Here is a 57,671-nt window from a genome sequence, read left to right on the forward strand (position 1 = left end):
GCATGGCAAGTTTCCGCAGATCCTTGAAGATGAGGTTGTGGGCGCCGAAGCCACCAAACTTTACAACGATGCGAATGCGTTGCTGGACCGGATCATTTGTGAAAAATGGCTGACTCCCAGGGGAACAGTCGGCTTCTGGCCTGTGGCGAAAATTGCAGATGACTCGGTAGTCGTTCATCACCCCGAAAAGAAAATCAGACTGGAATTTCTGCGCCAGCAATTGAAAAAGGCGCCCGGCCAACCCAATTACAGCCTGGCCGATTTTATCAAACCGGCAACGCCCGGCGCGGAGGCTCCTTCCGATTATATTGGTGCTTTTTCTGTAACCATCCATGGCACTGAACCGCATTTGCAGCGATTCATCGCGGAGAATGATGATTATAATAAAATCAACCTGCAGGCGCTGGCCGATCGTTTTGCTGAAGGGTTTGCCGAAGCCCTCCATGAAAAGGTAAGGAAAGAATTGTGGGGTTACGCGGCAGATGAGACGCTGAATAACGAAGACCTGATCGGGGAAAAATACCAGGGAATCAGACCGGCGCCGGGCTACCCTGCATGCCCGGATCATACCGAGAAGTTCAAACTTTTTGAGCTGCTGGGCGGTGAGGCCAATACAAGCATCCACCTGACAGAGTCGCTGGCCATGTACCCGGCCTCTTCAGTCTGCGGATGGTATTTCAGTCATCCTGAAAGCAAATATTTTGGTGTCGGCAAAATCAAACAGGATCAGCTTGATGACTATGCAGCCAGGAAGGAAATGAGCGAGGAGGGTATGAGAAAATGGCTAAGACCGATTCTGGATTAAACATAGCTGCTTATCCGGTAGTCACCGGCAAAACAGGATAATCACCAGGTAGTGATATTATACATCCCGGCACAGCTTGCTCATCCGGTGGTCACCGCTAGCTCTGACCATCACCAGGTGGTGATATTATTCATTTCCGGTCACCGTCTCCCTGCGGGGACGCTTTCCGTATCGCAGTTTAAATCCGATCATGGTCGTTGACAAGATCAGTACCACCACATTCGTCAGTACGATGACCATATCCTGCTTCAGGGCGCCGTAAACTATCCACATGACCTCATTGATCGCCGCAATGAGAAACATATTCATGGAGATATCCCTGGCGGATCTCTCGCGATAGGTTTTAATAACCTGGGGAAGGAAGGTAAGCGTGGTGATAAACCCTGCAGAATAACCCAGCATATCTACTCCTGTCATATGTTGTGTATTAAAAGTGACTTGTGGAGGAGTGTTATTTGGCTTTTCTTTTCCTGTAATAAGGTTCCAGGTTTTTAATTTCCACCTTTCGGAACTCAACCGGGTGGCCTTCACTTTGTAAAGAGATATAACCGCCGCTGAGCATTTGTCCGTCTTTCTTAACTGCCGGATCGAAGTTACTCACATTCCCTCCGCCGATCTGCGGCTTTTGGTACACGAGGACTGTATCGCCATTCACAATATGCTTCACGACTTCATTGCCCAACACCAGGACTTCAGCCCTTACCCATTCCTCGTTCCTGAAAGTCCTAGAAGAAGAATTAATACAATGAGGTGTAAAAAGTTTTCCGTTCATCTCCACATTGGTGCCTGGTGTACATAAGTTACAGGTGGGCCTTACACCCGTAGAATCACCTCCCAGCAGTTGCACTTCTATTGAAATAGGAAAATCCTGATCCCGGAGCATCGTGGCGGGATCCTGGCAATGAATCATGATGCCGCTGTTTTTATAGGCCCAGCCCGGCGCTTTCGGCGCCTGTTTGCCTACAAAGCGGTATTCTACTGCCAAAAGGTAATACGAATACGGAGTCTTATAAAAGAGGTGACCGAACCGGTCTTTGAAATCATCGCCATAGCCCTCATAGCTGGCTTTTATCATGCCTTTCTCTACCCGGAATGTATTTGCAAAATTTTCCCCATAAGCATAACCTCGAATCTTAGGTTTCCACCCGCTTAGATTCTTGCCGTTGAACAACTGTTGCCATTTAACCCCTGAGTAGGTCTGCTGTGCATGAAATGTCAGCGTTGTAAATAGTAGCAGTGCAGTCATTAATACTTTCATATACATGAATTGTTTTGAAAAAATTATAAATCGGCTATCGTTTTTCCAATAGCCAGGGTAATGTCCACCTTTTTCTAATTGTATAATTGGAAGTTATATACTGGCGTATATGATCCATAGCTTCATCTATGTCATCCGTCAGCAGCACGAGCTTCAAATCTTCCCTGGAAATTGTACCTTTTTCGGCCATGCCTTCGATCATCTGCATAAGATCGCTGTAAAACTCCTTTCCAAAGATCACGATTGGAAAAGCTGTAATAGTACCAGTCTGAACCAGGGTGAGCGTCTCAAAAAACTCGTCCATTGTACCAAATCCCCCTGGCATGATAATAAATGCATAACTATATTTGACGAGCAACACCTTTCTTACAAAGAAATGTTCAAACGTCACTGCCCGCGTCAGATAGGGATTATAGTGTTGCTCAAATGGAAGTTTAACATTACATCCTAGAGAAACGCCATCATTTTCAAAAGCCCCTCTGTTCGCTGCCTCCATGATTCCGGGGCCGCCCCCGGTCATCGTTACAAATCCAAGATCGGCGATCCGCCGACCAAACTCTCTCGCCTGCTGATAGTAAATACTGTCTGGTCCGAATCTGGCGGATCCGAAAACGGTAATACAGGGTCCTGCGAAGTGCAGGGTTCTGAAGCCCTTCAAAAACTGCCATAGCACTTTGATGGCAAAAAACAGTTCATAACCACGGCTTTTCGGCCCATCGAGATAAATGTGCTCTTTGGCGGGAATAATACGCTTCGAAGTTTTTAGCTTGATATTTGCTTCCATAATCGTGCGAGCGACAAACTCGCCGGCGGCAAAATTCGTTTATAAAATTGAATAAAAACAACCGTGTCACTTATTTTTGCCAAATCAACAATATCTGTCACCTATGCGCATCATCAGCTATAACGTGAATGGAATAAGGTCCGCTATCAATAAAGGTTTCCTGGATTGGCTGAAAACCGACCCCGCGGATATTATCTGTGTACAAGAGACCAAGGCCCTCAGAGATAACGTGGATCACAAACTATTCAATGAACTTGGCTATCATGATTTTTGGTTTTCCGCGTTAAAAAAAGGGTATAGCGGTGTAGCGGTTTTCAGCAAGATCAAACCCGACCATGTTGAGTATGGAAGCGGCCACAAGATCAGTGATGAGGAGGGACGCGTGATCCAGCTCGACTTTGGAAATATCCGGCTGCTGAATGCCTATTTCCCTTCGGGTACAAGTGGTGAGGAGCGACAGTCGTTTAAATATGAGTGGCTGGACGAGTTTCTTAGCTATGTGCTAAAACTCCGGAAGAAATTCCCGCGTCTGATCATTTGTGGGGATTATAACATCGCGCACGAAGCTATAGATATCCATGATCCAAAAGGCAACAAGAACTCTTCAGGGTTCCTGCCGCAAGAGAGAGCCTGGATGGATAAATTCCTCGCAGACGGATTTCATGATACTTTCCGGATGCTGCATCCAACCGAAGCGCATCGTTATAGCTGGTGGAGTCAACGGTTTCCGACTGTCCGGCTGAATAACAAAGGATGGAGAATTGATTATATATCGGTCAGCGACCCGCTGGTGAAAGATGTTCAGGAATCAGATATTTTTCCTGATGTAAAACACAGTGATCATTGCCCCGTCTACTTAAAGCTCAGGACGGATGGCTAAGCTGATCGTCAATGTAACTACGAGGGTTGCTGCGGAAATCGAGTCCGCCTGGCTGCAATGGCTGCGTGATGAGCATATCCCCGGGATACTGTCAACAACGTGTTTCAGCGATGCAGTTATTCTAAAACTTATAGAAGCCGATGAGGCCAGTGGACCCACTTTCGCCGTGCAGTTTCATGCCAATGAGGAAGCCGATTTTCAACGATATCTTGAGTACTACGATGAACGGTTCTTGTTGGAATTCAGGGACAAATGGGGCGAACAGGCCCTGAGTTTCAGGACAATACTGAAGGTTGTGCATTGATTGTGCATAAACTGTACCCCCGCCAGAAACGGGGCGTAGCGTAGGGTTTCGACGGCCATCCGGCCTGTTTAATCGGCTACAATGCAGTCCCAATAGGGCTTTCAGAGAAAATGATATCTAATAGCAGACTGTTCCCGGCACCCCGGGAATGCTGTGATTCGCACCCAAAGCGGTTCTGAGGCGATTTGAGCATTTTTTTATCCTCCTGATTTTTTTTTGATTCGTTGAAAAACCATTTAAATTTGTTAAGTAAACAACTCATTAAAATTTAAATTATGAACAAAGCTGAATTGATTGAAAAAATCGCTAACGATGCTGGTATCACGAAAACACAGGCGAATGCTGCATTGGATTCTTTCACCGGCGCCGTACAAAAAACTTTAAAAGGTGGCGGTAAAGTTACCTTGGTAGGGTTTGGCACTTTCTCCGTTAGCAAAAGGGCTGCCCGTAACGGACGCAATCCGCAAACAGGAGCCGTGATCAAGATCAAAGCTAAGAAAGTTGCCCGTTTCAAACCCGGCAAAGAACTTTCAGCGAAGATCTGACAGCCCATCGTATTGTAATGCTCCGGAATTCCGGGGCATTTTTTTTCGGATACCCTTACATTTGCAGAAATTAAAATTATTTATACATGGGAAGAGGTGATAAGAAAACGGCAAAGGGTAAAAGATTCATGGGTTCTTTCGGCAAAAGCCGCCCGGCAAATCCAAAAAAGAAGCCGGCAGCGGATCAGAAAACGGCTAAGAAAGAAGCCTGAATTGAACGACTAAGCAAGTGAAAGCGGTCTAACGACCGCCAGATATAATATTTCAGGGCAAATCTTATCCCGATTGCCCTTTTTTTGTATGGATGACTCTGAGGAGTTCTGAATCCCTTTGTTATAGCCTGTGGCCCCCGAGTATCAGGGCGATAATCTTTCAATTTTCCACTGCCCGCTTTCAAGCAACGAATACTGTATCCTGTCGTGCATCCGGTTTGGGCGACCCTGCCAGAATTCAATACTGACGGGCTTTACGCGGTAACCTCCCCAATGCGGTGGTCTTGGAATTTCGCCGTGTTTAAACCGTTCTCGATAAAAATCAAAGGTCTCTTTCAGCCAGGCTTTTCCTGCTACCACTGCGCTCTGGGTTGAAGCCCAGGCCCCGATCCGGCTACCTTCAGGCCGGCTGTTGAAATAGGCCAGGCTTTCTTCTGCGGTGGTCTTTTCAGCAGTTCCCACAATCATTACCTGCCGCTCAAGTTCCTTCCAGAAAAACAGGAGGCTAACTTTCGGATTTCCTGAAATCTGCAAGCCCTTCCTGCTATTATAGTTGGTAAAAAAGATAAAACCCCGTTCATCATAACCCTTGAGCAAAACGGTCCTGCTGTAAGGAATATTCTTTTCGTCCACCGTACTAAGCGTCATCGCGTTCACCTCAGTGAACTTAGACTTTATCGCTTCCTGCCACCAAACACCGAACTGCGCAAACGGATTCCTATCCACCTCCTGCTCATTCAGGGTTTTCTTAGAGTATTCAATGCGTATATCAGAAATTTGTTGGTCCATCTTAACTACATTAGAAAAACGGCTTGCAATGTCCTTACCCGGAAAAGCTTTTGAAGACCGTGTGGCGGGAGTTGAGTTCCGCGTCAGTAGATCAGCGTCCCCACTTCCTCGCCTAAAACCACTTTCATCAGGTTTCCGGGTTTATTCATATCAAACACAATTATCGGAAGGTTGTTCTCCATGCACAAGGTAAATGCGGTCATATCCATGATGCGCAGGTTATTGGTAATACATTCTTGGTAAGTCACGGTGGTGTATTTGGTGGCTGTAGGGTCTTTCTCCGGATCGGCAGTATAAACCCCGTCAACCCGTGTTCCTTTCAGGATCACATCAGCATTGATTTCGATGGCCCTCAACGAACCGGCCGTGTCGGTGGTAAAATATGGGTTGCCTGTCCCGGCGCCAAAAATCACCACCCTGCCTTTTTCAAGGTGACGGATCGCCCGTCTCCTGATGTAGGGTTCGGCAACCTGTTCTATTTTGATGGCACTCAACAGCCTTGTAAAAATTCCGGCTTTTTCAAGTCCCGCCTGCAGGGCCATACCATTGATCAACGTCGCCAGCATACCCATATAATCGCCATGCGCCCGCTCTATGCCGGTTTGTGCTTCGTTCATACCCCGGTATATATTGCCACCTCCAATCACAAGGGCAACTTCCACTCCCGCGTCCACAACTGATTTAATCCCCTCGGCATATTGGAGGATCACATCAGTATCAAAACCAAAATTCTTATTCCCCATTAGGGATTCTCCGGAAAGTTTTAACAATATTCTTTTGTACCTGGGGCGCATCGAGTTAATTTTTTGTGTGCTGAAAATAAATCCTGTCTGTCAGGCAGCGAAGATAATTAATTGGGAAGTATATCCAATAGATATAGGAGGCACTGCTTTGAATGACCGGCCGGATACATTACCTTTAACAATATCAATAAACCAGAGACCTCAAACAATAATTAAAAACGCAAACAGATGAAAAGAAAGATCGGTACGAGCAATGTAAGTATTACACCTGTCACCATGGGGGCATGGGCAATCGGCGGATTTATGTGGGGTGGCAATGATGAAAAGGACTCTATCGCTGCCATTCATGCCTACCTGGATCACGGTGTTACATCCATTGATACGGCTCCCATGTATGGATTTGGATATAGTGAAGAACTCGTGGGAAGGGCGATTAAAGATTACAGTCGGGATAAAGTGGAGATCCTGACCAAGTTCGGTATGGTCTGGGATATAGAAAAAGGCGATTACGCCTTTGACGGAAAAGACCGCGCGGGCAACCTGAAGAAAGTGTACCGCTACGCCGGTTACGACAAAATTTTGAGTGATGTGGAACTGAGCCTAAAACGCCTGCAAACAGACTATGTAGATCTTATACAATTGCACTGGCCTGACACTACTACACCCATTGAGGAGCCGATGCGCGCCCTGGATAAGCTACTGAAAGACGGTAAAACGAAAGCTATTGGTGTCTGCAATTACAACGCAGCTCAACTGGCTGAAGCTGAACAAACCGTTAAACTTCATTCAATCCAGGTCCCGTACAGCATGATCAGGCGCCATATTGAAGCAGATGTACAACCCTATGCGCTGGAGCACCAATTGTCGATCATCGCCTATAGCCCGATGGAACGGGGTTTGCTGACGGGAAAGTACCAGGACGGCAGCCAACTGGCAGAAGACGATCACCGCAGGAATTATTTTAGCCGGTTTGACATGGCAGCGGTTACTAAATTGATCAGCAATCTGAGGGGCCTCGCCGAAAAATATAATGCTTCACTATCCCAGCTTGTCCTGGCCTGGACTTTCCACCAGCCTGCAGTTGTTGCAGCCCTCGCGGGAGCACGAAATGCAAAGCAAGCTGAAGAAAATGCAAAAGCCCTTCAGATCAGCATTAGTGCCGAAGATCTTCAACTGATCCGCTCCTGGCTACCCGAAAAAGCATTTAGTTGATATGACTCAGGCAATTTGTTTTGGCGAGGTTTTATGGGATTTACTACCCGATGGGGCGAAACCCGGAGGTGCGCCCATGAACGTGGCCTATCACCTCAACCGTTTAGGTAAGAAAACAGCGCTGATCTCAAAGGTAGGCGATGATGATCTTGGTATAGATCTGATCAACTTTATGCAGCAGCAACGCGTGCCAATATCACTGCTGCAACAGGATAAAACGATGTCGACAGGAACGGTCAGGGTTATACCCGGCGCAGATGGCGATGTATCATACGATATTGTCAAACCTGTGGCTTACGACTTCATTGATTTTACCGCGGAAGCAAAAGCAGCAGTGTCAACGGCTTCACATTTTGTATTTGGAAGCCTTGCCGCCCGTAACGCGCATTCCAGAGATTCTCTTCTTGAATTGATCTCATCGGCAAATACGAAAGTACTCGACATTAACCTGCGACCCCCTCACTACGAACAGGCTCTGCTGGAAAAGCTATTTGAAAAAGCAGATATCCTGAAATTAAACGAGCATGAACTGGAAATTATTTCCGGATGGCACGCCGACATCAGTGCATTCAGGGATCAGGTCAGGTTGATGGGCGACCGTTATGGGATCCATCAGATCGTGGTTACCAGGGGGGCATCCGGTGCTTGTTATTTTGATGGCGAGCGCTTTTACGAGCACCCCGGATTCCGGGTGGTGGTAAAAGATACCGTGGGTTGCGGCGATGCATTCCTGGCCGGTTTCCTCTCCCCGCTGATGGACGGTCGCCGGCCGGAGGATTGTCTGGATTTTGCTTCGAGGCTGGGAGCGTTTGTAGCCACGCAGGAGGGGGCGTGCCCGGAATATGAGCCGGCATCGATTTTCGGCGGAGAATAAAAAAAAGCACCTCTAAAAAGAGGCGCCTGAAATAAATTTATAAAACACCATTTCCCGATAATGGGAATCCGGCTTAGCCTAAAGCCACACGTACAAATTCCTGTACCTTAACGTCTCCGCTTTCGTGGAGGTAATCGCCTACAGACTTGGAACTGTCTTTCACGTAAGACTGTGCAACCAGGGTTTGTTCTTTGAAGAATGCGCCCAGCTTACCTTCTGCGATCTTTGACAGCATTTCATCGGGCTTCCCTGCCATCTTCGGATCCTGTTTCATGATATCCATGATAACGTTTTTCTCGCGTTCGATGACTTCAGCGGGAACACTTGCTGCATCCACAGCAACCGGGCTTAGAGCAGCCACCTGCATAGCTACGTTCTTACCCACCTCATCGGCTTCCTTATTCAATCCCACCAGCACACCGATCCGGTAGGCCCCGTGAATATAAGATGAAACGAAAGGTGCATTTACTCTTTGAAATTTGGTCAGGCCGATTTTTTCACCGATGGTTGCCAATTTTTCATTGATCAGTTCACTTACTTTTAAGCCATTTACAACCACTTCGTTCAGTTCGTCCAGGCTATTTACATTATTGCTGATGGCTGCATCAGCAATGCTTTGTACGAAAGCGACAAACTCCTCATTCTTCGACACGAAATCTGTTTCGCAACTTACACAAACCACAATACCTGATTTATGATCGCTGGTCGTCTGGGCAATAACCACGCCTTCTTTGGCTTCTTTATCGCCTCTTTTTGCAGCTACTTTTTGTCCTTGTTTACGCAGCCAGTCGATGGCAGCTTCAAAATCGCCATTGGTTTCCATTAAAGCTTTACGGCAGTCCATCATGCCGGCGCCAGTTGCCTGGCGCAGTTTATTAATATCCTGTACGGTAATAGTTACTGTTGACATATTATATATTTTTAGGTTTCGGGATACGGAACGATCTGTCCCGGTCCGCTTACATTCAGATCATGGCTATTTCAGTCCAGCCCTGTTGCCGTTCGCCAGCGCGTGTTATCTTCTGGGAGCGCCGCCTGGTCTGCCGCCACCGCCACCGGTTGGGGTCCTGCGACGTTGACCGCCTGGTCCGCGGGATCCGCGGGATTGACGTCCGCCCTCTGCTTCTGCTTCGGCCTGGATTTTTGCGGCTTGTTTTTCTTTCTCGTCGCTGAAATTATCTTCCTGCTCTTCGTCTTTCGCTGCTTGTCTTTCTGCCAGTCCCTCTGCGATCGCTGCCGTGATATAGTTCACTACGATGGCGATAGATTTGGTAGCGTCATCATTTGCAGGAATGGCGAAATCCACTTTATTAGGATCACAGTTAGTGTCAACCACGCCGAAAGTAGTTACATTCAGGCGTTTTGCTTCAGCCAGTGCGATATGTTCATGACCAATATCCACGATGAACAAAGCAGCCGGAACGCGTCCCAGTTGGGCAATCCCTCCCAGTACCTTTTCCATCTTGTCTTTATCGCGGCTCAGGGTCAGGCGTTCTTTTTTGGTGATGCTGTCCAGTGATCCGTCAGCCAGCATTTTTTCAATACTCTGCATCTTTTTTACAGATTTGCGTACGGTATTGAAATTCGTCAGCATACCACCCAGCCAGCGCTCGGTAACATAAGGCATGCCCACTTTCTGAGCAGATTCAGTAACAATATCCTTGGCTTGTTTTTTTGTGCCAACAAAAAGGATCTTTTTACCGCTGCGGGCGATCTGTTTCATTGCTGCCGCTGTTTCCTGCAGGCACTCTACCGTTTTATTCAGATCGATGATATGAATACCTTTCTTTTCAGCGAAGATATAAGGCAGCATCTTGGGGTTCCATTTCTTCTTCAGGTGACCGAAATGTACGCCGGCATCCAGGAGCTGCTGTTGTAAAGATGTATTGTTATTTTCCATTTCTTGGATTTGAAATTTTTAGTGAGTTGTTCAAAGCGACGCTTGAGCCGTTCTTTTAAATAGCATAAGAACGACCATTGATTACCTTTTAGAGAACTGGTAGCTCTTCCTCGCTTTTTTATGACCAAATTTCTTGCGCTCAACGGAGCGTGGATCCCTTTTCAGGAGTCCGGCAGCCTTCAGCAGCGGGCGCAGTTCAGCGTTTTGCTCCACCAGGGCACGGGCGATACCGAGCATGGCAGCTTCAGCCTGACCTTTTACGCCGCCACCGCTGGCGGTGATTTTGATATCGAATTTATCAGCAGCTTCCACGGCCTTTAGGGGGCGTTCCACCTGGTTTTGCAGATAAACGAGGGGAAAATAGATTTTATAGTCCTTACTGTTGATGGTGATAGCACCAGTGCCTTTGGAAAGAAAAACCCGTGTTACGGCTTCTTTACGGCGTCCAACAGCATTTTTTTGTTTTTCCATATTATATATGTTAATGCTAAATGCGATTCAGTTAAAAAGTTAATTCCTTGGGTTGCTGTGCCGTGTGCGGGTGGCTACCGCCTACATAGACAAATAATTTCTTGTACATTTTCCGGCCCAGGCGGTTCTTAGGTAACATACCCTTTACGGCTCTTTCGACGATCACTTCGGGGCGGCGTCTGATCAGATCAACGGCCAGTTCCTCCTTACGGCCACCGGGGTATCCGCTAAAAGTGTCATAAACCTTTTGATCCATCTTGTTACCGCTGAATTTTACTTTTTCACAGTTGATCACGATGATAAAATCACCCGTGTCCACGTGAGGGGTGTAGGACGCCTTGTGTTTACCGCGCAGCATGGCGGCAATTTTGGCGGACATGCGACCCACGGTTTGATTAGTACCGTCCACAACGTACCAGTTACGCTGTACGGTAGCCGCATTGGCATGTTTGGTGCTAAAATGTTGTTTGCTCATTGCTAAGTTTTCTTTGTTTAAAAATTACCGGGCTATCCCCCGGCCTTTTTCAGTTAACCTGAGTAAAGGAGCGCAAAGGTAGGGATAGAAATAGCAATAAACAAGGAGAAAATCAACAAATTTTTACACACACTCTCATAATATGTTGATTATCAGTAAAAGTTTTGACTTAATTTTTTAATGACGGCAACAATTGCAGGAATTTGCTGATATGTTGATCCTGTTGGTTGACCGTTTCTAAAATAAAAGCTGCCCCGGACGGGACAGCTTTTCAGACCTCTTGAAAAACCAACTATTGCTTAGTGAGGGTGTATTTCCCAGTAGCAAAATTCACATCAATGAGATAAGTTCCTGATACGGCCGGTGCTGGTGTATTCGAACCCGGAACGGCGCCGTCCACCAGGATGTCTCCGCTCATGGCGCCGGTACCGCCATATTTATGATCCCAACTGCCATTGACCGGCAGCAGCAGGTAGCTCTTGCCCGCTGTCAGATCAATCCGGAGCTGGAAGTCAGTCAGGTTAATCCTGGAGAATTTCTGCTGTGGTACAGGAACCGGATTATTCCATCCGCCTGGTGTGGCATCACCCACGATATAGAGTTCCTGCGGAACTGGCAGCGTTCCAGTAAATGGCGTTACTGTATAAGTATTGGTCAGGAAGTTCACGAGAATCTGGTACATTCCTGTTGTAGCAGGTGCCGGTGTATTGGAGCCCGGTACGTCGCCGTCTGCAAGCAGGGTGCCGCCAGTGGCGCTGGCACCACCGAATTTATGACTCCAATCTCCGTTCACCGGCAGGAACAAGTAGCTCTTTCCTGCAGTCAGCTTTGTGATAAGGCCGAATGTAGTTGCATCGATCCGGGTGAACTGTTGTGCCGGAACAGGAACCGGATTGGCCCAACCTCCGTCAGTAGCATCCCCTACGATAAATAAGTTCGCCGGAATGTTGACCGTTACGGGCGTAACCGTATAGGTGCCCGTCTGGAAGTTCACAACGATCTTGTAAGTGCCTGAAGTAGCCGGCGCCGGCGTATTGGAACCCGGAACTGCACCATCTGCCAGGAGTGTACCTCCTGTAGCACTGGCGCCCCCGTATTTGTGGCCCCAGTCGCCGTTAACCGGCAGCAGTAAATAGCTCTTTCCAGCAGTCAGGTTAATAACAATTCCATAGGAAACCGCATCAATCCGTGTAAATTGCTGTGAAGGCACGGGAACCGGGTTACTCCAGCCACCTGGCGTGGCATCACCTACTATATATAAAGCGGGCGGCACCGGCGTAAAGGTGGTGACGTTGATGGTAACTAGATTTGAAATAACCATCTGTTGCGTGTAGTTCGCATCAGTATAACTCACTACCCGGAACTCCAGGTTTTTCGTTGAACCTCCCAACACACCTGCCGCGATGGCCGCATTGTTTAGATCGTTCACCGTAATGGATGAACTGAGTCCCTTATCGATCTTTATTTTCTGTGGCGCTGCGAAATTGTTACCGGCCTGGTCAATCTGGAGCATGTAATTGACAGTCGTGGCTCCATAAGGGCTGCTGTTCCAGGTGAAGCCAACAGCCTGGCTGGTTGCATTCTTCACATCCAGTACCAACGCGTTTGTAGAGGATGCTGTCAGTTTGATCGGCACCGCGAAAGAGGTCGCATTGATCTTAACTACATTCGAAAGCTTCAGATCATTATTATTTGCATACGATCCTTTTACCCGTACATCAAAATCCTTTGCACCATTGACTGGTACTCCTGCCGCTGATAGGATCTTGTTGATCTCATTTCCGGTAAATGAAATCGACTTTGCCCCATTAACTGTATATGTTGCCGGCAAGGCAAAATTGGTACCGGTGGGTGCTATCTCCACTACAAACTTATAGGTAGAACTGTCGGTCGCGAAATGTGGATCCGACCATGAAAGCGTAAGTACTTTGTTCAGGCTGTCTGCCGCAGCAGGCTTAACCGTTGTGGAAGATGCCTGAAGCGCTATATCAGTTCCTGACGCGTAATACGGCAATACTTCAGCCTTTTGGCAGGCATTCAAGACAACGCCGGCAGCAAGTAGGAATGAAATGTATTTTAAAATATTTTTCATATTTTTTTTTGGTTGAGTCTGTTTATTGTTTGGTGAGCGTGTACTTACCGGTTTGGAAATTCACTTGTATCTTGTAGGTACCTGCTGCAGCCGGACCGGGGAATTGTGGATCCGAATCTTTCTTCTCAAAGGAACCGGACAACGCTGCGGACTGCGATCCGTCCAGCGCGTGGTATTGTGTACCCCATACACCCTGCTCCTGGATCATCTTATAACCACCACCGCCTTTAAATGGCACGGTCAGCTCGTAATGCAGGACATCGATACGCGTAAACTTCTGGCTCACATCATACGGTGCCGGAAGCGGGTTCGACCATCCTGATGCAAACGCATCTCCAACTACCCACAGGTTGCCATCCAGGTAATTATTAGCCGCTGTGCCGGGTGGTTCCACCGCAAAATCAAGGTATGGCGTCATCGTGATCTTCAGCACATTTGAATATAATGGAACGGCAGCGCCCAAGGTCGATTTTAGCCTGAACTCCATGTTATAGGCCGTACCTGCCTTTAATTCCATAGTATTCATCATGGTATTCAATTCTTTGGTCGTAAAGTTTTTTAGCAGATCTGAACCCATGGAGACCTGTGCCCTGCTGGGGCTGGAAAAATTGGATCCCGCCTGATCCATTTCCAGGATGTAGCTCACATTCATTGAGTTGACCCCGGTATTGAATGCATAATTCGGGTTAGTCCAGTTCATGGTAAGTGCTACATCAGATGCTGCAGACTTTAAGAACACCAGGGGCCCGGCCTTCGATGCTGTCAGCTTCGGATTGGTTCCGCCCTCATACAATAACTTGTTCTCCGCCTTCTTGCAGGAGACAAAGCTGATCGCAGCAACTGAAACCAGGAATATTAATATATATGATCTTTTCATGTGTATTATTTTTTGACGTCTCTTTCGTTTACATTTTTACCGGCTGGTCAACTGCCGCCTGAAGGATTACCCTGCAATGACATGGCAGACAGCCAATGCACCATGATCCATGATAGCGATTGCCGGACAAGACAATGAATACTTTTTTCCAGACTGTTTATATTTCATGCGTTCCAAATTAATAGCCCGGGTTTTGTGTCAGGTTTGTGTTCGCATTCTTATCTGTTGCCGGGATGGGATACAGGTTCCTGTAATCCGCTACCGACGTACCACCTGACGCGCCGCCTTTCCATGGCCACAAATATGCCGAAGTGGTGAATTTTTTATACCGGATCAGATCCGTACGCCGGAATCCTTCCCAATACAATTCTCTCGCCCTTTCATCCAGGATAAAATCTGGTGTCAGATCTACGGCAGAAACAGTAGGGGCTCCGGCCCGGGTTCTTAACAGGTTTATATAATTCAGTGCCAGTGTTGCATCGCCGCCGGCTCCCCTCTTCGTAGCTTCAGCGTAGATAAGGTATTGCTCCGCCAGCCTGAAAATCGGGAAATCGATATCGGTGAAAGTCTGATCACTGCCTGGAGTTCCCGCCATGGTGATATTTTTATACTTTGTTATCGCATACCCATCGGTAAATTTAGTCTGGTCGGTGATCTCAAGGCTCTGACCCTGGGTATAAAACTGCGCGCGGCTATCTCCGTCTCCAAACAATTTAACAAGCGCTTTCGTGGTGCGGGTTCCGCCCCATCCTCCGTTGATGCCAAAGGCGGATGCCGGCATGCTACCACCCACTGCCGCGTGGGTCAGGAAAGTAGTACCACCCCAGGTCTGGGTTTTCTTACCGTCGTAATTAATGGTAAGAATAAACTCACTGGTATTTTTGTTGTTATCAGCCCGCATCAGGTTGGTGTAATTGGGTATGAGGCTATAGCCTGCATCGATCACTTTTTTGGAATAAGTTAGAGCATCATTCCACCTGGCAGTACCTGTATACACCTCTGCATTCAAATATAAACGGGCTAGCAATGCCCATACTGCGGCTTTGTCGGCCCGGCCATATTCATTCGTTTTCGGGTTTGGAAGCAGGCTCTCCAATGCTTTTAATTCTTTCTCAACGTAGGTGAACAATTCGGCGCGTTTAATTTGTTTCGGCAGCACCCCGGATCCAATCTGGTAAGTTTCATCGACGAAGGGAGGGTTACCGTAGAGATCCATCAATACCCAGTATTGATAAGCCCTCAGGAACCTGGCTTCATTCCGGAAGCTTACAATTTTTGTAGCGTCTGCCCCCGTGATACCTCTTGATGAAAGTTTATCGTCAGCCGCCTGACGAATAAAATCATTAGCCAGCGTGATCTGGAACATACTGCGATAGTACAAACCGGTCAAAAAATCGTTACTGGATGACCAGTTCATATTATGGAAATCCTGAATGCCGGCGTCACCCCAGGCGATAACCGCTTCATCCGTGCTTAGTTCCTGCGCCTTCCAAAAGAGCCGGAGAAAATCAGAAAAACCTTCATCTATCCCCTGCACATCCTTGTTACCAGCCGGGCCTTCGTTACCGGTAAGCGCAAACGCTCCATATACTTTAGCCGCTGCTTTCAGATACCCGTCGGTCGTGCTGTAGACAGTGGCCGAAGTCACGTCGTTCGTAGGAAAACGGTCCAGGTTCTTCTGGCAGGCCATCAATCCAAGTACCGCTCCCACAATTATGATCAAATTCTTTTTCATATTTGCCATATATTAAATAGTAGGTTTAATTAGAAATCGAGGTTTAATCCAATTCCGTAAATTCTGGGTCTTGGATAGAAATTATTGTCAATCCCCGACGGAATCTCCGGATCAAGTCCTTTGTATTTTGTAACGGTAAATACGTTTTGGACATTGGCATTCAGTCTGAGATTAGCTTTGTCGCGCAGCACTTTGCCAAAGCTGTAACCCACAAAGACATTATCCATTCTCAGGAAAGATGCGTTTTCCATATAGTAATCCGAGAATTTCGTTTTGTCACCATCACCCATGAATCCAGTATAGAGCACATCTGTTGATCCGTTATTGAGATAGCTTAGCGGGTTGATAATGTTGCGAACCGTACCTGATGAGGAAGCAATATTATTATACACGTAATTTCCAATATTGGCTCTCATGGAGAATCCTGCAGATAACCTTTTATAGTTCACATCGGAGTTGATGCCCATGAAAACTTTTGGATCCGGATTAAAGAAATGGTAGAAATCATTGTCATTAATAATCCCATCCCTGTTCCTGTCCATGAACAGGCCTTCAATTGGTTTCCCGGTAGCCTGATCATAAACCTGCTTCAATACAAAGAAGGAGGCCCTGGGATAACCAACGGAGTGGATCTGAATATTGCTGCCCACACCGCCCGATATACCTCCAACGGGTACACCCAGATAATTGGGATCATCCAACACGGTAAGTTTTGTGATCTTATTTTCATTATAGGTGAAATTGAAATTGAAGTTCCAGGTAAGGTCCTGAGTTCTGACTGGAACTGTGTTGATCACGACTTCAACCCCCTTGTTTTCCATGTTACCGATATTGGCCACCACCCTGTTGCTGAAATTAGAACCTGCAGACTGTGTGATCTCATTCAGCAGGTCTGATGTCTTCTTATAATAAAAGTCTACACTTCCGTTGATGCGGTTATCGTCAAATCCATAGTCTATCCCGATATTATAGGTTGCTGTCTGCTCCCATTTTCTACCATAATAGTAGGCGCCCGGTCTGTACAACTGATAAAATTTATCACCAAGCTGATATTGCGCCGTGGTTGAACTCAGGTTGTAGTAAGAAATATAATCATAGTAGGGAATTCCGTCCTGCTGGCCGGTAACGCCATAGCCGAGTCTTAATTTCAGATCCGATACAACTCTCGAGTTCTTCAGGAAATCCTCTTCTTTGATCCGCCATGCCAGTGCGCCGGAGGGGAAAAGACCCCACCGGTTCTCAGGGGCAAATTTTGAAGATCCATCCCGACGCAGAGCGGCCGTAACCAGGTACTTTCCTTTATAACCATAATTGATACGGCCATAATAGGAGACCATCGTGTACTGGGGTTTGTTCTGGGGAAAATTCGGGGTTGTTACCGCAACTTTATCGAAAGTGTAGTCGGGGAAATTCTCAATCCTTGTCAGGAAATCATAATAACCATAACCGGCCGTTACATCGATCCGGTGATCGTTGATCTCTTTCAAATAATTCAGGTATCCTTCAAACACGGAATTGTTCCGGAAGGAGGAGTACTGGTTATTTACCCCGCTGTGAAGTTTCCCTGCAGCGTCTTTATACCTTTGGTAAGACTGGGCCGCGTTTTCGTTTACGACAATGGTTCCATATCCGTGTGCGTAATCCAGGCCAGCGTTAAGGTTTAACCTAAGTTCGGGGAGGAAATGAAACTTGTAGTCTACCTGCACATTACCCACCATGCGGTCAGAGGTCCCTTTGTCAACCCGGTCCATCAGTAAGCCTACAGGGTTTCTGGGCGCCTGTTCTCTGAGCCCGGTGGTGGAACTTGCATCAAGCCATTCGTAATAGCCGTTATATTTATTATTCCCGGTTTTGACGGGTTGAGTGGGGTCATAGTTTACTGCTCCTCCGATAGCCCCTTGATTGGCGAACCTGGAATCCTGCCTTGAACCTTTTGCATTAATATCAACCTTAAGATGGTTCTCTAAAAAGCTCGGACTCAGGTTGATCCCAGCAGAATATCTGTCGAGCGTACCAGTTTTCAGCACACCCTGCTGTTTCAGGTATCCTACTGATACCCTGTAAGGCATGCTCAGTGCCGGCAAGGTACCGGAAACGCTCAAATTATTATCTGATCCGATTCCAGTCTGATAGATTTCTTTCTGCCAATCAGTGGAAGCTTGTCCCAGGAGTGCTTTTGCCGCTGAATTACCGTGTGCGTTTACGAAATCCCGGAACTGCCCGGCGGAGAGTACGTCATAATATTTTGCGAGTTTAGAAACGGTGAAGAGGGTGTTGAAATTCACCCTTGGCTTGCCGCTTTTACCTTTTTTAGTCGTAATGATGATAACGCCATTTGATGCGCGGGACCCGTAGATAGCGGTTGCGGAAGCATCTTTTAAAATATTGAAAGACTCGATGTCATTGGGGTTTATCAGCGACAGTGCATTGGCAGCTCCTGAAATACCACCGTTATCCAGCGGCACCCCATCCACTACGATCAGCGGATCGTTACTGGCGTTCAGGGAAGCTCCACCACGGATTCTGATCGTACTTCCGCTCCCGGGGGCGCCTCCATTTGATGTGATTTGTACCCCTGGAACTTTACCCGCTATGAGCTGTTCCGGCGTAGTGTTCTGACCCTTATTGAAATCTTTGGCAGTGACCTGTGTTATTGAACCGGTCAAATCCCGTTTCCTCGCTGAACCATAGCCAATGATCACTATATTCTCTAAGGAGGCCATCGAAGGCATCAGGGCAGCGTCCACCGTTTCCCCCGAAATGGGCAATTCCAGGGTCACGAAGCCTACGGATGTAAAGACTAAGGTTGTGGCTGTTGCCGGTGCGTTCAGGCTATAAACTCCCGATGCATTGGTTTGCGTGGCGATATTCGTGCCCTTTACGGTAACAGTTACCCCTATTAAGGGAATTCCTTCGCCCGACTTTGTCACCGTTCCCCTCACTGCTTTGTTTTGAGCACCCGCGGCCAGCACCAACAGTGTCAAGGAGAGCGTAAGCGTTGCTACATACAATCTTTTGTGTAACATAGACAAACAAAATTTATTTTTAAGTCAATGAAAAACTAACGTGTACTTCATACACATTAACTAATGCAAAATCAAAATTAGGAGAATCTTTGTGTATTTAGTACACATTGCCAAAAAAAATTTTAACTTTTTTTTATCCGATTGGTTATTAGTCTATTATCCGGGCTAGTAGAGCATATGGCGGGCATCTTTTTTTAAGAATAATGTGTTATTCCGACAATTATAATTATTCGTCAGCCACCTGGCTTCCGGACACTGAGCAACCTCCACTACCGTGACGCTGCCGGAATATGAACGATGGGCCTGGCTACCGGACACTGAGAAACTTCCACCCGGCATAAGCAGGACATCGTGCCGGAATGCCTTCAAGAAGGGAGGAACAGCTAACACAGGTCCCGTCAGCACGAGAATCTCATTGCCGGCATTGAAGAGGTGCAATTCGTCTTGCAGCTAGTCGTTCAGTACTTTTTTGCGAAATCGGTAGAGCCTTCCCGGCCGATGAGGGACATTATCCTCCATTTCATCCAGATCCTGCAACCAGTTTTTCAGGGCCATTTTCTTTCTGAAATTCCGCCGGTCGAGCGGAACGCCGAGGATTGCTTCATAGAGTTCCTGCAATTCGCGGAGGGAGAACTTTTTTGGAAGCAGGTTGTGCACGATCGGATATTCCATGATCTGCTCCCGTAGTTTCATGAGACAGGTATCCAGGATCTCTTTATGGTCAAAGGCCAGCTTACGGATTTTTTTTACAGGATGCCAGTTCAGATCGTTATGGTCGATTTTTAAATTGTGGCTGTTAATATTGATCAGGGAATAATAGGCAGTAGTAACTACACGCCCCGAAGGGTGACGTTCAAGCCGGCCAAAAGTATGTACCTGCTGCAGAAACACATCATCCAGAGAAGTCCGTTCTTTCAGGATCCGATAGGACGCCGCATCCAGGTCTTCATCGGGCCGCACCAGGTCACCCAACAGCGAATACAATCCCGAAAACTCTTCGAGGTCACTCTGGATCAGGAGCACTTTTAGTTCTTTATCTTCATACCCGAAGATCACACAGTCCACCGAGACAGCGATCTTAAAGTATTCCAGGTGACTGATCTTCTCAAGCTCGGCCGTTTTTAAATGCGGATTTTTTAACATCTATAGCTGTCCTTTAAAAATGAGGTACAAAAGTAGGGGATAGTTTTTAGACGATTGTTTGACGCTGACTTCGGCAGATAAACCTAACCTGCCTTTATCTCTGCCACTGCCTCAACTTCTGCACTTACCCGATTTCGGTATATTGTCCGGTTTTTTTACTTTTATTCCAATTCAAACAATATGTACTCCAAAGAATCCGTCATCGCCCTCCAGGAAGCCTCACGCAGAATGATAAAAACCAACTCCTCCATCCTGTCAGATCAACACCAGGTGAAAGAACTCCGCGATGTGCTGCGCTTCCACGAATACAGGTATTATATTCTGGATGACCCCCTGATCTCCGATGGAGAATACGACCAATTGTACAAACTCCTCGAACGGACCGAAGAAAAAAATCCTGACTGGATCACTAGCGACTCCCCCACTCAACGCGTGGCCAAAGGCCTTACCCGACAGTTTCAGACCGTCCGGCATCTGGTCCCCATGCTTTCTCTGGAGAATTCTTACAACAGCGAGGACCTCGTGGATTTTGACCGCAAAGCCAGGCAACTTGCTGGCACTGGCACCATTGCCTATTGCGTTGAACCTAAATTTGACGGTGGCGGCATTTCTCTGATCTATGAAAACGACCTACTGGTGCGGGGTGCAACCAGGGGGGATGGCGTTTCGGGGGATAATATCACACAAAATATTAAGCAGATCCATACGCTGCCCCTGTCCGCAGCGTTCAGTCGATTTGGCATCCGGCAGATAGAGATCCGGGGTGAAGTGCTGATCAATAAAACGAATTTTAAGCGCTACAATGATGAACTACTGGAAAAAGGTTTATCACCGCTGGCAAATCCCAGAAACGCAGCTACGGGAACACTCCGCATCAAGGATCCGGCAGAAGTGCGCCGACGCAACCTGGAGGCTTTTGTCTATCATATCAGCGATTACACCCTCCTCCCTGGAAAAGAAATTCCGGAACCCCTGAAAACACATCAGGGTTCCGTGCAACTACTGTGGGACCTGGGTTTCAGAAGTCCGGTGCATGAAATGGGAATTTTTGACAATATTCACCAGGTAGTGGACTTTTGCAATGCGTTTGAAGAAAAGCGCGATTCCCTTCCCTTTGAAATTGACGGCATGGTGATTAAAGTAAACGAAATTGCCACGCAGGAAAAACTGGGCTCGACCAGCCATCACCCCCGCTGGTCGATCGCTTTTAAATTCAAAGCCCGCCAGGCCACCAGCAAGTTACTCCAGGTGGATTTCCAGGTGGGCCGCACCGGGACTATCACGCCGGTGGCCAAAATCGAACCCGTCTATATTGGAGGCGTTACAGTCAGTTCGATATCTCTTTTCAACGAAGATATCATCCGGGAAAAAGACCTTAAACTGGGTGACACGGTGCTGGTTGAGCGCGCGGGCGATGTGATCCCCTATATCGTAAAATCAATGCCTGAATTGCGAACCGGTAATGAAACTACCATCAGTTTCCCGAAAAACTGCCCCGTTTGTAACAGCCCGCTATTCAAAGAAGAAGGCGAAGCTGCCTGGCGCTGCATTAACATCGAATGTCCGGCGCAGGTAGTGGAACGCATGATCCATTATGTCAGCAAAGATGCCATGGACATCCGGGGGTTAGGGGAAGCCAATATCCGCAAATTCTACGAAATGGGATGGCTGATCGATATCCCGGGCATTTATAAATTGGATTTCGATAAGATCGGTGCACTCGAAGGATTTGGTAAAAAATCAGTTGAAAACCTGAAGCAAGCTGTGTTAAACAGTAAGCAACAACCTTTGTTCCGGTTGATATTTGGGCTGGGCATCCGTTTCGTTGGAGAAACCACCGCCAAAGTCCTGGCTCAAAGTATTAGCCATCTCTTGGATCTTCAGCATCGCTCTCTGGAAGAACTGCAGAGCCTGGAAGATATCGGCCCGAAAGTAGCCGGTAGTATTGTCCATTTTTTCAGCAACAGTTCCAACCTGCATATGTTGCAGGAGTTGGAAAGCCTGGGAATAAATATGTCCAATCTTAATAAAGGACCGGCCACCGGAGGCAGTCTTCAAGGGCAGACCTTCCTGTTCACAGGTACCCTGCCCACGCTGAAGCGCAGCGATGCTGAAGCAATGGCGGAAGCACAAGGGGGTAAAATACTTACCGGCGTCAGTTCCAAACTCAACTACCTCGTAGTGGGTGCTGACGCAGGCAGCAAACTGGAAAAGGCCAGAAAACTGAATACAGTAACGATTCTGTCCGAGGAAGAGTTTCTGAAATTATTAAAGAAGAGCTAGATATTAGATTTTAGACGATCGATACTAGACGATCGATACTAGACGTTAGATACTAGACGTTAGATACTAGACGTTAGATATTATATTATAATCATACATGTTATTTTTATAATATACTGTCAAAAAAACGGGAAGCAATAAAAGATTTACTGCTCCCCGTATTGGTTGGCTTACGCCGATTTAGATATACAAACACGATTATGCTATCTGCCGGTAAACTGATTTCTTTAACCCCTCTCCCAACCTCAGGAAAATTCGAAAAAGAATGTTATCAGTACAATCCATCAACACTCAGGTATCGTTCGCCGGTATCGTAGTTAACGGTCAGTACCCTGGAACCTGCGGGTATCTCCGGGAGTTTCTTCGCGACTGCTGCCAGCGCGGCACCCGTTGAAATACCCCCGAATATGCCTTCTTCTTTTGCCGCCCGCCGCGCATACTCGTAGGACTCATCTTTCCCAACTGTGATCGTCCCATCGAGTATTTCAGTGTTTAAGATCGATGGGATAAATCCGGCACCCAGTCCCTGCAGCGCGTGCGGCCCCGGAGCACCGCCGCCGATAACCGGAGACAAATCAGGCTCCACCGCGAAGACCTTCAGATTTGGAAATTTTTTCTTCAGTACTTCGGCTATGCCCGTGATATGCCCGCCTGTTCCAACACCGGTGATCACATAATCAAGACCCTCGGGAAAATCCCTGGCAATTTCTTCGGCCGTTGTCGTCCGGTGGATTTCCGTATTAGCCGGGTTATCAAACTGCTGCGGAATCCAAGCATTTGGGCGCTCCGCCGCCAACTCGCGAGCTTTCTCAATAGCACCTTTCATACCCTTCTCACGCTGGGTAAGTACAAACTCAGCACCATAGGCACTCATGATCTTTCTTCTTTCCAGGCTCATGCTTTCCGGCATAACCAATATCAATTTATATCCTTTAACTGCCGCTGCTATCGCAAGCGCAATACCCGTATTACCACTGGTCGGTTCAATTATTACTGAATCTGGCTTAAGTAGTCCTTTTTGTTCGGCGTCTTCGATCATAGCCAGACCGATCCTGTCCTTGATACTGCCGGCAGGATTCGCCTTTTCCAGTTTGATCCAAACTTCATGATTGCCGTCAAACAGGCGGTTAATTCTTACATGGGGTGTGTTCCCGATTGTTTCCAGGATGTTGTTTACTTTCATTGTTTTGTTGTTAGTTGAAAAATGAATTTCAGGCGCCGCATCACGCGCTGCCTGCGGTCGGCCTTATATTACAAAATTTAACGCTATTTCGTTGAGGGGGTACATATCTTTTACAGTAATTTCACTTTTGTGATAAACGACTGAATTGGATGGCACACTATTAGTAAGCCAGACATTCCCTCCAATGATACTGTCGCGGCCAACGACGGTCTCCCCGCCAAGAATAGTAGATCCCGCATAAATAACCACGTTATCTTCAATCGTCGGATGGCGCTTGATTTCCGACAGCTCTTTGGCTACATTCAATGCTCCCAGCGTTACGCCCTGGTATAGTTTTACATTGTTGCCAATGATCGTAGTCTCGCCGATGACAATTCCAGTCCCGTGGTCGATGAAAAATGGATTCCCAATGGTTGCTCCCGGATGAATGTCGATGCCCGTCTTGCTGTGCGCATACTCGGTGAACAATCTCGGAAGAATGGGCAGCTCATACTTATACAACTCATGCGCGAACCGGTACACGGTTGTTGCATAAAATCCAGGATAAGATACCAGCACCTCTTCCAGGGTCTCTGCCGCGGGATCATAATGAAGGATGGATTCCGCATCATGGATGAGTTGTTCATGAAGGACCGGTATCGCTGTAAAGAAACGCACGGTGATGTCATGGGTTTTTTGATCATCCTGCAAATAATCAAACAGCATTTCTGAAAAGCCGATCTTCAGCTTCTCAAACTCCCGATGGAGTTGCCATTCCGTTTTTTGTTGAATACCGGCAGGTAAAAACAAAAACTGAAATAGTTGGTCGATAAATGCCGCCACTACACGCTTGTCCGGGAATGAACACAGGGTACTTGAATTTCTTTCGTATAATTTTCTGATGAATTCTGTTGACATATTTAGCTATACATTCTATGGAAATTCGATGTATAATTATCCTACCAAGTCGGTGAAGTTATCCCTTTTTTCTAAAAATCAATTACAGGCCACTGTAAATTCTGGGTTAAGGTATATAAACGCGCTGATTTTTTTGTGTTTGGAAGTTCTTTCCGCCCGGCAAGCATTATTAGTTCCGCCAATTTGTTCTGACCACCTGGCAAACTGTTACCGGCCGGTGAGCAGTTGACGCAGGTCGTGTTTTACTTTCTCATTAAGTGATACCTTTGCAACTCAGCCACGAAAATTAATTATTTATGGAATACAGAATTGAAAAAGACACAATGGGTGAGGTGAAAGTCCCCATTGACGCATACTATGGCGCCCAGACACAGCGATCCATTGAAAATTTCAAGATCGCCCGCGATACCGACCGTATGCCGATTGAAATCATCCGGGCATTTGCCTACCTGAAAAAAGCAGCCGCCCTGGCAAATCAGAAAGCGGGTGTATTGCCCGAAGACAAAGCCTCACTGATTGGGAAGGTCTGCGATGAAATTCTGGAAGGCAAGCTGGACGATTCTTTCCCGCTGGTGGTATGGCAGACCGGCAGCGGCACCCAGAGTAACATGAATGTAAATGAAGTGATCGCCTATCGAGGTCATGTATTGAAGGGAGGCAGCCTTTCAGACAAAGAAAAATATTTACACCCGAACGATGACGTGAACAAGTCTCAAAGCAGCAATGACACATTTCCGACTGCCATGCATATCGCCGCGTACAAGATGCTCCTGGAAGTTACAATCCCGGGTATTGAAAAGCTGCGCGACACCCTTCAGGAAAAAAGCACTGCCTACATGAAGGTGGTAAAGATAGGCCGCACGCACTTCATGGATGCAACCCCACTTACCCTGGGACAAGAGATCAGCGGCTATGTGTCCCAGTTGAGCCATGGGTTGAAAGCAATCAACAATTCTTTATCTCATCTTTCCGAACTTGCCCTTGGCGGGACCGCCGTAGGAACAGGTATCAACACACCCCCCGGCTACGATGTATCGGTAGCTGCAGAGATTGCGAACCTTACGGGCCTGCCTTTCCGGACTGCAGAAAACAAATTTGAATCACTGGCGGCTCATGATGCCATCGTGGAGGCCCATGGCGCGTTAAAAACGGTCGCCGTCAGTCTGATGAAGATCGCGAATGATATCCGAATGCTTTCTTCAGGACCACGAAGCGGAATCGGCGAAATTCGTATCCCCGATAATGAACCCGGATCCTCCATCATGCCCGGCAAAGTAAATCCTACCCAGTGTGAAGCGCTGACGATGATCGCCGCGCAGGTAATGGGTAATGATGTGGCCATCAATATTGGCGGGGCAACCGGACATTTTGAGCTCAACGTCTTTAAACCCGTAATGATCTACAACTTCCTGCACAGCGCCCGACTGATTGGTGAGGGTTGTGTTTCGTTCAATGACAAATGCGCGGTTGGAATTGAACCCATCGAAGCAAATATCAAAAAGCACCTGGATAATTCATTGATGCTGGTAACTGCTTTGAATCCTAAGATCGGTTATTATAAAGCTGCCGAGATCGCACAAAAGGCACATAAGGAAGGTACCACGTTAAAAGAAATGGCCGTAAAATTGGGTTACCTGACAGAAAAGGAATTCGATGAATGGGTGATTCCCGCCAATATGGTCGGTAAAATCTGACCTGATCATCAAGTTAACTAAAGAAGGCTGTTTCTCCGGAACGGCCTTTTTTTTAACTCTGTGGTCACTAAATTCCCCCATCTCTAAAACAAAATTCCCCCATCACTTAAATTAGTGATGCCCGAAATTTTGTAGTAGTCGCGGACAAATTTATTTTTACGGCGCGAAAGGAATCCAGAAAGTCATCAATAATAAAATATTCGGGGAAACACCATTTTCCGCTTACGAGCCCCTCTCTCTGAGCGGATTTTTTTATATCCTGAACTTTAGATTTGATCCGCCTCAGCTACAGGATGCTCATCAACTGACTCTCCCGCAGTTTCCTCTTTTTTGTGAAATTTCTTCTGAAAGACCAGCAGGGCGATCACGCCGGTGGAAATGGCTGCATCGGCAATATTGAAAATGGGTGCAAAGAATTCAAAAGAATCGCCACCAACTACGGGGAACCAGGAGGGATACCGCGAATGGATCATGGGAAAATAAAGCATATCCACGACGCTTCCGTGAAGAAAGGAGGAATATCCGCCATTCCCAATTGTTGCAATACCAGCATAACTCACATAATCTCCAAACGAGGGTTCAAAATGGTATCCTTTATCGAATATCATGCCGTAGAACATACTGTCGATCAGGTTTCCGGCCGCGCCGGCGTAGATCAGCGATATACAAACCATGAATCCCGTAGAGTATTTTTCCCGGGCAAACTTCACTAATAACCAGGTTCCAAAAAGTACGGCGGCCAGCCTGAACAGCGTCAGGGCAGCTTTGCCGGCCTCATTTCCGAATTTCCAGCCCCAGGCCATACCGCTGTTTTCTATGAAATGAATCCTTGCCCAGTCCCATCCAAAGATCCGGGTGACCTCACCGATTGGGTAATGGGTTTTGATGTACAACTTAAGTGCCTGGTCCGCCAAAAGGACCAGGATAATGATCAAAACAGAAGTCCGGAGTTTAGTCATTTTCATAGCCGACAAAGATAGAGCGTAAATAATAAGGTAGGCGAAGGGATGTCATAATTATTTAACCGATTGTTGGGCTCTCCGAACCGGAACTCCGCGGAGCTCGCCCTGCAAGTGCCTCCTATTTTTCCAAATAGCGTTCGCCTCAACTTTCCCCCCAGTAAACGCGTTTTACACGTTGGGAAATGCCGGTCATGATCTCATAGGGTATGGTTCCGATCATAGCGGCCAGTTCCTGGATCGGCAGCTCTTCACCAAAAAGGATCACTTCATCGCCTTCCTGCACATCAGGAATATCCGTAACATCGATCATCGTCATATCCATACAAACCGTACCGATGACCGGCGCTGCTTTGCCCCGGATTAACATTTTTCCCACACCATTACCAAAGCGTCTGGAATAACCGTCCGCGTACCCTATACGCACGGTGGCAATCACCGAATCCCTCTTGGCTACACCCCGTCGGTTATAACTGACAGTCTCTCCCTTCACGATATTTTTTACCTGTGCGACCGTTGATTTCAGGGTCAGCACGGGTCGCAGTCCATTTCCGCCTTGCATCTCCCCGATACCATAAAGGCCGATTCCCAGCCGGACCATATCCATTTGCATTTCGGGGAAACGTGTGATACCTGATGAATTCGCAATATGTTTTATAAAGTCATACTCCAGGATTTCCTGCAGCCTGTCTGCCGCCCGTGACAGCAAGCGGAACTGATGCCCTGTGAACTCATCTTCGGCCGGATCTTCGCTGGCGACAAAATGTGAGAATACCGATCGCACGCGGAAATATTTGTTTCCCTTCAGTGCTGTGCCTAGTCTCTCTACATCCCCCACCTTAAAACCAAGCCGGTTCATACCGGTCTCAAACTCGATATGTACCGGATAGTTTTCCAACCCCGATTGCTCCAGGTAATCCTGAAATGAGTTCAGCATTTCAAAAGAAAACATATCCGGTTCCAGGTTATGATCTGTGATGGTATCGAAAGCGATCTCCTCGGAATTCATGACCATAATTGGTAATGTGATTCCACTCCTGCGCAGCTCAACCCCCTCATCCGCATAGGCCACCCCCAGGTAGTCCGTTTTTTGATATTGCAGCACGCCGGCTATTTCAGCAGCGCCGCTGCCATAGGCAAAGGCCTTTACCATGACCATCATCCGGGTTTCCGGTTTCAGCCGGCTTTGAAACAGCTTCAGATTATGTGAGATCGCGTCGAGGCTGATCTCCAGGATAGTCTGATGCACTTTCTGTTCCAGCGCCGCAACGATCTCCTCAAAACCGAAGACCCTGGCACCTTTCACCAGGATCACTTCATCCCTGAAATCCCTGGAATTGAAAAGGTCCATAAATTCCCGGGTGTTCGGGTAAAGCGTGGCTTCCATCGAAAATTTACCTGCCTCCAGAATTTCCGGGATGAATAACTGAAGCCGCAGACCTATCCCTATCAGTCTGTTTACACCATGTTTTCTGAGCAAATCGGCCACATGCACATATAACGCCGGGTTATCATCCTTCTGAACGGTAAAATCGGAAAGAATGACCGTCTTCCGCCGGTTTCCGGCCTGTTGCTGAAGTGCATCAAGGGCAATGGAAAGGGCGCTCAGATCTGCGCTGTAGCTGTCGTTGATCAGTATGCAGTTATTGATCCCTCTTTTGTATTCCAGCCGCATACTCACCGGCTGAAGGGTTAACATTCTGCGGGCAATATCTGAAGTTGTATACCCGGCCGACAGCATCAACGCACAGCAGGTAATGGCGTTCTCTACTGAAGCCTGATCTGTAAAGGGGATTACGAATGAAAAGCGATCGCCCTTGTACTGCAGAACGAGCTTTGTGCGGTTGATATCTTTCCTGACTTCCTCGATCCGGAGCGCATTGTGTTCTTCACGACCCCAGGAAAGCCATGCAACCTTTTGCCGTTCAATCTCGTCTTTAATTATTGGATTGTCGCCCGTGGCTATCAACAACGATGCATCCTTGAAAAGTATTAGTTTTTCCCTTAATTTTTCCAGATCATTTTCAAAACCTTCGCTGTGTGCCGTGCCGATATTCGTGAGGATACCGATCGTTGGTTGGATGATTGTCTGCAAGCGGATCATCTCCCCCGGCTGGCTGATGCCGGCTTCAAAAATCGCCAGGTTATTTTGGTCGCTCATTTGCCAGACACTGAGTGGAACGCCAATCTGCGAGTTATAGCTTTTAGGACTGCGAACAATGTTTTTGTCGGGATGCAATAGCTGGAACAGCCATTCCTTCACCACGGTCTTTCCGTTGCTGCCGGTGATTCCGATAACCGGGTAGCTAAAGCGGTTCCTGTGTGCCGCGGCAACTTTCTGCAGTGCTTCCAGCACGTCGGGGACCTGTAGAAAGACTGCACCCGGGAACCTGGACATATCCGGCTGATGCGATACCACAAAGTATTTCTGCCCTTTTTCAAACAATAGCGGGATGTATTGATGTCCGTTCCGTCGTGGTCCACTGAGGGCAAAAAAAAGTGATGCGCCGCCGGGACCAAACTTGCGACTATCTGTCAGAAGGGTTTCAATCTCAACATCGGGCATTTCGCCTCTAATGTTCAGAATTTCCGCAATATGTTGTAATGTTTCAGCCACGAAGTTTTTGTAGTTTAGACTTTTTTGAATCTACCGGATCGCTAGTCACCCGAACCGGCAGTCTCATCCGGAATGCCTTTTCTCTTATACCATATAGAGTATAGAATGCCGCCGGAGATGCAAAGCACGATGACACCCAGCGACAGGATCACCTGCGCCTGTTTATCTATCCATTGGTTGATCCAGTGTTCGCCGAGCATCTTCAAACCAATAAAGACCAGAACGATCGCGATTCCCTGCTGAAGAAAATCAAATTTATCCACGGCTCCCCGAAGTAAAAAGAACAGGGATCTCAACCCCAGTACTGCGAAAATATTTGAGGTATATATCACCATCAAATCCCGTGAAATACCCATTACCGCGGGAATGGAATCGAGTGCAAATACCACGTCAATGAACGCCAGCATCACCACTACAACAAAAAGGATAGTATATTTTCTTTTGCCACCTTCCTTCACAGTAAACCTTCCACCGCCGTCGTGCGGCGTGAGCGGCAGGATTCTTTTCATCCATTTGTAGACTGATGAGGTCTGCGGATCAAATTCTTTTTCATCGCCGGCTGAAAACATCTTGAACCCGGTGTAAACCAGGAAAACGCCGAACAAATAAAGGATCCAATGAAACCGGTCGACCAGGGCCACTCCCACGGTGATAAAGACGATGCGAAACACGATCGCCAGCAGGATACCAATTATAAGTGCGCGGCCATAATAAATTTCTTTGACTGAAAAGGAGGTAAATATTAGGATAAACACGAAAATATTGTCGATGCTGAGACTCCATTCCATCAGGTATGCGCTGAGAAATTCAAGCGCCTGTATTTTACCATCTTCAAAATAAATAAAAATGCCAAATGCCAATGCCAGAATTACCCAGAAGCAGGTCTGAAACAACGCCTGGCGGATCGTTACTTTTTTACCTTTCTTGCTAAGGAGGCCCAGGTCAAAAATCAGCGCAAGGGTTAGCACAACGCCGAAGACCAGGTAAGTAATAGTTTCTCTAGACATCAGGTATTATAAAGATGGCCCGGGCAAAACTAGTCCGGTTAAATATTAAAAATGGATATCCGTACTTTCGCCCGGCTCCCGGAAAATTTATACTGAAAAACTTTCTCCGCAGGCGCATGTACGCGCAGCGTTAGGATTATTGAAATAAAACCCTTTGCCATTTAGCCCGTCGGAGAACTCAAGCGTTGTTCCCAGGAGGTATAAAAGGCTTTTCATATCGGTGACCAGTTTTATTCCGTTGTCTTCAAAAATCTGGTCTTTTGGTCTTTCCTGATTGTCAAAATCCAGTTTATAGCTCAACCCGGAACACCCCCCACTCACTACGCTGACCCTCAGGAAATAGGATGCGTTCCCTTCGGGCTCTTTGGTCGAAAAGATCTGCCTCACTTTATCCCGGGCTTTATCACTGATATAAATGCCGTTATCTACCATCAAGTTTAAATTGGCCGCTAAAGATGTCATTAACGGGCTAACAAAAATATACTAACAAAGTTACAGATTTATCGGCTTTTTTTCTGCGAAACCTGCCATTCGAAGCTCTCTGCCTGAAGTTTTACGACCGTATTCAGTACCTCAGGGATCGCGAAATCTATTTCTTCGGCTGTGGTAAATCGCCCGAGACTGAAGCGCAGCGCTCCGCGGGCGCGGGTATCAGCGATTCCCATTCCTTTCAAAACATAGGAGGGATCCAGGGATCCGGAAGTACAGGCCGAGCCAGATGAAATCGCCAACGTTTTATGGAGAGCAGCCAGGATGGTGCTGCTGTTCAGGTATTCAAAAGACATGTTGAGGACATGAGGTAAACGGTGAATTTTATCTCCATTCACAGAGGATCCCTCTATTTTGAGCAATGCTGTCTCCAGGCGGTCACGAAGATCGCGCAGCCGGGCGCTCTCCTGCTCCATTTCGCTGGTGCATATAGCACAGGCCGCCCCAAAACCAGCAATACCGGCAACGTTTAAGGTACCGCTTCGCAGGTTTTTTTCCTGTCCGCCCCCGGTGATTTGTGGTGAGATTTTCACTCTGGGGCTCTTCCTGCGGATGTAGAGGGCGCCCACTCCTTTTGGACCGTAAATCTTGTGTGAGCTGAACGCGGCCAGGTGCAGATGGTCTAGCTGCACATCCAGGAGAATTTTCCCTGCTGCCTGTGTCGCATCGGTAAAGAAAAGAATGTCGTGTTTTTCCGCAATACGCCCAATTTCCCGGATTGGCGCGATAACGCCGGTTTCATTATTGGCGTACATCACGGCGATCAGGATGGTTGTTGGTCGGATAGCTGTCTCCAATTCCACGAGATCAACCCTCCCGGATTCATCAGCTCTTAGCCAGGTAATTTCAGCGCCTTTTTTCTCCAGGGCTTTACAGGTATCTAAGACGGCTTTATGCTCGGTTTGGGTGGTAATAATATGATTACCTTTGGGGGAATACTGATCAAAAACGCCGCGAATGGCGAGGTTGCAAGCTTCTGTAGCGCCGGATGTAAACAGGATTTCCCCCGGCTCGGCATTCACCAGGGCAGCGGCTTCCTGTCTGGCTTTTTCAACAGCGGCGGCTGCCTGCCATCCGAACTGATGAGCGCGGCTCGACGCGTTGCCGAAATAAGTTGAAAAGTATGGCAGCATAACATCCACCACCCTTCTATCGCAGGGTGTGGTTGCGCTGTAGTCCAGGTATATGGGAAGGGCCCTCATATTCCTAAAACAAGGGCCCTTTCCGAAAGTTTATCAACTGCGGAATAACTCAAGGCAACATTTAATGATGATCAGTGTTTTGTGGTATCCGCTCCAGGCTCCCCTGCATTCTCGGCTTCGATGGTGATGCCGTGTTTACCCGCGAACGCGGCTCTCTCTTTGAGAAAACTGTCATCAGCAACCTTTTCTTCTTCCTGGAGTTTTGCCAGCAACACGTTCACTTTGGTTTCAGCTGACGTGTCTTTTACTTCCTTGTAGATTTTGGCGATATTCACATAATAATTGCCAATGGAGTTTTTGTAGAATTCGCCGAGGTGAGCTGCTGCATCCCGATATGCGGAATCGCCGTCAAAAGCAGGCATTGACTTGATATTTCCCGTCAGCGAATCCAGAACGGATTCATATTTTGTAAAAACCTGATCTTTACCGACGGCAGTGTCTCCAAGGCCTTTCTGCACGGCGAACAGGGACTGTTGCATTTGCGATATCGTGGACATGATCTTCTGGTCATAGTCCATACTTTTGCCTCCCTTTTTGTTCCCCTGGCAGGCCAGAAGTCCGCCGGCGATGGCAATCACAACGATTAACTTGTACATATTCGGATATTTAAGGTTCAGATGGGAATATTCCCGTATCATTATTTATACCCAGTGTGTCAATAGCCAGGCTTGCAGCGATCTGAGATGCATCTTTTTTGTTATATGCGGTTCCACGGGAAATATATTTCCCATCTATTACGGCGGCGATCGTAAACAGCCTTCTGCCGCTTTCCAGGCCTTCATCCACCGTTACAAACTCAAGAACCTTGCCTTTTTTGTTTGCCCAGCCATATAATTTGTTTTTGTGATTGATTTCTTTTGATTCTATTTCATCCATATACATATGGGGGGTGATGATATAGTTTTTCACCCACTTGAAAGTCTTTCTGTATCCGTAATCCAGGTAAATGGCCCCTATTAGTGCTTCCAGTGTATTTCCAAAGATATGGCTGCTGCGTAGGGAGTTGTCCAGTTTGTTGAATTTGGCGATCCGCTTTAACCCCATTTTTAGCGCTACGTCGTTCAGTTGCTGGCGGTTCACCATTTTGCTACGCATCTCTGTCAAAAACCCTTCACCATGATACGGATATCTTTTAAACAGATAATCAGCAATAATTGAGCTGAGAATGGCGTCGCCAAGATATTCGAGTCTTTCGTTGTTCTCATCCACCGCTTCGCTGATTGACCGATGGGTCAGAGCTGTTTTATACAGGGATAGATTACGGGGTACGAAACCCAGGATATTTCTAAGCTCACCTGTTATGGAATTTCCCCACTTTCTCCTTAAAAAAACTGTAAAAGGTTTTATCAAAATTTATGCTACATATTTTTTTACGATCATACAGGCATTATGCCCGCCAAACCCGAAAGTATTACTCAGTGCAATATCTACGGTCCGATTTTGCGATTTGTTGAACGTAAAGTTCAACCTCGCGTCAAGTTCGGGGTCATCTGTAAAGTGGTTAATGGTGGGCGGAACGATATTATAAACTACGGCATGGATACATGCAATGGCTTCCAGCACGCCCGCTGCGCCCAGGCAATGGCCGGTCATGCTCTTTGTGGAACTGATGTTCAAATCGTAGGCGTAGTCACCAAAGACGTCAACAATGGCTTTAATTTCGGCAATATCTCCCAAGGGAGTCGCAGTCCCGTGCGTGTTGATGTAATCCACCTGTGACGCGTCTATTCCTGCGTCTTCCAGGGCTACGGTCATTACTTTTTTTGCACCCAGTCCCTCCGGGTGCGGGGCGGTGATATGATAAGCGTCTGCTGTCGCGCCGCCTCCGGCTACTTCGCAGTAGATATGTGCTCCCCTGGCTTTCGCGTGCTCAAGTTCTTCAAAAACGAGAATTCCGGCCCCTTCCCCCATTACAAATCCATCGCGGTCCTTATCATAGGGTCTGCTCGCTGTTTCGGGAGAGTCGTTTCTTTCGCTCATGGCCTTCATCGCATTAAAACCTCCAACGCCGGCCTCGCTGATCACCGCTTCGCTTCCACCTGTGAGTATCACATCGGCCTTATTCAGCCTGATGAGATTTAAGGCATCGATCATCGCGTTGGTGCTGCTCGCGCAAGCACTTACAACGGCGTAATTGGGTCCTCTTAGGTTATGTCGCATGCTGATCTGACCAGCAGCAATATCGAGAATCATTTTGGGAATAAAGAACGGATTGAATCTGGGCGTACCATCGCCTTTGGCGAAATCCATTACCTCATGCTGAAAGGTGATAAGGCCGCCGATACCGCTCCCCAGGACGACACCTGTCCGGTCCGAATCAACATTCTCGCGGCTTAGGCCGGCATCCTTCATAGCCTGATCGCTGACGACCAGTGCGAACTGGGTAAAGCGGTCGATTTTACGTGCTTCCTTTCTATCGAGAAAGGCAATGGGATCAAAACCTTTCACTTCGCATGCGAATCTTGTACGAAACTTGCTAGCGTCAAACAATGTGATAGGTGCAGCGCCCGAAACACCATTTATCAATCCCGTCCAATACTCACTGACCGTATTCCCAAGCGGTGTCAAGGCACCCATACCTGTTATGACAACTCTTTTTAGCTCCATAAATACTCTGGCAATTAGCTTTGTGAAGAAGAAAACCGCCTTTGTAATGGATAGCCATATTCAAAGGCGGCATATAAATTAAAAGATGCTCATTTTACCAAATGAAAATTGGCTTGCAGGAGCATTCTTTAGGAAACTCTATTTGGCATGCTCCTCCAAATAAGATACAGCCTGACCAACAGTCGTGATTGTCTCAGCCTGCTCATCCGGGATAGAAATGTTGAATTCTTTTTCAAATTCCATGATTAACTCCACAGTGTCTAATGAATCGGCACCTAAATCATTCGTGAAAGAAGCCTCAGTGGTCACTTCTGCCTCGTCAACACCCAATTTGTCAACGATAATTTTTTTAACTCTTGATGCAATGTCTGACATGTTAATTAAGTTTTTGTTATTGAGTGCAAAAATATAGTTTTTGTTCAAATGTTCATAGGAAACAAAAAAAATTATAGAAATGTTGTTTTGACGCCAAAATTCCGCAATTTTACAGTATAAACTCCGATTTTGCAATAGGCCGCAGAGCTGTAAAGAATCGGTAATTACCCGGGTCTGGCTTTTTGGGTATGCTGGAAAATGATCTGACGAGGGTAATTGATCCAACCTTTAGTTCCCGCAAACTCTTGTTGAGTCAGGGTTACGGGGATGCAATGAACAAACTGCCCGCGCAGTCGCACAGGTTGTTGATACCAACGTTTTTTGCAAATTCAGGAGTTAACTGACAGTTTGTTTGCTGAAGCTTTCCGGACATTTCAGTAATTCACAGATATCTCAGAAGTATGGCGCTTAAAGTTATTGAATACGGAACATCCGAATATCATCAAATGGTCAATTTGAGGGATGAGATCCTTCGGCACCCGCTTGGGCTGAAGATCACGGAAGAGGATATCCGGTGTGACCGGGATAATGTGCTGATCGGAGCCTTTGATGACGACGAAATGCTGGGTTGCTGTATGCTTGAAAAGGGAACCGGCAATGAAATCTTATTGCGTCAAATGGCCGTCAAGAATGATCTTCAGGGAAAGGGTATCGGCCGCGCCCTGATGAATTTTGCTGAGAACATCGCCCGCGATCTTGGATACGGTGAAATGACCATGTATGCCCGGACGACAGTTGCAGGTTTTTATGAAAGACTGGGATACCGGATTGTCGGTAAAGAATTCATCAAACTCACTATTCCCCATGTGGTGATGCGCAAGTCGCTCCAGCCTTTAACGGCTAAGTTTTGAGATCAGCAGACTCCTGACCCGGGAAATATCCCCAGGATCTTTAAATCCATTCTTCGGCACGAGGAGAAAGGATCTGGAATCAAAATACAAATGAAAAAAATTGGGGCTTTCCTTATAGCTATGCAATGCACTATACGGCCAGCTCCTTTTGCCCTTTTCATGCTCCAGCGTAAAGTCATCCGGATCAAAATAGACCGTAAAATGATGCCTGAAAGTCTCTGACCTCCTGTAAATTACTGTTGGAAGGATGAACCATACACTGACCATCAGCGCCATCCACAACAACGCATTTATGATAAAAGCATCAGGCGAAATTTTTCCGAGAAGATAAAGTACAAGTGAGAGCAGGGCAAACACGTTTACCAGTATGATCATCAGCCGGAGCTCAATTCTGGAAATAAAATGGTAGCGCAGTGCCTGAATGACCTGCCGCTTATCGTAATCAAATTCTGCTGTCATGTTTAATCGGTTGTGAAGACAGGTTTAATAAAATACGTTCCACCCTGCCAATAGCAGATCTGCTGCTGTTTTCCGTCGACTCAACAAACAAAAATGCGAAGGGAAAACAAAGAATATTCACACTTCGCATTCAACACGCTTACCTTCAGCAGGCTATTTGTTCATCATGGACTTAGCCTCTATGCTCAGCGTAGCATGGGGAACAGCACGAAGTCTCGCTTTGTCAATCAGATTTCCAGTTACCCTGCAAATGCCGTAGGTTTTATTTTCAACCCGCATCAGCGCTTTCTCAAGGTGATCTATAAAGGTGATCTGGCGGCTTGCCAACTGGCTCAGTTGCTCTCTCTCCATACTTACACTACCGTCTTCCATGGTCATATACCGGCCCTCATCCATATCCCCTCCTTCATCGCGGCGAGTGATCAGTCCCTGAAGATAGGCCAACTCTTTTTTGGCAGCATCCAGCTTTCTGAGAATAATTTCCTTGAACTCCTGCAAGTCATTATCCGAATACCGGATAACAGATTTTGCCTTTTCTATTTTGGGTGCATCCAGAACGCTCTTGGTGAAATCGGGCTGATACTTCACTGAACTCTTAGTAGTGAGTTTTGGAACGATAACCCTGACAGGTTTTGACGTTTCTTTTTTCCTGGCAGGTTTTGCCGGATGAATTTCAACTTTCACAGCTTTTTTTGCTTTCACGGGCTCGTGTGCCACCACTTTCTTCTCTACCATCGGCTTGGGAGCAGCTCTCTTAATCTCTGCTTTTTTGACAGGTTTCACCGGTTCGACGGTATGCTTTACTGCGGGCTTTTTTTCAGCGGGCTTTTTTTCAGCGGGCTTTTTCGCCGCTACTTTGGCCACCGGTTTTGTCGCATTTTTAGGGGCAACTTTAGGCGTAATCTTTGAAACTGCTTTTACAGCAGGCTTCCCGGATTCAGATTTTGCAACCTGTTTAACCGCAGGTTTTGGGGATTTCTTTGCCGTTTCAGCTTTTTTAACTGTAGTTTTTTTTGAAGCCATGTTCTTTTACCCTTTTTTTGTTACAATCACCCTGATCTTGTTTTCATTCACCTCAATTTCTGTCCCACCTTCTTTAATAGACAGAAATTCCAGCTTGTCTGCCAGAATTTCCGTGCAAATATAATCATTAAATGCAATAAATGAGGTTTTTAGAGACTCATTTGTGTCAATTTGAACGTTTATTTTATCGGTGATCTCAAATCCGCTATCCTTTCTGATTTTCTGGATCCGGTTGACAAACTCCCTGGCATTCCCTTCCTGTTGTAACTCAGTCGTTAAGGTGATATCCAGGGCAACGGTCAGCGGTCCCCGGGAGGCTACTGTCCACCCTGGGATATCCTCACTGCTTATTTCCGTCTCTTCAGCGTTCAGGCAGATTTTCTCACCGTTTAAATCCAACTCAATCCGGCCATTTCTTTCCAGTGTCGCAATATCGGCCTGTGTGAACCCACCCAACGCGGCAGAGACCGCTTTCATTTTTGGTCCCAGTCTCTTTCCCAGCAACGCGTAATTCGGCTTGATCTTTTTCTTGATAAACCCTTCCGTATCAACCAGGTATTCGATTTGCTTCACATTTACTTCGGATTTTATCAGATCCTCCACGTATTCCAGTTGGGTCCGCATGTGGGGGTTGAGGACTGGTATGATTGCTTTCTGCAGGGGCTGCCTTACCCTGATCCCGATTTGTCCGTCGGGAAGGACTACTTTTTTCCGGAGGGAGAGGATGAGCGAAGAAGCATCCTGGGCCAGTTGCATTCTTTCTTCCAGTTCAGTGTCGATCAGGGACTTATCCGGTGCAGGGTACAGACTATGATGTACAGATTCCAGTTTATACCGGCCGGTCACCGCATTCAGGTTTCTGAAAAGGGCATCGCTGAAAAACGGGGCAACCGGAGCCATGAGGCGGCAGACGGTTTCGATACATTCATATAAGGTTTGATAAGCGGATAATTTATCCGTTTCGGCCACTTCTCCTGAACTGTTATCTTTGCTTCGCGCGGGCTTCCAGAACCGGCGTCGGCAAAGTCTTACGTACCAGTTGCTCAACTGTTCATCCACAAAATCCTCGATCATTCGCCCTGCCTGCGTGGGTTCGTAGTCGTCCATCGCCATCGTGACCTGTTTCACCAGGGTATTCAGGCACGAAAGAACCCATCGGTCAATTTCAGGTCTCTCTTCGAATGGTACTGCCGGCTCGCTGAAGGTGAAGCCATCCACATTGGCGTAGAGCGCGAAAAACTGGTAGGTATTGTACAGGGTTCCAAAGAATTTCCGCTGCACTTCCTTGATGCCTTCCATGTCAAACTTCAGGTTATCCCACGGTGAGGCATTGGTGATCAGGTACCAGCGTGTAGCATCCGCGCCAAATTTTTCGATGGTGGTGAATGGATCGACCACGTTACCCAGGCGCTTGCTCATCTTATTGCCGTTTCTGTCCAGCACCAATCCATTGCTCACCACGGTTTTGAAGGCAACGCTGTCAAAAACCAGGGTCGCGATCGCGTGCAGGGTATAAAACCAACCCCGTGTCTGATCAACACCCTCGCAAATAAAATCTGCCGGAAAGTCATGCTCAAACGGATAGTTAAAAGGCCTCGGATCGCCTTTCCTGAGTTTTTCCATATCCAGTCCCCACTGTGCATAAGGCATGGATCCGCTGTCGAACCATACATCGATCAGATCCGGCTCCCGGTACATGGGTTTGCCATCATCGCTCACCAGCACCATGTCATCCACATACGGTTTATGCAGATCCAGGATGCCATTGTGTAAATAGTGCGTATTTGCATCGCCCCCAAGCACTTCGCCTGCCTTTTTGAGTTCGGCGTTGAGTTCTTCCATAGAACCGATACATTTCATCTGTGCTCCATCTTCCGTTACCCAGATCGGAAGCGGTGTGCCCCAGAATCTGCTCCGGCTGAGATTCCAGTCGACCATATTCTCGAGCCAGTTTCCGAACCTGCCTTCGCCCGTACTTTTGGGTTTCCAATGTATCGTCCGGTTGAGTTCCACCATCCTGTCCTTCAGGGCGGTGGTTCTGATAAACCAGGCATCCAGCGGGTAATAGAGCACCGGCTTGTCTGTCCGCCAGCAATGCGGATAGCTGTGTTCGTACTTTTCTACTTTAAATGCTTTCCCTTCTTTCTTCAGCATGACGCTGATATCGACGTTCACGTCCACGTAATCTTTCTCGTCTTTGTAATCCTTTACGTACCGGCCGCTGTATTCACCCATACCCTCTATAAACTTTCCCTCGCGGTCCACCATCGTCAGAATGCCGATATTGTACTTGCTGCCTACGCGGAAGTCATCTGCGCCGAAAGCAGGCGCAGTATGAACGATACCCGTACCATCTTCGGTGGTAACGAAATCGCCCAACAGCACACGGAACGGTTTCGCGCCGGGCGTGATCTGTTCAATAACCGCGGGTGAATTAGCTTCATAAGGCATCAATTGTTCGTATTGGATCCCTTCCAGTTCCGAACCTTTGAAAGATCCCAGGATCTTCCAGGGAATTCCTTTTTCGGCGCTGGTCCTTGACTTGCTACCCATTCCAGGTTCCGTTTCCAGGCTGGCTTCGTATGCCTCAAAGTCGCCGTTCTCAGCCGCCGGTTTAAAATATTTATCAAGGAGGGCGCGGGCCAGCACCACATTTTGCGGCTGGTGTGTGTAAGGGTTGAATGTATGTACCAGCACGTATTCTATCGATCCGCCAACGGTGAGCCCCAGGTTAGATGGCAGAGTCCAGGGTGTAGTAGTCCAGGCCATAAAGGATATATTCTCCTTCGCGTCACCACTTGGTGATAATTTTGACAGTTCCTGAAACAGGAACTCGCTTTTTTGATCTCTGACAACATTGAAAAGAACGGTGGCACTCGTATCCTTTACATCTTTGTAGGTGCCGGGCTGGTTCAGCTCGTGGGAGCTGAGGCCCGTCCCTGCTGCGGGGGAATAGGGCTGGATACTGACGCTCTTATAAAGCAGCCCACGGTTGAACAACTGTTTCAACAACCACCACAGGGTCTCAATATATTCATTTTTAAAAGTTATGTAGGGGTCGTTGAGATCTACCCAATACCCCATTTTCCGGGTCAGGTCATCCCATTTATCTTTAAACCTCAGCACGGCTTCCCGGCATTTCTGGTTGTAATCTTCCACGGAGATTTTTGTCCCGATATCTTCCTTGGTTATACCCAGTTCTTTTTCCACACCCAGTTCCACAGGCAATCCATGGGTATCCCATCCCCCTTTGCGTTTTACCTGGAAACCCTGCATGGTTTTGTACCGGCAGACCAGGTCTTTCAGCGTCCTGGAAATTACATGGTGAATACCGGGCATTCCATTTGCACTGGGCGGCCCTTCGTAGAAAACAAACGGGCGGGCGCCTTCACGCAGTGTTACGCTTTTTTGAAAAGCCTGTTCCTCATCCCAATGATGAAGGATCTCCTTTTCGATCGAAGGCAGGTTTAAACCCGTAAATTCTTTATATTTCACGCTCATAATTGCCTAAAAAAGAGTGCAAAGTTAAGGAAAAATAAGGGGATGGGGTGGGATCGCCAAGCCCGAAATCGCTTCCGCGTTTCATGCGTCAGCGAAACTTAAAGTCTATATCTTTGACGATAAGACAGTATGCTATTGATCATCAAAATAATACACTCCATCCATCCGTGCAGCGGCTTTTGAAAACCCGGCCAGGCCGTGCAAGATGGAATTTTCGTAATACCCGATCCCATGAACAAATTACTTTTCCCATTCATCATTTGCCTCATACTGATGTCCTGTGGTACCAACCGTTCTGATGTTCCCGTGATTGGGTTTGTGGATGCCTTTGAGGACCACACTTTATCGCAGGCAAAAAAGGGCTTCCTGGATGCGTTGTCAGACAGCGGATTCGCTGAAAAGAATAAGTCGGTCAGGATTATCTACCGGAATGCCCAGGGAAATATTCCGACCCTGACCCAGATCGTCAAATATTTCGTGACTGAAAAAGTAAACCTGATCGCGGCCTGTCCCACGCTTTCAGCTATCACCGCGGTCCAGAACACCAAAGACATCCCCGTTTTTATGATGGTTTCGGGCACCCCCACCCTGATGAAGGTGAATGACGCAAACGGCCATCCTCCAAAAAATCTTTTTGGCGTAGGTGACAACCTCGATTATATTGACACGTCCTTTCTTCTGATACCCAAACTGATCAAACCTGCTTCAGGCCAGCTAACCGTGGGAATGATTTTCAACCAGTCTGAACCCCAGTCTGTAGAAGCGATAGAGCGGATCCGTGGCCTGGCGGCGGCAAATCAGATCCGGTTGGTTTCTTTGCCGGTCAATAGTTCTGCCGATGTGCAGCTGGTAACATCGTCGTTGTTGTCGAAAAAGATCGATGCTTTTTTTGCCAATCCCGACAACACCGTTTTCAGCTCTTTTGAAAATATTGTCCGGTCATGCAACCAGGCGAACGTGCCGATCTTTACCAGTGAAGCGGGTTTGGTAGACCGGGGGGCGGTTGCTGCTTATGGAGCCGATATTTACCGCTGGGGTTACCAGGCAGGAACGGAGGCTGCGAGATACCTGCGATCGAAATCAACAGAGGGACTGGGCTGGGAAATAGTGCAGGAAAGAAAAAAAGTATATAACCCTGATGCCGCCAGGAAATTTGCCCTGCATTTCCCTGAAGAATATCAACCCATACGCTGATGGAATTCTATTTATCTGCCCTTCAGTTATCCTTGTGCCTGGGAGCTATGGCGATGGGAATCTTCATTTCCATGAAGATTTTCAATATTCCGGATATCACTACAGACGGCAGCTATACCTTGGGTGCCGCGGTTACGGCCGTCCTGTTGGTTGGCCGGTGGCCGGTTTATCTCATCATGCCCGCCAGTATGGCTGCAGGTGCACTGGCAGGTGTGGGAACTGGGCTGATCCATACACGCCTGAAAATTGATGCCCTTCTCGCGGGAATATTGATGATGACGGCGCTGTATTCCATCAACCTGATCATCCTTGGACGCTCGAATATCCCGCTGATCCAGTTGCCGGTGATTTTTTCCTATTTTAAAGTATTTGCAACCGACCTGTACAACGACCTGCTGATGGCTTTCCTGTTGATCGGTGTTTTGGTTTTAATATTAAGGTTTGTGTTGAAGACTGATTTTGGAATCGCTATGCGGGCTACGGGCAATAGTGCCACCATGACCCGCGCGCTGGGGATCAATAACGACCGGATGAAGATCACCGGGCTGGCGATAGCAAATGCTCTCACTGCGCTCAGTGGATCGCTCGTGGCGCAATACCAGGGCTTTGCAGATATCAATATGGGAATCGGGATTGTGATTGTAGGTCTGGGTTCAGTCCTGATCGGCGATGCGTTGAGAAGCTGGCTGGGGACCGGGTCTGTGGGCATCCAGATCATCCTGGTGATCCTGGGAAGCTTCTTATTCCAGTTGGTATTGGCCGTGACATTATCCCTGGGTGTGGATCCCAATTTATTAAAGCTGGTTACCGCCCTTTTTGTATTACTGATCGTGGCCCTTCCGGTTATCAGCAAAAAAAATCTGAGATCCGTTTAAAGAAATAATGTTGGCGCCACTCTTATTAAAGTATGTTTTAACATGATCGAACTCCGGCAGATAACTAAAAATTTCAGGACGGGCGGAACCGATGAGGTGACGGCCCTAAAGGATGTCACGCTGCAAATAGAGAATGGAGAATTTGTGGTATTGGTAGGAGCAAACGGATCGGGGAAAACTACGCTGCTTAACATTATTTCCGGGGTGCACAGGCCTCAAAAAGGAAAGATTTTAATTGACGGAAGTGAGGTTACCAGACTCCCCGAATACAAAAGAGCCAGATGGATTGCCCGGGTGTTTCAGAATCCTTTTTACGGTACGGCGCCGGATCTGACGATACTCGATAATTTCAGATTAGCGGCCCTTCGCTCACAAACGAAACGGTTATCCATTGGAATAAACAGCAGGTTTAGAAAATTGGTGCAGGAAAAAATCGCAGGTCTCGATATGGGTCTTGAACATAAGCTGGATCAGCCTATCGGTCAGCTTTCCGGGGGTCAGCGACAGGCCCTCACCCTGCTGATGTGCACCATGGACAGGACCTCTGTCCTGCTGCTTGATGAGCCGACGGCGGCTTTAGATCCCAAATCGGCCCGGATCGTGCTTTCGCTGGCCGACCGGCTCATCAGGGATTTGGGGCTGACGGCACTGTTGGTGACGCATAACCTGAAAGACGCCCTGCAGTTCGGCAGCCGGCTGATTCAGATGCATGAAGGGCGTATTGAGCGCGATCTTAGCCACTCAGAAAAAGAACGATTGCAGTTGACAGATATGCTGGATTGGTTTGAATGAAATCAATTACGAATTACGGAATTATCCGATCTTCACCGAAGTCATCGTTAAAGAACCGGCAACAGCGTGATCGTTAAAGAACATCAGCGGATCTTTGTCGGTTTGCAGTCCCAGAGTATAAATAAGGGGCAGATAATGTTCAGGCGTCGGGATCGCCAGCCGGGCCTCTGCACCCAGGCCTTCATAATCCTGAAGGGCATTATGGTCGCCGGCTTTTATCAGTGATTTGAATTTTTCGTTCATAGTCAGCGCCCAGTCGTATCCGAAATCCACCTCATCCATTTTTTCCCAGGACACCATACGGAGATTATGCACCATATTACCGCTGCCAATGATCAGCACCCCCTTCTTGCGCAGGTTAAACAACTCTTTAGCCAGTTGATAATGGTAATCCGGCGCCTTCGTAAAGTCAATACTGAGCTGCACTACGGGTATATCCGCTTTAGGATACATGTGGCGGATAACCGTCCATGCACCGTGATCCAGACCCCAGTCGTGATCCAGCTCCACATGTGCAGAACGAAGCAGGGAAGCTGTCTCACCAGCCAGGGCCGGGTTCCCCGGAGCAGGGTATTGAACCTGATAAAGTTCTTTTGGGAAACCTCCAAAATCATGAATGGTCCTGGGAAAATCCATGGCTGTGACCCTGGTACCTCTGGTAAACCAGTGTGCAGATACGACCAATACTGCAGCCGGCTCGGGAATTTCCCTGCCCATCGCCGCCCATCGGCGGGAAAATTCGTTGTCTTCAATGCCATTCATTGGCGATCCATGTCCGATGAAGAGAACGGGCATCAAATAATCCCGCTCTTTCAAACCGGATGTAAATTGATTGAATGCAGAAATTGTCGTCATGTCTGTTTACCCCCTTTTGTTTTATTGATCTTAAACGGCCATCATCCCGCTGATGCTTGTACCATCGGGATGATCTCCATTCCGTTACCAGGCAACAGTAAACCGCTGACGGATATGTTTGGGATGCTCAACTTCATCCGCCAGGGCAACCGCAATATCTTCCACTGAAATTACGCTTTTTCCCTGTTCATTGAATACAGGGTTCTCCAGTCCGGTGCGGTAACTGCCTGTTCTGACGCCGGCGGTACCCTGGTTCATTTCAATAGCCGGGCTTAAAAAAGTCCATTCCAAATCCTTCTCTTTTCTCAGCTCGTCCAGGTAATCCCTGGCGCTTAGAGCGCCTGCTTTCCAGGCTTCCGGGAAATCGGGACTATCAACCAGTTGCACGCCTTCCGCCACATACAGGCTACCGGCCCCACCCACAGTGATCAGCCGTTTTACACCCGCCTTTTTGACGCCTTCCTGGATTGATTTCGATCCCTTTAAAAAATCCTGATAGATATTCGGATTATCCCAACCGGCGTTGAAGGTGCTGATCACAGCATCCTGACCTTTAACCGCCTCCGCTATCTGATCCGGTTCCATCGCATCGGCTTTTACGGGTTTAACACTGGCGTTTCCGGAAATCTTTTCTGGGTGACGGGTTATGGCTGTTACCTGATGCCCGCGGTACACAAGCTCTTTCAGTACTGCCGACCCTACAAACCCCGACGCCCCGATCAATGCTATATTCATCAATTTATATTTTTATAAGAACAATTGAAATGCAGGGTTGTTCCCCGTTTATTGTAACAGGTAATCAACCGAATATTTACCGCTGCCGCTGAGCAAAAGCAACAAGTAAGGCACCAGATACAAAATTGGCAGTTCCTTCCTGGCAAATGGATCATTACGGTGTGTATGTAAAGCTGCAACAGCCATGACCAGGATCAGCGGCACAACGGCCAGCCTGGTTGCGAAGCCCACAAGGATCATCAGGGAGCCAAGTACTTCAGCAGTAGCCGCAAGTGTCAGTGAAGTCTTAGGGCTAAGTCCCAGGGTCGGGGGAAACTGAACCGGACCGGCAGATACCAGTGGTTTCAGTTTGGGTAAACCATGCCCGAGCATGAGCGCAGCAAGGCCTACTCGGAGGATCAGCAGCGCGGCATCTATAGCCGCATCTGAAGTATAAACAGTAGTAATTCCTTTTAATAGTTCCATCGTATTGATTATTTATCTTGAGTAAATTCTCCGTCGGCTTTGATACGCACGACATCACTGATCATTGCTTCCGGAAACTTGTCGCCAAGTTGAAAGTCTGAACGCTTAATCTGGCCGGTAACTGAGAACCCTGCGGTTGTCTTCTTGTTCATGGAGTTTACCACCGATCCTCTGTAAGCCATGTCCATCGTCACTGGCTTGGTGATCCCATGCAGGCTCAGGTTTCCGGTAATTTTATATTTGTTTGTGCCAACCTTCCTGATGCCAGTGCTTTTAAACGTCAATTCGGGGTATTTTTCCACGTCAAAAAAGTCAGCACTTTTCAGGTGGTTGTTCCTGGCCTCAACCCTCGTATCGATAGAGGCTGCCTTTGCGGTCAGTTCAAATGATGCATCGCTGAAATCCGGCTTGGTCGAATTGATGGCCACATCAAAATCATTAAATGTGCCTGATACGTCGCTGATGCCCATATGTGTTACAGTGAATCCAAGCTGTGAATGCGGCGGATCGTTCTTCCAAATGGTGTTCAACGTTGTGAAAGCTGTTAGTGTAGCAACTGCTGCGGTAATTAGTAAGAATTTCTTCATTTTTTTTGTTTTATTATTTTCGATTTTTAAATAACGTAATTTATTTGAGGCACCGGTCATGCTAGGCGCAGACTCCATACTACTTAGTTTGCCGGGGTCATGTTCTGCAACATTTCTGTTCTTAATGACGTTGTCGCTTCCGGAATTGCCTCCCTGGAAAGCAAAGGTAAAACAAGGGGGACCCTATGTCCATTGCGTAAAGACAAGAAATCACGTTGATCTATGTTAAGATGGAAGCCTTCACCCGTTGCCCGCCATACGACGGCGAATCCGGCTCAGTGTTTCCGGAGTGAGCCCCATGTAAGAGGCGATCATATGTTGCGGCACACGAGCCGCAATCTGCGGGTATTGTTTTAGAAAAAACGCATACTTTTCCTCCGGACTGGCACTGTTTATAGCATGCAGCCTCTTCTGAAGGGCAACATAAGCATCTGTGATCAGTTCACGGGTGAAAGTCTCATATTTCGGGCATTTGCGGAGCAGATCCTCGTGGGCCGCTTTATTAATAAGGACAACTTCAGCGCTTTCAATAGCTTCAATAAACAGGTCCGATGGCTCGCCGGTGAGAAAACTATACAAATCTGAAATAAACCAACCCTCCATTGCGAATTGCGTCACATGCTCTACACCCTTATCATTAACAGTATAAGAGCGCAAGGCCCCTTTTTCCACGAAGGCAATCGTTCTACACACCTCACCTTCGAGCAGGAGGAAGTGTTTTTTACGCAGTTTTCTGAAAGTCAGGTGCCCGCTGATAAGTGCCTGTTCCGATTCGGAAAGCTGTATTCTCTTATTAAAATTCTGAAAATAGACATTGTACATATTGCCCCTACAAATACAAACTATAAAGGTACTTAATATTTTTGAGACCCACCCCGGGCCAACAGGAAAATCACCCCGGGAGACAGCCTCTGAAAATAAGACCTCTTGCGTGTGGGGCGATCCTTTCATTTACGCCGACCCGATTCTATGAGCGTTCAAAATTATAAAATGGATTGTAACGCGTGAGAGCAACACGATCGCTCAAAACTTTCCTTGATCACTTTCCCGATTCCCGAAAAAATACTTACATTTAACTGACCGGATTTGTGAAATTGCTGAACCGCCCAGAGGACTGATATCCGACGATAGACGAGACAACCTCAGCGACGTGAGGGAAATAATAATATGCCGGCTGAACGCCCGTATTGTAGGCCATCGACCGGAAAACTTGCTGATGAAGTATTCGCATGCAATCTTTTATAAACCGAACTATCATGTTTACGCAAACAAAGTACGCCATATCCGCGGGATTGTTCATCGGGAGTTTCCTTCTGACATTGACTTCCAGCGCGCAGCGAGAGCCGCGGCCACATGCGTTAAAGATCTCAGTCAATAATGATTTTTTTAATTTCCGGGCATCGGGCACAGACCGGTACTTTACCAACGGAGTCCGGCTGGATTACTATTATTCCGGAAAGAAATCAAAAAAGAAATTCCCGGATAACTTGCTGCCCTCCTATCAGGATGAGAATACTGACAATAGCTACGGCTGGGGGCTGGCCCAGTTCATGTTTACACCCAGCGATATTTCGATTCCTGATATCCAATACAACGACCGTCCCTATGCCGGCGCCCTATATGCCATCCACTCTCTTACGTCAATCAGACCCGACAGAAAAGAAAAACTGGAGACTGAAATTTACCTGGGCGTATTGGGTCCTATGAGTCTGGCCGGCGAGACCCAGAAATGGATACATAAAAAATTAAACTATACGATCCCGCAGGGGTGGAGCCACCAGATCCCTAATGATCTTATCCTGAACTATAATATTTCAGTCGAAAAACAACTAATCAATCCTTCGCCCGCCTTTTCCGTTTCTGGATTGGTGGAGAGCTTTAGCGGAACGCTGTATAACGCGGCAGGGTTAGGTTTCACCATCAAAGCTGGCAGGATGAATGATGCGTTCGACATCCAGCCTCTTTCGTCAAATGTACCCAAAAAGAAGACAAGGGTATTCATCTTTATACGACCCACCGGCCGCATAGTACTCAGTAATGCTATCCTGGAGGGAGGCCTGATCACCAAGATCATTGCCAGTCAAAAAGGATACATGTTAGAAAAAGATCAGATCGAAAGACTTACTCTTCTTTATGATACCGGCCTAGTTATCGGAACGGACAAGTTCTCTTTTATTATCTCACAGCAATTACGCACCGCTGAATTTAAGGGTCAGCGAAATCATGAAATCGGGCACCTGGTTGTTCAATTCAGGTTGTGATCATTGCTTCGCCGGAATGAAACTCCCCCACTTTCCCTTCGGTCCCATCGCAAGGGAGTTTTACAATCCCCATGTCAGACATGAACGTGACTCGTTTTAAGTCAGCAACAGCGCAGTTGCATCCTGACCTTTGCTCCCACCCGCATAAGCGGCATTGTACCTGGTCTTAGTTCAGAGCGATATCCCCAAAATAATCCTCGCCTCTGCACGCTCATGTTCATCCAGTACCTTATTGAAAGGTGCCGTGGCGGTCTTTCGCAGGTTGGTCCATTGGGGTAGATAGTTTGCTATAATAAACCAACGTTCAGTTCGGTAGTTGATCGTAGGACCACCAAAAAGGACCGAGTGTTCCCAGCCATTGTCTTTTGTTATTTCGTTGTGGTTACGCAATTCTATCCCTGCACCCAGGCTGTTGCTGAAATTGTATAAATACCCCAGGTCAAATTCAACCGGCATTTCAAATCCCCTGGAATCGACCTTTCTGTTCTTCCAGCCAAATTCTTTTTCGTATTCATATACGGCGTTGAAAGCAACCAGGTGTTTGTCGATTTGTTTGTCCAGGATAAGCTTCGTTTCAAGTTCCATTTCATCGCCACCCTTTAAACCCCATTCTCCATATAGCGCCACACCAACTTTATTGATGGAGGGATCAGCGAGCTTCACTTTCCATTCATTACTGAAGCCTATTTCATTTGAAGTCGTCGTTCCATCAGCGCCTTCGCTAAAACGTTTTTGGAACCGATTGAAATAAAAGGCGGTCTGAACGTTTCCGCCAAGTCCCAATTCAACCTCAGCGCGCTGATCCTGCGCGTGGAAAAACTGATCCTTGTGCCCAAACCGGGATGTGTGCCAGAGTTCCACGTCGATCGATCCCTTAGCCAATACATTAGACGTATAAGTCCGGGCAAAAAATCTGTCCTGAGCTCTACCAGCCAGGAGACTAAAAGAACATATAATTAATAGTAATACTTTTTTCATTGTTGGTTTATTTTGATTTAGAAAGCTAATATTAGAATCTCGGGGATACAGTTCAACTGATCCTGAAATCCGCGGCAAATTTCAGGCAGGACATCGGTTGATGGCTTCCGAAATTGGAAATTACTAGTTACGAGATCGGGAATTTTATTGGCGGAGACCGGATCTCTCTCCGGAATACCAGCTCAAAAACACAGTTGGCAAGTGCTGATTGGTCAGCGTTTTATACGGGCAGTAGAATTTGTTTAATCGATTAGCCAGTCAGTTTTTTCAGACCCTATTAGCGATTCGACCCAGAAAGACCCGGCTCAGTTATTTCGATATAAATCAATCTATACCGGGATTACACCTCGTCTTAAGGCTGGCCACATTTAAGAATTCGAAATTTGGGAGCTTCATCCAACCACTTCTCCGCTTAATCGCGCTCACCATTAGGGTCTCTCTTAAGCCCGAGTTGTTTTAAACCCTTTCCATGCTCCCCGAAATATTGGGTGGGAAATGGCTTATCGCCGTGTACTGTTGACCAGACATACTGACTAAACATCAGTGCATCCCGGTCGATCAGATCGGGTTTAGAGAAATCCATCTTCTCCGTCAGCGGCGCCAGCCTGGATGTGGTTTTGGACAACATCTTATTGCGTGGAGGGTTCATCTCATTGATGGGTACCGCGGGTTGCAGCGTGGTGTAAGTACGAAAATCTGGAACGTCGGTAAAGCAATCAGTCATAACAGGAGCCATCGCTACCAACTGGTTCATGGGTTGTACGCCAAAGATCCGGCAGATGGTATGCAACACGGAAGACTGGTTATAGAACTTGCTGATCACGGTATCCCGCTTTACATAAGGGCCCGCAACGAGGCACAGGGATCTCTTTCCGTCCACATGGTCGGTGCCCGACTGGGGATCATCCTCATTGATAAATACAGCCATATCTTTCCAAAAGGCACTCTTCGACAGCGCCTCCAGGATGCGACCCATCGCGAGATCATTATCCGCAACATAAGCTCTTGGCGTTGGGCTGTCCACGCTGTAGCCGCTGGTATGATCGTTAGGCAGGTAAATGATCATAAACTCCGGAAGTGAACCTTTTGCTTCATATTCGCGGAGTGCGTTTAGGAATGCATCGGCCCTGATCTGATCCGGAATATTCATATTCCATCCAGGGTACCGCAGATCACTGTAATTTTTAAGGGAACCCATATTGTACACGCACTTGAACTGTGCCGAGTCATTTTTATTCTTCCATGAGTTATAAAAATCCGTCCAGGTCTTTCCTTTGACAATTTCTGCAAGATCTGTCTCGCCGAAGTTCCTGAATGAAATTCCTTTGCGGAGCAAGTGATCCCAGATAAAACCGCAACCTGCATAGGATAGCGGGTCTGTGCCGAAATCATAAGCACAGTGTCCATTTGAAAAATCTTTTTCGTGGTAGGGCGTTGTAATTCCCTGGATCGCCCACTGATGCCCATCGCTCGAGTTTACGCCGTTGCAGTAATAGTTATCAAGCAATACAAATTGCCTGGCAAGGGCGTGGGTATTAGGTGTAATGCCTTCTCCAAATTCCACCAGACCGGGATCGCCGTTACCCCTCCTCAATGCCCCCAGTACCTGGTCATACTTCTTATTCTCTTTAATAATATATACCACATGTTTTATAGCAGAAGGTGCACCCACATGTTCGGGTATTGCCTTCGGCTTCATATTTGAACCGGCTTCAGCCTGTGCCCGTAAAATTTCAATTAAATGAAATCCTTTGCGGGCATCACTGGTATATTTTTCTGACTCCCCGCTGTTTTGCGGGATGGCCACTTTCTGCAATCCACCTTTCTGAGGCGTAACATTTCCAATATAGAGGTATTTTTCATCTGCACGAATGGCACCGGGGAATCCGCCTGCCGCAATAAATCCGTAGGGCCCTTCCTGCGGTTTATTGGGGTTGATCAACGCCACCGCGTTATTCCCCGCGTTTGCTGCAAATAGGATCTTTCCGTCCTGGCTGAACGACAAAGCGCTTGTCAGGCTTCCGTAAGGTAATTGTTTCTCAGGTTTTGTATGAATGGTCTCTATAGTCTTCAGGGTCTTCGCGTCTATCACGCTGATCCGGTCTCCGCTTTCATCAACGACATAGACAAATTTTCCGTCGGCAGACAGACTCATCGATTCAGGATGGATGCCTGTCTTGAGTTCCGCAGTTACTTTCCTCGCTTGTAAATCAATTACCGATACGGATCCGCGCAATGCAACGGAACGTTCGTCTACGGCGACTGCTGTACCTGCAGACTTTTCTGTCCTATCACCGGGACGGGGATGCGGCCCTCCGAAATTGCTGACAAATGCCTTTTTGTTATCCGGACTGATGACGATCGCGTAAGGGCATACACCTACATCGACGGTCTTCATCAGTTTTCCTGCGTGCAGATCTACGAAGGCTATCTGGTTAGTGACCGCCAACGACACCAGGGCTGTATTCCCGGTCAACGCGATACCCAGGGGGTTCACGTCTTTTGAATCTGAAAGCGCTATTTTCTTTAACAGTGTGTAAGCTCCATCCTGCCTGATCCTGGCCAGGTACAGGTTTTTCCTTAACCCAGAAAACAAGATCGTTGAGTCGTCGCTAGCAACGGTCAAACCATTCATGGATCCGATCTCTTTAGGATCGGGGTAGCTATTATGGCTGATCACCCTGAAATCCCTAGCATTGACAATGGAGATATGCCGGTTTGTTTTCACTACCAGCAGATTTTTTCCATGTACAAATTCGAGGTTCATTATCCGGTCGCCCTTCATGAGTTCCAGGCTCTGACCGGCAGGCATGATCAACTGACCATGCGCGGAGAGTTTATCTCCGACGCGCCAGCGCGTCCAGTCATCCGAGTTGACTCCGGCCTGCTGCGCAGAAACGGCCAGCGTGTTGCCTATACTGAATATCAGCAAAAAGAACTTAATAGAATAATGCAATTTCATTTTCATGGAATCCTTAATTTACCTGCCAATTTAATCACTTATTATTCCCAGCCAAATATCTGCTTTAAGTTTGGATTCAGATCAGTTTGGGATTTAGGTATCGGGCGGTAATAATATTTCGGTTCTACAAAGCTACCCACATTTTGAACTACCTGGATGGCGCCCGAATTTCCGCTTGCCAGGAATACTGAAACGTCCTGACCAAACACACCCACCCGGTAATATCTCAGGTCTACGCCCAGACTATTCTTTTCTTTTACATCGGGAATCGATTCAGTTTGGGGGATCAGCATAATATCCGGAACACCATCACCTGTAAGGTCAAACTTCCCTAATCCGCTGAAGTAAATCCCTTCGGGCCGCTTTTCCAGCAGCTTGCCGGCTTTCCATCTCATCAGGTCATCCAACCTGAAGCCTTCAAATGCCAATTCCACGCGCCGCTCACGTCTTATCTCCAGGAGTACATTTTTATTCGCTGCGGTAACGTTGGGGTATTTGGCCGCTGCCCATGGATCCAACGGGACGTCGAGCATGAGCCTGGGCATTGCCACCCTGTCTCTTAGTTTATTGATGCTTTTATTAAGATCGTCCTGCGTAATCGTGCCCAATTCTGCTTTTGCTTCGGCATAGATCAGCAGGATCTCGGCAAACCGGATCAGCGGAACGTCCATATTATAACGGGTAGCCTGATCCTTGTAATTATAGAATCCTTTAATCTGATGATATCCCGAAAAATTCTTGGCGAGCTGCTGAATGTACACGCCGCCTCCCTGCGAATAGGTGCTGGTGTAATTGAGTACCCAACCCGGATAAGCATAACTTTGAGAAAGCCTTGGATCGCGATTTTGAAATTCTGACACAAAGCCGTTGGTTTGATAGTCAGGCTGGCTACTGTAGTAGGAACCATCTTTCATCAGATAGGCCTGCACCAGATCGCGTAGCGGGCTGTATTCATAGTTCCCGAACATCCCGGGCCAATCGGAAGCGTTGACAACGTTGTACTCATAATATCTGGCAAAAATAATTTCAGGATTGGTCTCCAGTTTCTGCGTCACAAACAGGTTGTAATAATCTTCATTGGGTTTACCGGTTGAATAGATTGAGTACCCGCCCTTGTCCATGATATCCTGCGATAATGAAGCTGCTTTCGCCAGAAAATTATTAGCCGTATTCTGGAGGTTTAGTTCGCTGTGGTATTTTCTGAAGGTACCCTCGTACAGTGCAAATCTCGCGTATTCTGCTTTTATGATCCATCTGTTTACAGCGCCTGTCTTTGATTTTTCATCGACGTTGCTGATCGCGAAATCCAAATCTTCCTGAATTTTACCAACGACCATATCTCTTTTATCTCTGCCCGCAAACAAAAGCTTCTCATTGCTGGTAGTGATCACTTCGCTGATCCAGGGAACATCAGAATATCTTTTCACTTTTTCAATATAGAACCTGGCTCTGAAATACCTGGCGAGTCCTTCATAATGCTTTAACCGTTCATCTGAAATTTTTGCTTTTTTGAAATTCTCGAGAAAGTAGTTCACTTTCCGCAATTGGCTCCAGTTCCATCCGCCTGTAATGGTGGTTGAATTTGGTGAAGTGATCATCATGGTTCGAACCTCCGTGTTGGAGGTAATTGTACCATTGTCGGTACCGGCATCACCGATGTATCCGTCCGTACTGAAATTGTACAGATCCTGGATAAACAGGTTCAGATCTTCTTCCGTATTGAAAAAATATTCCTTGCTGATGCTGGTTTCAGGAAACCGGTCGAGATAGGATTTGCTGCATCCGGTTACGGCGACAATAGCTGCAACCCAGCAAATAAATGTATATTGTTTTAGTCTCATGCGAATCAGTTTAAAATGTGAGGTTTATACCAAATGAGTAAGTTCGCTGGAACGGGTACCCCATTCCATTTCCGCTTCTTGGGGATCCGGACGTCGGGTCGTTAAATATGTTGAGGTTCACCGACTCCGGATCGAAGTACTTCTTTAAAGGTGACCACTCGGTGATATTTTCCCCGCTGAAGAAAACGCGCAGCATCGATAGTTTGATTTTTGATACCAGAGACTGCGGCAGCGTGTATCCAATAGTGAGGTTTTTCAATCGCAGGTAAGCGGCGTTCAGCATATACCCCGTTTGCGGGATAGCCAGACCCTCTGCGTTATCGATACGCGTACCCAGATTACGGTCGGCCAGCCAGGACTGCAGAATCGGGAATTTTGAATTCAGGTTCTGATTGGCGAGGCCCGCTTCAATGTAGGATTTAGAATGTTTTGCCATATCAACCGGACCGTCTGTCGTTGGCCTGTAGAAATCAAGCAGATGCTTGTAAGTGCCTCCGTATGGCTGTTGGTAATGTCCCCAGTACAGGTAGTCCAGCGGGTAATAATCCCTTTTACCCACGCCCTGAAAAAACGCTCTCAGATCGAATCCATTCCATCCCAGGTTGATATCTGCACCATATCGGTACCTGGGGTTTGAGTTACCGATGATACTCAGATCCTTTGTGTCTCCCAGGACATAACCTTTTTCAATTTTTCCGTTATTATCCCTGTCGATGTACTTCGGCCATCCCGGCACGATCTGAAGTGCACCCCATGGAATGATCGCCGTTTCGTCAAGCGCCTTGATCTCTTTCTCATCTTTAAACAAACCATTGCTGGTCAGGCCCCAGATCTCTCCCAATTCCATTCCTTCGTAATATTGGAGGATACTTTTGTTGGGGTTATCAAACCGGGTAATCCATGATCTCGCGTCAGACAGCATCAGGCTTACGCCCACTGTGAAGGGTTTTGATGCTACAGTAAACTGATCGTTATAATTCAGGCTGAGCTCCCATCCTTTGGTTTTCAGGTCGGCTGCATTTTCTTTAGGCTCTCTGGCTCCGAGTACGCCAGGAAGTTGTTTGCCCAGGGTTAGCATATCCAGGGTATTCCTGCGGTAGATATCAAAACTACCGCTAAACTTATTATCGAGTATACCAAAGTCAAGCCCGAAGTTCAGGGTATTGACCCGCTCCCAGGAATAATTATCTGAAACCAGTCCGGGTGCCCCGATAGCATAGGGACGCTGGCCACCGATCAGGTAGGACGACTGGTACATGGCCATGGTGGGGATGTATCCATAGTTGGACACACTTTGATTACCGAGGGATCCGTAGGAGACCCTCAGTTTCAAATCACTGATCTGTTTGACATTTGCCAGGAATTTTTCCTGATCAAGTTTCCAGGCTGCAGAAGCCGAAGGAAAGAACCCGTATCGTTTGGATGACGGAAACCTGGATGATCCATCGTAACGCCCGTTGAACTCAAGGATGTACTTCCTGTCGAATATATAATTCAGCCGGTAGAAAGTTCCGATAATTGCGTAAGAGCTGATATTTGCATTTGTGAAACTCTCTCCTGTCGCTAGCCCCAGGGTTGGGAACGAGCTTGAAACCAGATTGTTCTTTCTGGCGTCAAAATCTTCAAAGCGATAATCTTCCATGCTGTAACCCAGGATTGCGCTCAGGTCGTGCTTGTTAAATTTCTTGGCGATTGTAGAGTAGACGTTAAACAGATTGAAATATTCAAACCCGCCGTATGCGTATGCGTTGCTGTTTCCTTCTTCCCTCACATCTTTCGGTCCGTAGCCGATACGGTATTTGGTCAGATACGATTTATAATTTTCACTACTGCGTTTGAGGGTATAGTCGGCATTGATTTTCAAAATATTTTTGAAGAAGTTCATCTCACCGGAAAATGTCGATTGAATACCCATGACCTTGTCTGTTACTCGTCCGCCGTCTACAATACCTGCCGCCAGGCGCCCGACCGTTGTGTTTGCCCAGGTTCCATCGGGGTTCACGTTGTAATCGGTAGGAAACAGGTTATAGGTGGTAAAGAGATCGAACCTGGCAGGACGCTCTCTTCGTGTATTAGAAACAAACGTATTATTGCCAATCTTTAACCAATTCCTGACTTTATAATTGATCTTAGTTCGGAAACCGAATTTATCAAACTCATCCTTAGCCAGCGCCAGGGGGCTCTTCTGATTATTATATCCGGCACTCAGGTAATAGTTTGCCCGGTTATCGGTTGATTTCCCGCTCAGTGAGAGATCATGATTTTGTGTTAAGAACCCATCTTTGAGAAAATACTTTGTCCAGTCGCGATTACCCATGTACTCCCACATGTCTTGGTTTGTAAGGTCAACGCGCACTCCGGGGATCGAAGGGTCATCTGAACGTTCCTTAGCATATTTATAAAACTGATCTGAGTAATTTACATTATCCCAGGGCGTGTTGTTCGTAGAGGTTTCCAGTAATCTTGAAAATATATAGGGATCAATAATTTTATCCGGGACGATTGTCTGTTTGTTAAGGCTCAGGTTATTGCTGTAATTGACAACTACCCGGTTTTGCGTTCCTGTCTTGGTTGTGAGCAGGATCACACCGAATGACGCCCTTGCTCCGTAAATGGCTGCTGCGGAGGCATCTTTGATCACGCTGATATCGGCAATATCCTGCGTCGCAATCCGATTTAGTTCGGCAGGAGACGTTGGTACTCCATCGACCAGTATAAGTGGAGCTCCACCATTGATGCTGGTGATTCCACGAATATTAATCGCGGCAGCTTCACCCGGCGCGCCTGAATTGAATTGTATATTGAGGTTTGGTATGATACCCTGAAGTCCCTGCGCCACATTGGCTACTGGCCT

Annotated in this window: 51 protein-coding genes (2 of these 51 only partly in view); 14 read left to right on the forward strand and 37 right to left on the reverse strand. The window is 47.2% G+C overall.

Translation table 11 applies throughout. The annotated features are described in order from the left end of the window. A protein-coding gene (metH, locus tag AC3WS5_RS01475; protein ID WP_492465417.1) for a methionine synthase crosses the window boundary here: on the forward strand, window positions 1-805 show its 3' end. 1,889 nt of this gene lie to the left of the window's left edge; 805 of the gene's 2,694 nt are visible here — the last part of the coding sequence; its start codon lies off the left edge, out of view; its stop codon occupies window positions 803-805. A 126-nt stretch (window positions 806-931) separates the two neighbouring features. Here the strand turns inward: metH and AC3WS5_RS01480 are convergent, their stop codons facing one another. The 3 genes from AC3WS5_RS01480 to AC3WS5_RS01490 are packed head-to-tail and all read right to left on the reverse strand — an operon-like array spanning window position 932 to window position 2,847. Continuing rightward, window positions 932-1,222 carry a SemiSWEET family sugar transporter gene (locus tag AC3WS5_RS01480; RefSeq protein WP_492465418.1) on the reverse strand — a complete coding sequence of 97 codons (291 nt, stop codon included), beginning with the start codon at window positions 1,220-1,222 and terminating at the stop codon, window positions 932-934. Between the two features lie 34 nt (window positions 1,223-1,256). After that, window positions 1,257-2,063 carry a 3-keto-disaccharide hydrolase gene (locus AC3WS5_RS01485; protein ID WP_492465419.1) on the reverse strand — a complete coding sequence of 269 codons (807 nt, stop codon included), beginning with the start codon at window positions 2,061-2,063 and terminating at the stop codon, window positions 1,257-1,259. A 34-nt stretch (window positions 2,064-2,097) separates the two neighbouring features. Continuing rightward, the gene (locus tag AC3WS5_RS01490) at window positions 2,098-2,847 is read right to left on the reverse strand and encodes an LOG family protein (RefSeq protein ID WP_492465420.1); all 750 of its coding nucleotides are present in this window, start codon (window positions 2,845-2,847) and stop codon (window positions 2,098-2,100) included. 103 nt (window positions 2,848-2,950) lie between these two features. On the opposite strand from AC3WS5_RS01490, the gene AC3WS5_RS01495 reads away from it, so the two are divergent. From AC3WS5_RS01495 to AC3WS5_RS01510, 4 genes are all read left to right on the forward strand, one after another. Beyond that, on the forward strand, window positions 2,951-3,727 hold the full coding sequence (locus AC3WS5_RS01495; RefSeq protein WP_492465421.1) for an exodeoxyribonuclease III: 777 nt from the start codon (window positions 2,951-2,953) through the stop codon (window positions 3,725-3,727). After that, window positions 3,720-4,031: a DUF4286 family protein gene (locus AC3WS5_RS01500; RefSeq protein WP_492465422.1), complete on the forward strand. Its 312-nt coding sequence runs from the start codon at window positions 3,720-3,722 to the stop codon at window positions 4,029-4,031. Before AC3WS5_RS01495 ends, AC3WS5_RS01500 begins: the two co-directional genes overlap by 8 nt. 275 nt (window positions 4,032-4,306) lie before the next feature. Beyond that, complete coding sequence (locus AC3WS5_RS01505; protein ID WP_492465423.1) at window positions 4,307-4,576, forward strand: HU family DNA-binding protein; 270 nt, start codon at window positions 4,307-4,309, stop codon at window positions 4,574-4,576. 86 nt (window positions 4,577-4,662) lie between these two features. Continuing rightward, window positions 4,663-4,788: a 30S ribosomal protein THX gene (locus tag AC3WS5_RS01510; RefSeq protein ID WP_492465424.1), complete on the forward strand. Its 126-nt coding sequence runs from the start codon at window positions 4,663-4,665 to the stop codon at window positions 4,786-4,788. A gap of 144 nt (window positions 4,789-4,932) precedes the next feature. Here AC3WS5_RS01510 and pdxH read toward each other — a convergent pair whose 3' ends face one another. Further along, window positions 4,933-5,577, reverse strand: coding sequence for a pyridoxamine 5'-phosphate oxidase (pdxH, locus tag AC3WS5_RS01515; RefSeq protein WP_492465425.1), 645 nt, complete (start codon window positions 5,575-5,577; stop codon window positions 4,933-4,935). An 83-nt stretch (window positions 5,578-5,660) separates the two neighbouring features. Further along, window positions 5,661-6,371 carry a UMP kinase gene (gene pyrH / locus AC3WS5_RS01520; protein ID WP_492465426.1) on the reverse strand — a complete coding sequence of 237 codons (711 nt, stop codon included), beginning with the start codon at window positions 6,369-6,371 and terminating at the stop codon, window positions 5,661-5,663. A gap of 177 nt (window positions 6,372-6,548) precedes the next feature. Between pyrH and AC3WS5_RS01525 the strand changes: the two genes are divergently transcribed. Further along, window positions 6,549-7,532, forward strand: coding sequence for an aldo/keto reductase (locus AC3WS5_RS01525; RefSeq protein WP_492465427.1), 984 nt, complete (start codon window positions 6,549-6,551; stop codon window positions 7,530-7,532). Between the two features lies 1 nt (window position 7,533). Continuing rightward, window positions 7,534-8,406 (forward strand): carbohydrate kinase family protein, encoded by an 873-nt coding sequence (locus tag AC3WS5_RS01530; RefSeq protein WP_492465428.1) that lies wholly within the window; start codon window positions 7,534-7,536, stop codon window positions 8,404-8,406. Window positions 8,407-8,479: 73 nt separating this feature from the next. Here AC3WS5_RS01530 and tsf read toward each other — a convergent pair whose 3' ends face one another. The 9 genes from tsf to AC3WS5_RS01575 form a co-directional block, all read right to left on the reverse strand. After that, window positions 8,480-9,316 (reverse strand): translation elongation factor Ts, encoded by an 837-nt coding sequence (gene tsf, locus AC3WS5_RS01535; RefSeq protein ID WP_492465429.1) that lies wholly within the window; start codon window positions 9,314-9,316, stop codon window positions 8,480-8,482. Between the two features lie 105 nt (window positions 9,317-9,421). Next, complete coding sequence (gene rpsB, locus AC3WS5_RS01540) at window positions 9,422-10,306, reverse strand: 30S ribosomal protein S2 (protein WP_492465430.1); 885 nt, start codon at window positions 10,304-10,306, stop codon at window positions 9,422-9,424. 81 nt (window positions 10,307-10,387) lie between these two features. Then, window positions 10,388-10,777 carry a 30S ribosomal protein S9 gene (rpsI, locus tag AC3WS5_RS01545; RefSeq protein ID WP_492465431.1) on the reverse strand — a complete coding sequence of 130 codons (390 nt, stop codon included), beginning with the start codon at window positions 10,775-10,777 and terminating at the stop codon, window positions 10,388-10,390. Window positions 10,778-10,808: 31 nt separating this feature from the next. Further along, complete coding sequence (rplM, locus tag AC3WS5_RS01550) at window positions 10,809-11,252, reverse strand: 50S ribosomal protein L13 (protein WP_492465432.1); 444 nt, start codon at window positions 11,250-11,252, stop codon at window positions 10,809-10,811. 292 nt (window positions 11,253-11,544) lie between these two features. Further along, a complete protein-coding gene (locus AC3WS5_RS01555) occupies window positions 11,545-13,344 on the reverse strand; it encodes a SusE domain-containing protein (protein WP_492465433.1) in 1,800 nt (599 codons plus the stop codon). A 22-nt stretch (window positions 13,345-13,366) separates the two neighbouring features. After that, window positions 13,367-14,221: a SusE domain-containing protein gene (locus AC3WS5_RS01560; RefSeq protein WP_492465434.1), complete on the reverse strand. Its 855-nt coding sequence runs from the start codon at window positions 14,219-14,221 to the stop codon at window positions 13,367-13,369. 178 nt (window positions 14,222-14,399) lie between these two features. Continuing rightward, a complete protein-coding gene (locus AC3WS5_RS01565; RefSeq protein ID WP_492465435.1) occupies window positions 14,400-15,956 on the reverse strand; it encodes a RagB/SusD family nutrient uptake outer membrane protein in 1,557 nt (518 codons plus the stop codon). A 29-nt stretch (window positions 15,957-15,985) separates the two neighbouring features. Continuing rightward, window positions 15,986-18,982, reverse strand: coding sequence for a SusC/RagA family TonB-linked outer membrane protein (locus AC3WS5_RS01570; protein ID WP_492465436.1), 2,997 nt, complete (start codon window positions 18,980-18,982; stop codon window positions 15,986-15,988). A gap of 450 nt (window positions 18,983-19,432) precedes the next feature. Next, complete coding sequence (locus tag AC3WS5_RS01575; RefSeq protein ID WP_492465437.1) at window positions 19,433-20,125, reverse strand: NUDIX hydrolase; 693 nt, start codon at window positions 20,123-20,125, stop codon at window positions 19,433-19,435. 180 nt (window positions 20,126-20,305) lie between these two features. Between AC3WS5_RS01575 and ligA the strand changes: the two genes are divergently transcribed. Beyond that, a complete protein-coding gene (gene ligA / locus AC3WS5_RS01580; protein WP_492465438.1) occupies window positions 20,306-22,408 on the forward strand; it encodes an NAD-dependent DNA ligase LigA in 2,103 nt (700 codons plus the stop codon). A gap of 271 nt (window positions 22,409-22,679) precedes the next feature. On the opposite strand, the gene cysK is transcribed toward ligA, so the two are convergent. Both cysK and epsC read right to left on the reverse strand, forming a co-directional pair. Then, window positions 22,680-23,591: a cysteine synthase A gene (cysK, locus tag AC3WS5_RS01585; protein ID WP_492465439.1), complete on the reverse strand. Its 912-nt coding sequence runs from the start codon at window positions 23,589-23,591 to the stop codon at window positions 22,680-22,682. A 63-nt stretch (window positions 23,592-23,654) separates the two neighbouring features. Next, on the reverse strand, window positions 23,655-24,488 hold the full coding sequence (gene epsC, locus AC3WS5_RS01590) for a serine O-acetyltransferase EpsC (protein WP_492465440.1): 834 nt from the start codon (window positions 24,486-24,488) through the stop codon (window positions 23,655-23,657). 296 nt (window positions 24,489-24,784) lie between these two features. On the opposite strand from epsC, the gene fumC reads away from it, so the two are divergent. After that, the gene (fumC, locus tag AC3WS5_RS01595; RefSeq protein ID WP_492465441.1) at window positions 24,785-26,182 is read left to right on the forward strand and encodes a class II fumarate hydratase; all 1,398 of its coding nucleotides are present in this window, start codon (window positions 24,785-24,787) and stop codon (window positions 26,180-26,182) included. Window positions 26,183-26,448: 266 nt separating this feature from the next. Here fumC and AC3WS5_RS01600 read toward each other — a convergent pair whose 3' ends face one another. From AC3WS5_RS01600 to AC3WS5_RS01640, 9 genes are all read right to left on the reverse strand, one after another. Beyond that, the gene (locus tag AC3WS5_RS01600; protein WP_492465442.1) at window positions 26,449-27,147 is read right to left on the reverse strand and encodes a lipoprotein signal peptidase; all 699 of its coding nucleotides are present in this window, start codon (window positions 27,145-27,147) and stop codon (window positions 26,449-26,451) included. 139 nt (window positions 27,148-27,286) lie between these two features. After that, complete coding sequence (locus AC3WS5_RS01605; RefSeq protein WP_492465443.1) at window positions 27,287-29,758, reverse strand: bifunctional UDP-N-acetylmuramoyl-tripeptide:D-alanyl-D-alanine ligase/alanine racemase; 2,472 nt, start codon at window positions 29,756-29,758, stop codon at window positions 27,287-27,289. A 41-nt stretch (window positions 29,759-29,799) separates the two neighbouring features. Further along, window positions 29,800-30,765 carry a TerC/Alx family metal homeostasis membrane protein gene (locus AC3WS5_RS01610; protein ID WP_492465444.1) on the reverse strand — a complete coding sequence of 322 codons (966 nt, stop codon included), beginning with the start codon at window positions 30,763-30,765 and terminating at the stop codon, window positions 29,800-29,802. A gap of 87 nt (window positions 30,766-30,852) precedes the next feature. Further along, the gene (locus tag AC3WS5_RS01615) at window positions 30,853-31,197 is read right to left on the reverse strand and encodes a HesB/IscA family protein (protein ID WP_492465445.1); all 345 of its coding nucleotides are present in this window, start codon (window positions 31,195-31,197) and stop codon (window positions 30,853-30,855) included. 68 nt (window positions 31,198-31,265) lie between these two features. Next, a complete protein-coding gene (locus tag AC3WS5_RS01620) occupies window positions 31,266-32,456 on the reverse strand; it encodes a cysteine desulfurase family protein (RefSeq protein WP_492465446.1) in 1,191 nt (396 codons plus the stop codon). A gap of 71 nt (window positions 32,457-32,527) precedes the next feature. Continuing rightward, window positions 32,528-33,052: an LIC11966 family surface protein gene (locus AC3WS5_RS01625; RefSeq protein WP_492465447.1), complete on the reverse strand. Its 525-nt coding sequence runs from the start codon at window positions 33,050-33,052 to the stop codon at window positions 32,528-32,530. Between the two features lie 10 nt (window positions 33,053-33,062). Then, the gene (rnc, locus tag AC3WS5_RS01630; RefSeq protein ID WP_492465448.1) at window positions 33,063-33,806 is read right to left on the reverse strand and encodes a ribonuclease III; all 744 of its coding nucleotides are present in this window, start codon (window positions 33,804-33,806) and stop codon (window positions 33,063-33,065) included. Window positions 33,807-33,809: 3 nt separating this feature from the next. Further along, the gene (fabF, locus tag AC3WS5_RS01635) at window positions 33,810-35,063 is read right to left on the reverse strand and encodes a beta-ketoacyl-ACP synthase II (RefSeq protein WP_492465449.1); all 1,254 of its coding nucleotides are present in this window, start codon (window positions 35,061-35,063) and stop codon (window positions 33,810-33,812) included. A 138-nt stretch (window positions 35,064-35,201) separates the two neighbouring features. Continuing rightward, window positions 35,202-35,438, reverse strand: a complete 237-nt coding sequence (locus tag AC3WS5_RS01640; RefSeq protein ID WP_114792255.1) for an acyl carrier protein — start codon at window positions 35,436-35,438, stop codon at window positions 35,202-35,204. Window positions 35,439-35,839: 401 nt separating this feature from the next. On the opposite strand from AC3WS5_RS01640, the gene AC3WS5_RS01645 reads away from it, so the two are divergent. Beyond that, entirely contained in the window at window positions 35,840-36,289 is a 450-nt protein-coding gene (locus AC3WS5_RS01645; protein WP_492465450.1) for a GNAT family N-acetyltransferase, read from the forward strand. Here AC3WS5_RS01645 and AC3WS5_RS01650 read toward each other — a convergent pair. The 3 genes from AC3WS5_RS01650 to ileS form a co-directional block, all read right to left on the reverse strand. Beyond that, on the reverse strand, window positions 36,272-36,748 hold the full coding sequence (locus tag AC3WS5_RS01650; RefSeq protein ID WP_492465451.1) for a YcxB family protein: 477 nt from the start codon (window positions 36,746-36,748) through the stop codon (window positions 36,272-36,274). The two genes, AC3WS5_RS01645 and AC3WS5_RS01650, sit on opposite strands and share 18 nt — an antisense overlap. Window positions 36,749-36,901: 153 nt before the next feature. Next, entirely contained in the window at window positions 36,902-37,771 is an 870-nt protein-coding gene (locus AC3WS5_RS01655) for a TraR/DksA family transcriptional regulator (RefSeq protein ID WP_492465452.1), read from the reverse strand. A gap of 6 nt (window positions 37,772-37,777) precedes the next feature. Beyond that, window positions 37,778-41,272 carry an isoleucine--tRNA ligase gene (gene ileS / locus AC3WS5_RS01660; RefSeq protein WP_492465453.1) on the reverse strand — a complete coding sequence of 1,165 codons (3,495 nt, stop codon included), beginning with the start codon at window positions 41,270-41,272 and terminating at the stop codon, window positions 37,778-37,780. A gap of 231 nt (window positions 41,273-41,503) precedes the next feature. Here ileS and AC3WS5_RS01665 point away from each other — a divergent pair, with 231 nt between their 5' ends. The 3 genes from AC3WS5_RS01665 to AC3WS5_RS01675 are packed head-to-tail and all read left to right on the forward strand — an operon-like array spanning window position 41,504 to window position 44,133. Further along, the gene (locus AC3WS5_RS01665) at window positions 41,504-42,466 is read left to right on the forward strand and encodes an ABC transporter substrate-binding protein (protein WP_492465454.1); all 963 of its coding nucleotides are present in this window, start codon (window positions 41,504-41,506) and stop codon (window positions 42,464-42,466) included. Continuing rightward, complete coding sequence (locus AC3WS5_RS01670; RefSeq protein ID WP_492465455.1) at window positions 42,466-43,341, forward strand: ABC transporter permease; 876 nt, start codon at window positions 42,466-42,468, stop codon at window positions 43,339-43,341. The genes AC3WS5_RS01665 and AC3WS5_RS01670 overlap by 1 nt, the downstream gene beginning before the upstream one ends. Before the next feature lie 42 nt (window positions 43,342-43,383). Beyond that, a complete protein-coding gene (locus AC3WS5_RS01675) occupies window positions 43,384-44,133 on the forward strand; it encodes an ABC transporter ATP-binding protein (RefSeq protein ID WP_492465456.1) in 750 nt (249 codons plus the stop codon). A gap of 21 nt (window positions 44,134-44,154) precedes the next feature. Here AC3WS5_RS01675 and ygiD read toward each other — a convergent pair whose 3' ends face one another. The 5 genes from ygiD to AC3WS5_RS01700 form a co-directional block, all read right to left on the reverse strand. Next, the gene (gene ygiD / locus AC3WS5_RS01680; protein WP_492465457.1) at window positions 44,155-44,988 is read right to left on the reverse strand and encodes a 4,5-DOPA-extradiol-dioxygenase; all 834 of its coding nucleotides are present in this window, start codon (window positions 44,986-44,988) and stop codon (window positions 44,155-44,157) included. An 84-nt stretch (window positions 44,989-45,072) separates the two neighbouring features. Continuing rightward, a complete protein-coding gene (locus AC3WS5_RS01685) occupies window positions 45,073-45,723 on the reverse strand; it encodes an NAD(P)-dependent oxidoreductase (protein ID WP_492465458.1) in 651 nt (216 codons plus the stop codon). Window positions 45,724-45,771: 48 nt separating this feature from the next. Beyond that, window positions 45,772-46,188, reverse strand: coding sequence for a DoxX family protein (locus tag AC3WS5_RS01690; protein ID WP_492465459.1), 417 nt, complete (start codon window positions 46,186-46,188; stop codon window positions 45,772-45,774). An 8-nt stretch (window positions 46,189-46,196) separates the two neighbouring features. Continuing rightward, window positions 46,197-46,775 carry a YceI family protein gene (locus tag AC3WS5_RS01695; protein WP_492465460.1) on the reverse strand — a complete coding sequence of 193 codons (579 nt, stop codon included), beginning with the start codon at window positions 46,773-46,775 and terminating at the stop codon, window positions 46,197-46,199. 240 nt (window positions 46,776-47,015) lie between these two features. Further along, window positions 47,016-47,597 (reverse strand): Crp/Fnr family transcriptional regulator, encoded by a 582-nt coding sequence (locus tag AC3WS5_RS01700; protein ID WP_492465461.1) that lies wholly within the window; start codon window positions 47,595-47,597, stop codon window positions 47,016-47,018. Window positions 47,598-48,031: 434 nt separating this feature from the next. Here AC3WS5_RS01700 and AC3WS5_RS01705 point away from each other — a divergent pair, with 434 nt between their 5' ends. Continuing rightward, a complete protein-coding gene (locus AC3WS5_RS01705; protein WP_492465462.1) occupies window positions 48,032-49,036 on the forward strand; it encodes a lipid A deacylase LpxR family protein in 1,005 nt (334 codons plus the stop codon). 171 nt (window positions 49,037-49,207) lie between these two features. Here AC3WS5_RS01705 and AC3WS5_RS01710 read toward each other — a convergent pair whose 3' ends face one another. The 4 genes from AC3WS5_RS01710 to AC3WS5_RS01725 all read right to left on the reverse strand — a co-directional run. Next, entirely contained in the window at window positions 49,208-50,014 is an 807-nt protein-coding gene (locus AC3WS5_RS01710) for a DUF6662 family protein (RefSeq protein ID WP_492465463.1), read from the reverse strand. Between the two features lie 412 nt (window positions 50,015-50,426). Then, entirely contained in the window at window positions 50,427-52,982 is a 2,556-nt protein-coding gene (locus AC3WS5_RS01715) for a bifunctional YncE family protein/alkaline phosphatase family protein (RefSeq protein WP_492465464.1), read from the reverse strand. A gap of 35 nt (window positions 52,983-53,017) precedes the next feature. Continuing rightward, window positions 53,018-54,817 carry a RagB/SusD family nutrient uptake outer membrane protein gene (locus AC3WS5_RS01720; protein ID WP_492465465.1) on the reverse strand — a complete coding sequence of 600 codons (1,800 nt, stop codon included), beginning with the start codon at window positions 54,815-54,817 and terminating at the stop codon, window positions 53,018-53,020. 10 nt (window positions 54,818-54,827) lie between these two features. Then, on the reverse strand, window positions 54,828-57,671 hold the 3' portion of the coding sequence (locus AC3WS5_RS01725) for a SusC/RagA family TonB-linked outer membrane protein (protein WP_492465466.1). 387 nt of this gene lie beyond the right edge of the window; the window shows 2,844 of its 3,231 coding nt (coding positions 388-3,231); the start codon falls outside the window, past its right edge; it ends in the stop codon at window positions 54,828-54,830.

Source organism: Niabella sp. CPT15-335-S11, from assembly GCF_058792415.1.

Excerpts from the sequence above, each read along its gene's own strand:
- AC3WS5_RS01480 (WP_492465418.1), bottom strand. The coding sequence starts at position 1,222 with ATGACAGGAGTAGATATGCTGGGTTATTCTGCAGGGTTTATCACCACG.
- AC3WS5_RS01485 (WP_492465419.1), bottom strand. The coding sequence starts at position 2,063 with ATGAAAGTATTAATGACTGCACTGCTACTATTTACAACGCTGACATTT.
- AC3WS5_RS01490 (WP_492465420.1), bottom strand. The coding sequence starts at position 2,847 with ATGGAAGCAAATATCAAGCTAAAAACTTCGAAGCGTATTATTCCCGCC.
- AC3WS5_RS01495 (WP_492465421.1), top strand. The coding sequence starts at position 2,951 with ATGCGCATCATCAGCTATAACGTGAATGGAATAAGGTCCGCTATCAAT.
- AC3WS5_RS01500 (WP_492465422.1), top strand. The coding sequence starts at position 3,720 with ATGGCTAAGCTGATCGTCAATGTAACTACGAGGGTTGCTGCGGAAATC.
- AC3WS5_RS01505 (WP_492465423.1), top strand. The coding sequence starts at position 4,307 with ATGAACAAAGCTGAATTGATTGAAAAAATCGCTAACGATGCTGGTATC.
- AC3WS5_RS01510 (WP_492465424.1), top strand. The coding sequence starts at position 4,663 with ATGGGAAGAGGTGATAAGAAAACGGCAAAGGGTAAAAGATTCATGGGT.
- pdxH (WP_492465425.1), bottom strand. The coding sequence starts at position 5,577 with ATGGACCAACAAATTTCTGATATACGCATTGAATACTCTAAGAAAACC.
- pyrH (WP_492465426.1), bottom strand. The coding sequence starts at position 6,371 with ATGCGCCCCAGGTACAAAAGAATATTGTTAAAACTTTCCGGAGAATCC.
- AC3WS5_RS01525 (WP_492465427.1), top strand. The coding sequence starts at position 6,549 with ATGAAAAGAAAGATCGGTACGAGCAATGTAAGTATTACACCTGTCACC.
- AC3WS5_RS01530 (WP_492465428.1), top strand. The coding sequence starts at position 7,534 with ATGACTCAGGCAATTTGTTTTGGCGAGGTTTTATGGGATTTACTACCC.
- tsf (WP_492465429.1), bottom strand. The coding sequence starts at position 9,316 with ATGTCAACAGTAACTATTACCGTACAGGATATTAATAAACTGCGCCAG.
- rpsB (WP_492465430.1), bottom strand. The coding sequence starts at position 10,306 with ATGGAAAATAACAATACATCTTTACAACAGCAGCTCCTGGATGCCGGC.
- rpsI (WP_492465431.1), bottom strand. The coding sequence starts at position 10,777 with ATGGAAAAACAAAAAAATGCTGTTGGACGCCGTAAAGAAGCCGTAACA.
- rplM (WP_492465432.1), bottom strand. The coding sequence starts at position 11,252 with ATGAGCAAACAACATTTTAGCACCAAACATGCCAATGCGGCTACCGTA.
- AC3WS5_RS01555 (WP_492465433.1), bottom strand. The coding sequence starts at position 13,344 with ATGAAAAATATTTTAAAATACATTTCATTCCTACTTGCTGCCGGCGTT.
- AC3WS5_RS01560 (WP_492465434.1), bottom strand. The coding sequence starts at position 14,221 with ATGAAAAGATCATATATATTAATATTCCTGGTTTCAGTTGCTGCGATC.
- AC3WS5_RS01565 (WP_492465435.1), bottom strand. The coding sequence starts at position 15,956 with ATGAAAAAGAATTTGATCATAATTGTGGGAGCGGTACTTGGATTGATG.
- AC3WS5_RS01570 (WP_492465436.1), bottom strand. The coding sequence starts at position 18,982 with ATGTTACACAAAAGATTGTATGTAGCAACGCTTACGCTCTCCTTGACA.
- AC3WS5_RS01575 (WP_492465437.1), bottom strand. The coding sequence starts at position 20,125 with ATGTTAAAAAATCCGCATTTAAAAACGGCCGAGCTTGAGAAGATCAGT.
- ligA (WP_492465438.1), top strand. The coding sequence starts at position 20,306 with ATGTACTCCAAAGAATCCGTCATCGCCCTCCAGGAAGCCTCACGCAGA.
- cysK (WP_492465439.1), bottom strand. The coding sequence starts at position 23,591 with ATGAAAGTAAACAACATCCTGGAAACAATCGGGAACACACCCCATGTA.
- epsC (WP_492465440.1), bottom strand. The coding sequence starts at position 24,488 with ATGTCAACAGAATTCATCAGAAAATTATACGAAAGAAATTCAAGTACC.
- fumC (WP_492465441.1), top strand. The coding sequence starts at position 24,785 with ATGGAATACAGAATTGAAAAAGACACAATGGGTGAGGTGAAAGTCCCC.
- AC3WS5_RS01600 (WP_492465442.1), bottom strand. The coding sequence starts at position 27,147 with ATGAAAATGACTAAACTCCGGACTTCTGTTTTGATCATTATCCTGGTC.
- AC3WS5_RS01610 (WP_492465444.1), bottom strand. The coding sequence starts at position 30,765 with ATGTCTAGAGAAACTATTACTTACCTGGTCTTCGGCGTTGTGCTAACC.
- AC3WS5_RS01615 (WP_492465445.1), bottom strand. The coding sequence starts at position 31,197 with ATGGTAGATAACGGCATTTATATCAGTGATAAAGCCCGGGATAAAGTG.
- AC3WS5_RS01620 (WP_492465446.1), bottom strand. The coding sequence starts at position 32,456 with ATGAGGGCCCTTCCCATATACCTGGACTACAGCGCAACCACACCCTGC.
- AC3WS5_RS01625 (WP_492465447.1), bottom strand. The coding sequence starts at position 33,052 with ATGTACAAGTTAATCGTTGTGATTGCCATCGCCGGCGGACTTCTGGCC.
- fabF (WP_492465449.1), bottom strand. The coding sequence starts at position 35,063 with ATGGAGCTAAAAAGAGTTGTCATAACAGGTATGGGTGCCTTGACACCG.
- AC3WS5_RS01640 (WP_114792255.1), bottom strand. The coding sequence starts at position 35,438 with ATGTCAGACATTGCATCAAGAGTTAAAAAAATTATCGTTGACAAATTG.
- AC3WS5_RS01645 (WP_492465450.1), top strand. The coding sequence starts at position 35,840 with ATGGCGCTTAAAGTTATTGAATACGGAACATCCGAATATCATCAAATG.
- AC3WS5_RS01650 (WP_492465451.1), bottom strand. The coding sequence starts at position 36,748 with ATGACAGCAGAATTTGATTACGATAAGCGGCAGGTCATTCAGGCACTG.
- AC3WS5_RS01655 (WP_492465452.1), bottom strand. The coding sequence starts at position 37,771 with ATGGCTTCAAAAAAAACTACAGTTAAAAAAGCTGAAACGGCAAAGAAA.
- ileS (WP_492465453.1), bottom strand. The coding sequence starts at position 41,272 with ATGAGCGTGAAATATAAAGAATTTACGGGTTTAAACCTGCCTTCGATC.
- AC3WS5_RS01665 (WP_492465454.1), top strand. The coding sequence starts at position 41,504 with ATGAACAAATTACTTTTCCCATTCATCATTTGCCTCATACTGATGTCC.
- AC3WS5_RS01670 (WP_492465455.1), top strand. The coding sequence starts at position 42,466 with ATGGAATTCTATTTATCTGCCCTTCAGTTATCCTTGTGCCTGGGAGCT.
- AC3WS5_RS01675 (WP_492465456.1), top strand. The coding sequence starts at position 43,384 with ATGATCGAACTCCGGCAGATAACTAAAAATTTCAGGACGGGCGGAACC.
- ygiD (WP_492465457.1), bottom strand. The coding sequence starts at position 44,988 with ATGACGACAATTTCTGCATTCAATCAATTTACATCCGGTTTGAAAGAG.
- AC3WS5_RS01685 (WP_492465458.1), bottom strand. The coding sequence starts at position 45,723 with ATGAATATAGCATTGATCGGGGCGTCGGGGTTTGTAGGGTCGGCAGTA.
- AC3WS5_RS01690 (WP_492465459.1), bottom strand. The coding sequence starts at position 46,188 with ATGGAACTATTAAAAGGAATTACTACTGTTTATACTTCAGATGCGGCT.
- AC3WS5_RS01695 (WP_492465460.1), bottom strand. The coding sequence starts at position 46,775 with ATGAAGAAATTCTTACTAATTACCGCAGCAGTTGCTACACTAACAGCT.
- AC3WS5_RS01700 (WP_492465461.1), bottom strand. The coding sequence starts at position 47,597 with ATGTACAATGTCTATTTTCAGAATTTTAATAAGAGAATACAGCTTTCC.
- AC3WS5_RS01705 (WP_492465462.1), top strand. The coding sequence starts at position 48,032 with ATGTTTACGCAAACAAAGTACGCCATATCCGCGGGATTGTTCATCGGG.
- AC3WS5_RS01710 (WP_492465463.1), bottom strand. The coding sequence starts at position 50,014 with ATGAAAAAAGTATTACTATTAATTATATGTTCTTTTAGTCTCCTGGCT.
- AC3WS5_RS01715 (WP_492465464.1), bottom strand. The coding sequence starts at position 52,982 with ATGAAAATGAAATTGCATTATTCTATTAAGTTCTTTTTGCTGATATTC.
- AC3WS5_RS01720 (WP_492465465.1), bottom strand. The coding sequence starts at position 54,817 with ATGAGACTAAAACAATATACATTTATTTGCTGGGTTGCAGCTATTGTC.